The organism is Micromonospora sp. NPDC004540, from assembly GCF_040610095.1.
Classification (GTDB): Bacteria; Actinomycetota; Actinomycetes; order Mycobacteriales; family Micromonosporaceae; genus Micromonospora.
On the sequence record NZ_JBEXLR010000001.1, the window covers coordinates 110,861 to 160,152 of the forward strand.

General features: G+C 73.9%; 55 protein-coding genes, 1 tRNA gene and 2 pseudogenes (1 of these 58 cut by a window edge). 24 read left to right on the top strand and 34 right to left on the bottom strand.

Annotated features, from left to right (window positions below):
* On the top strand, positions 1 to 531 hold the 3' portion of the coding sequence (locus tag ABZV78_RS00565; RefSeq protein ID WP_355634631.1) for a Rieske 2Fe-2S domain-containing protein. It extends 321 nt beyond the left edge of the window; 531 of the gene's 852 nt are visible here — the last part of the coding sequence; the start codon falls outside the window, past its left edge; the stop codon is at positions 529 to 531.
* A gap of 63 nt (positions 532 to 594) precedes the next feature.
* Here ABZV78_RS00565 and ABZV78_RS00570 read toward each other — a convergent pair whose 3' ends face one another.
* From ABZV78_RS00570 to ABZV78_RS00625, 12 genes are all read right to left on the bottom strand, one after another.
* Positions 595 to 1,644: a LysM domain-containing protein gene (locus tag ABZV78_RS00570; RefSeq protein WP_355634632.1), complete on the bottom strand. Its 1,050-nt coding sequence runs from the start codon at positions 1,642 to 1,644 to the stop codon at positions 595 to 597.
* A gap of 15 nt (positions 1,645 to 1,659) precedes the next feature.
* On the bottom strand, positions 1,660 to 2,034 hold the full coding sequence (locus tag ABZV78_RS00575) for a hypothetical protein (RefSeq protein ID WP_355634684.1): 375 nt from the start codon (positions 2,032 to 2,034) through the stop codon (positions 1,660 to 1,662).
* A 53-nt stretch (positions 2,035 to 2,087) separates the two neighbouring features.
* Positions 2,088 to 2,549 carry a TadE/TadG family type IV pilus assembly protein gene (locus tag ABZV78_RS00580; RefSeq protein WP_355634633.1) on the bottom strand — a complete coding sequence of 154 codons (462 nt, stop codon included), beginning with the start codon at positions 2,547 to 2,549 and terminating at the stop codon, positions 2,088 to 2,090.
* Between the two features lie 5 nt (positions 2,550 to 2,554).
* Complete coding sequence (locus ABZV78_RS00585) at positions 2,555 to 3,043, bottom strand: TadE family protein (RefSeq protein WP_355634634.1); 489 nt, start codon at positions 3,041 to 3,043, stop codon at positions 2,555 to 2,557.
* Complete coding sequence (locus ABZV78_RS00590) at positions 3,043 to 3,252, bottom strand: hypothetical protein (RefSeq protein WP_355634635.1); 210 nt, start codon at positions 3,250 to 3,252, stop codon at positions 3,043 to 3,045. The genes ABZV78_RS00585 and ABZV78_RS00590 overlap by 1 nt, the downstream gene beginning before the upstream one ends.
* A 24-nt stretch (positions 3,253 to 3,276) precedes the next feature.
* Positions 3,277 to 4,137 carry a type II secretion system F family protein gene (locus ABZV78_RS00595; protein WP_355634685.1) on the bottom strand — a complete coding sequence of 287 codons (861 nt, stop codon included), beginning with the start codon at positions 4,135 to 4,137 and terminating at the stop codon, positions 3,277 to 3,279.
* A 55-nt stretch (positions 4,138 to 4,192) separates the two neighbouring features.
* The gene (locus ABZV78_RS00600; protein WP_355634636.1) at positions 4,193 to 5,092 is read right to left on the bottom strand and encodes a type II secretion system F family protein; all 900 of its coding nucleotides are present in this window, start codon (positions 5,090 to 5,092) and stop codon (positions 4,193 to 4,195) included.
* A gap of 4 nt (positions 5,093 to 5,096) precedes the next feature.
* Positions 5,097 to 6,626 (bottom strand): ATPase, T2SS/T4P/T4SS family, encoded by a 1,530-nt coding sequence (locus tag ABZV78_RS00605; protein ID WP_355634637.1) that lies wholly within the window; start codon positions 6,624 to 6,626, stop codon positions 5,097 to 5,099.
* On the bottom strand, positions 6,616 to 7,449 hold the full coding sequence (locus ABZV78_RS00610; protein WP_355634638.1) for a ParA family protein: 834 nt from the start codon (positions 7,447 to 7,449) through the stop codon (positions 6,616 to 6,618). Before ABZV78_RS00610 ends, ABZV78_RS00605 begins: the two co-directional genes overlap by 11 nt.
* Positions 7,449 to 8,111: an SAF domain-containing protein gene (locus tag ABZV78_RS00615; RefSeq protein WP_355634639.1), complete on the bottom strand. Its 663-nt coding sequence runs from the start codon at positions 8,109 to 8,111 to the stop codon at positions 7,449 to 7,451. Before ABZV78_RS00615 ends, ABZV78_RS00610 begins: the two co-directional genes overlap by 1 nt.
* Positions 8,112 to 8,130: 19 nt before the next feature.
* Entirely contained in the window at positions 8,131 to 8,994 is an 864-nt protein-coding gene (locus ABZV78_RS00620) for a hypothetical protein (RefSeq protein WP_355634686.1), read from the bottom strand.
* A 74-nt stretch (positions 8,995 to 9,068) separates the two neighbouring features.
* On the bottom strand, positions 9,069 to 9,635 hold the full coding sequence (locus tag ABZV78_RS00625) for a hypothetical protein (protein WP_355634640.1): 567 nt from the start codon (positions 9,633 to 9,635) through the stop codon (positions 9,069 to 9,071).
* 590 nt (positions 9,636 to 10,225) lie between these two features.
* On the opposite strand from ABZV78_RS00625, the gene ABZV78_RS00630 reads away from it, so the two are divergent.
* Entirely contained in the window at positions 10,226 to 10,999 is a 774-nt protein-coding gene (locus ABZV78_RS00630; protein ID WP_355634641.1) for an A24 family peptidase, read from the top strand.
* Positions 11,000 to 11,014: 15 nt separating this feature from the next.
* Here the strand turns inward: ABZV78_RS00630 and ABZV78_RS00635 are convergent, their stop codons facing one another.
* Positions 11,015 to 11,644, bottom strand: a complete 630-nt coding sequence (locus ABZV78_RS00635; protein WP_355634642.1) for a phosphatase PAP2 family protein — start codon at positions 11,642 to 11,644, stop codon at positions 11,015 to 11,017.
* Between the two features lie 101 nt (positions 11,645 to 11,745).
* Between ABZV78_RS00635 and ABZV78_RS00640 the strand changes: the two genes are divergently transcribed.
* Positions 11,746 to 14,130, top strand: a complete 2,385-nt coding sequence (locus tag ABZV78_RS00640) for a glycosyl hydrolase family 65 protein (RefSeq protein WP_355634643.1) — start codon at positions 11,746 to 11,748, stop codon at positions 14,128 to 14,130.
* Here ABZV78_RS00640 and ABZV78_RS00645 read toward each other — a convergent pair.
* From ABZV78_RS00645 to ABZV78_RS00665, 5 genes are all read right to left on the bottom strand, one after another.
* Complete coding sequence (locus tag ABZV78_RS00645; RefSeq protein ID WP_355634644.1) at positions 14,103 to 14,585, bottom strand: hypothetical protein; 483 nt, start codon at positions 14,583 to 14,585, stop codon at positions 14,103 to 14,105. The genes ABZV78_RS00640 and ABZV78_RS00645 overlap by 28 nt on opposite strands.
* A 151-nt stretch (positions 14,586 to 14,736) precedes the next feature.
* Positions 14,737 to 15,333: an FHA domain-containing protein gene (locus tag ABZV78_RS00650; RefSeq protein ID WP_355634645.1), complete on the bottom strand. Its 597-nt coding sequence runs from the start codon at positions 15,331 to 15,333 to the stop codon at positions 14,737 to 14,739.
* Positions 15,318 to 17,126, bottom strand: coding sequence for a serine/threonine-protein kinase (locus tag ABZV78_RS00655; protein WP_355634646.1), 1,809 nt, complete (start codon positions 17,124 to 17,126; stop codon positions 15,318 to 15,320). Before ABZV78_RS00655 ends, ABZV78_RS00650 begins: the two co-directional genes overlap by 16 nt.
* A gap of 234 nt (positions 17,127 to 17,360) precedes the next feature.
* Positions 17,361 to 17,789 carry a hypothetical protein gene (locus ABZV78_RS00660; RefSeq protein WP_355634647.1) on the bottom strand — a complete coding sequence of 143 codons (429 nt, stop codon included), beginning with the start codon at positions 17,787 to 17,789 and terminating at the stop codon, positions 17,361 to 17,363.
* Between the two features lie 146 nt (positions 17,790 to 17,935).
* Entirely contained in the window at positions 17,936 to 18,817 is an 882-nt protein-coding gene (locus tag ABZV78_RS00665; protein WP_355634648.1) for an SdrD B-like domain-containing protein, read from the bottom strand.
* Positions 18,818 to 19,014: 197 nt separating this feature from the next.
* On the opposite strand from ABZV78_RS00665, the gene ABZV78_RS00670 reads away from it, so the two are divergent.
* A complete protein-coding gene (locus ABZV78_RS00670) occupies positions 19,015 to 22,149 on the top strand; it encodes a BTAD domain-containing putative transcriptional regulator (RefSeq protein ID WP_355634649.1) in 3,135 nt (1,044 codons plus the stop codon).
* On the opposite strand, the gene ABZV78_RS00675 is transcribed toward ABZV78_RS00670, so the two are convergent.
* The 3 genes from ABZV78_RS00675 to ABZV78_RS00685 are packed head-to-tail and all read right to left on the bottom strand — an operon-like array spanning position 22,146 to position 24,723.
* The gene (locus tag ABZV78_RS00675) at positions 22,146 to 22,988 is read right to left on the bottom strand and encodes a DUF4097 family beta strand repeat-containing protein (protein ID WP_355634687.1); all 843 of its coding nucleotides are present in this window, start codon (positions 22,986 to 22,988) and stop codon (positions 22,146 to 22,148) included. The genes ABZV78_RS00670 and ABZV78_RS00675 overlap by 4 nt on opposite strands.
* A 50-nt stretch (positions 22,989 to 23,038) precedes the next feature.
* On the bottom strand, positions 23,039 to 23,779 hold the full coding sequence (locus ABZV78_RS00680) for an ABC transporter permease (protein ID WP_355634650.1): 741 nt from the start codon (positions 23,777 to 23,779) through the stop codon (positions 23,039 to 23,041).
* Positions 23,779 to 24,723 (bottom strand): ATP-binding cassette domain-containing protein, encoded by a 945-nt coding sequence (locus ABZV78_RS00685; RefSeq protein WP_355634651.1) that lies wholly within the window; start codon positions 24,721 to 24,723, stop codon positions 23,779 to 23,781. The genes ABZV78_RS00680 and ABZV78_RS00685 overlap by 1 nt, the downstream gene beginning before the upstream one ends.
* A 91-nt stretch (positions 24,724 to 24,814) precedes the next feature.
* On the opposite strand from ABZV78_RS00685, the gene ABZV78_RS00690 reads away from it, so the two are divergent.
* From ABZV78_RS00690 to ABZV78_RS00700, 3 genes are all read left to right on the top strand, one after another.
* A complete protein-coding gene (locus ABZV78_RS00690) occupies positions 24,815 to 25,339 on the top strand; it encodes an SMI1/KNR4 family protein (protein WP_355634652.1) in 525 nt (174 codons plus the stop codon).
* 78 nt (positions 25,340 to 25,417) lie between these two features.
* The gene (locus tag ABZV78_RS00695) at positions 25,418 to 25,912 is read left to right on the top strand and encodes an SMI1/KNR4 family protein (protein ID WP_355634653.1); all 495 of its coding nucleotides are present in this window, start codon (positions 25,418 to 25,420) and stop codon (positions 25,910 to 25,912) included.
* Positions 25,913 to 26,014: 102 nt separating this feature from the next.
* Positions 26,015 to 26,791, top strand: coding sequence for a hypothetical protein (locus ABZV78_RS00700; RefSeq protein ID WP_355634654.1), 777 nt, complete (start codon positions 26,015 to 26,017; stop codon positions 26,789 to 26,791).
* Positions 26,792 to 27,324: 533 nt separating this feature from the next.
* Here the strand turns inward: ABZV78_RS00700 and ABZV78_RS00705 are convergent.
* Positions 27,325 to 27,396 (bottom strand) — tRNA-Lys (locus tag ABZV78_RS00705).
* Between the two features lie 121 nt (positions 27,397 to 27,517).
* On the opposite strand from ABZV78_RS00705, the gene ABZV78_RS00710 reads away from it, so the two are divergent.
* Together ABZV78_RS00710 and ABZV78_RS00715 are read left to right on the top strand one after the other, a co-directional pair.
* Positions 27,518 to 27,817: a hypothetical protein gene (locus ABZV78_RS00710; protein ID WP_355634655.1), complete on the top strand. Its 300-nt coding sequence runs from the start codon at positions 27,518 to 27,520 to the stop codon at positions 27,815 to 27,817.
* Between the two features lie 36 nt (positions 27,818 to 27,853).
* A complete protein-coding gene (locus ABZV78_RS00715) occupies positions 27,854 to 28,936 on the top strand; it encodes an NAD-dependent epimerase/dehydratase family protein (RefSeq protein WP_355634656.1) in 1,083 nt (360 codons plus the stop codon).
* Here the strand turns inward: ABZV78_RS00715 and ABZV78_RS00720 are convergent, their stop codons facing one another.
* The 5 genes from ABZV78_RS00720 to ABZV78_RS00740 all read right to left on the bottom strand — a co-directional run bounded on the left by ABZV78_RS00720 (position 28,937) and on the right by ABZV78_RS00740 (position 33,598).
* Positions 28,937 to 30,109: a hypothetical protein gene (locus ABZV78_RS00720; RefSeq protein WP_355634657.1), complete on the bottom strand. Its 1,173-nt coding sequence runs from the start codon at positions 30,107 to 30,109 to the stop codon at positions 28,937 to 28,939. It abuts the gene before it with no gap.
* 72 nt (positions 30,110 to 30,181) lie between these two features.
* On the bottom strand, positions 30,182 to 30,931 hold the full coding sequence (locus ABZV78_RS00725; RefSeq protein ID WP_355634658.1) for a ZIP family zinc transporter: 750 nt from the start codon (positions 30,929 to 30,931) through the stop codon (positions 30,182 to 30,184).
* Positions 30,932 to 30,970: 39 nt separating this feature from the next.
* A complete protein-coding gene (locus tag ABZV78_RS00730; protein WP_355634659.1) occupies positions 30,971 to 32,170 on the bottom strand; it encodes a GNAT family N-acetyltransferase in 1,200 nt (399 codons plus the stop codon).
* A gap of 51 nt (positions 32,171 to 32,221) precedes the next feature.
* Positions 32,222 to 32,941 carry a protein phosphatase 2C domain-containing protein gene (locus ABZV78_RS00735; protein WP_355634660.1) on the bottom strand — a complete coding sequence of 240 codons (720 nt, stop codon included), beginning with the start codon at positions 32,939 to 32,941 and terminating at the stop codon, positions 32,222 to 32,224.
* A 93-nt stretch (positions 32,942 to 33,034) separates the two neighbouring features.
* Complete coding sequence (locus ABZV78_RS00740; protein WP_355634661.1) at positions 33,035 to 33,598, bottom strand: XRE family transcriptional regulator; 564 nt, start codon at positions 33,596 to 33,598, stop codon at positions 33,035 to 33,037.
* Between the two features lie 60 nt (positions 33,599 to 33,658).
* On the opposite strand from ABZV78_RS00740, the gene ABZV78_RS00745 reads away from it, so the two are divergent.
* Positions 33,659 to 34,861 (top strand): benzoate/H(+) symporter BenE family transporter, encoded by a 1,203-nt coding sequence (locus ABZV78_RS00745; RefSeq protein WP_355634662.1) that lies wholly within the window; start codon positions 33,659 to 33,661, stop codon positions 34,859 to 34,861.
* Here ABZV78_RS00745 and ABZV78_RS00750 read toward each other — a convergent pair whose 3' ends face one another.
* The 5 genes from ABZV78_RS00750 to ABZV78_RS00770 all read right to left on the bottom strand — a co-directional run bounded on the left by ABZV78_RS00750 (position 34,862) and on the right by ABZV78_RS00770 (position 37,061).
* Positions 34,862 to 35,137 carry a hypothetical protein gene (locus tag ABZV78_RS00750; protein ID WP_355634663.1) on the bottom strand — a complete coding sequence of 92 codons (276 nt, stop codon included), beginning with the start codon at positions 35,135 to 35,137 and terminating at the stop codon, positions 34,862 to 34,864.
* A gap of 22 nt (positions 35,138 to 35,159) precedes the next feature.
* Positions 35,160 to 35,525, bottom strand: coding sequence for a hypothetical protein (locus ABZV78_RS00755; protein ID WP_355634664.1), 366 nt, complete (start codon positions 35,523 to 35,525; stop codon positions 35,160 to 35,162).
* Positions 35,526 to 35,554: 29 nt separating this feature from the next.
* A complete protein-coding gene (locus tag ABZV78_RS00760; protein WP_355634665.1) occupies positions 35,555 to 35,803 on the bottom strand; it encodes a hypothetical protein in 249 nt (82 codons plus the stop codon).
* A gap of 77 nt (positions 35,804 to 35,880) precedes the next feature.
* Positions 35,881 to 36,336: a large conductance mechanosensitive channel protein MscL gene (mscL, locus tag ABZV78_RS00765; protein WP_355634666.1), complete on the bottom strand. Its 456-nt coding sequence runs from the start codon at positions 36,334 to 36,336 to the stop codon at positions 35,881 to 35,883.
* Between the two features lie 41 nt (positions 36,337 to 36,377).
* Positions 36,378 to 37,061 carry a FadR/GntR family transcriptional regulator gene (locus tag ABZV78_RS00770; RefSeq protein ID WP_355634667.1) on the bottom strand — a complete coding sequence of 228 codons (684 nt, stop codon included), beginning with the start codon at positions 37,059 to 37,061 and terminating at the stop codon, positions 36,378 to 36,380.
* A 187-nt stretch (positions 37,062 to 37,248) separates the two neighbouring features.
* Between ABZV78_RS00770 and ABZV78_RS00775 the strand changes: the two genes are divergently transcribed.
* On the top strand, positions 37,249 to 38,403 hold the full coding sequence (locus tag ABZV78_RS00775) for an MFS transporter (protein WP_355634688.1): 1,155 nt from the start codon (positions 37,249 to 37,251) through the stop codon (positions 38,401 to 38,403).
* 9 nt (positions 38,404 to 38,412) lie between these two features.
* Here ABZV78_RS00775 and ABZV78_RS00780 read toward each other — a convergent pair whose 3' ends face one another.
* Entirely contained in the window at positions 38,413 to 38,769 is a 357-nt protein-coding gene (locus ABZV78_RS00780) for an STAS domain-containing protein (protein WP_091315546.1), read from the bottom strand.
* 160 nt (positions 38,770 to 38,929) lie between these two features.
* Here ABZV78_RS00780 and ABZV78_RS00785 point away from each other — a divergent pair, with 160 nt between their 5' ends.
* The 6 genes from ABZV78_RS00785 to ABZV78_RS00810 are packed head-to-tail and all read left to right on the top strand — an operon-like array spanning position 38,930 to position 44,528.
* Positions 38,930 to 39,790, top strand: coding sequence for an STAS domain-containing protein (locus tag ABZV78_RS00785; protein ID WP_355634668.1), 861 nt, complete (start codon positions 38,930 to 38,932; stop codon positions 39,788 to 39,790).
* Positions 39,790 to 40,200, top strand: a complete 411-nt coding sequence (locus ABZV78_RS00790; protein WP_355634669.1) for an STAS domain-containing protein — start codon at positions 39,790 to 39,792, stop codon at positions 40,198 to 40,200. The genes ABZV78_RS00785 and ABZV78_RS00790 overlap by 1 nt, the downstream gene beginning before the upstream one ends.
* Positions 40,197 to 40,616, top strand: a complete 420-nt coding sequence (locus ABZV78_RS00795) for an ATP-binding protein (RefSeq protein ID WP_355634670.1) — start codon at positions 40,197 to 40,199, stop codon at positions 40,614 to 40,616. The genes ABZV78_RS00790 and ABZV78_RS00795 overlap by 4 nt, the downstream gene beginning before the upstream one ends.
* Positions 40,613 to 41,626: a SpoIIE family protein phosphatase gene (locus ABZV78_RS00800; RefSeq protein WP_355634689.1), complete on the top strand. Its 1,014-nt coding sequence runs from the start codon at positions 40,613 to 40,615 to the stop codon at positions 41,624 to 41,626. The genes ABZV78_RS00795 and ABZV78_RS00800 overlap by 4 nt, the downstream gene beginning before the upstream one ends.
* A 32-nt stretch (positions 41,627 to 41,658) precedes the next feature.
* Complete coding sequence (locus ABZV78_RS00805) at positions 41,659 to 42,987, top strand: sensor histidine kinase (RefSeq protein WP_355634690.1); 1,329 nt, start codon at positions 41,659 to 41,661, stop codon at positions 42,985 to 42,987.
* 2 nt (positions 42,988 to 42,989) lie between these two features.
* The gene (locus ABZV78_RS00810; RefSeq protein ID WP_355634691.1) at positions 42,990 to 44,528 is read left to right on the top strand and encodes a SpoIIE family protein phosphatase; all 1,539 of its coding nucleotides are present in this window, start codon (positions 42,990 to 42,992) and stop codon (positions 44,526 to 44,528) included.
* A 6-nt stretch (positions 44,529 to 44,534) separates the two neighbouring features.
* Here the strand turns inward: ABZV78_RS00810 and ABZV78_RS00815 are convergent, their stop codons facing one another.
* On the bottom strand, positions 44,535 to 45,371 hold the full coding sequence (locus ABZV78_RS00815; protein ID WP_355634671.1) for an AraC family transcriptional regulator: 837 nt from the start codon (positions 45,369 to 45,371) through the stop codon (positions 44,535 to 44,537).
* Between the two features lie 32 nt (positions 45,372 to 45,403).
* Between ABZV78_RS00815 and ABZV78_RS00820 the strand changes: the two genes are divergently transcribed.
* The 7 genes and pseudogenes from ABZV78_RS00820 to ABZV78_RS00850 form a co-directional block, all read left to right on the top strand.
* Positions 45,404 to 45,970 (top strand): TIGR03086 family metal-binding protein, encoded by a 567-nt coding sequence (locus ABZV78_RS00820; RefSeq protein ID WP_355634672.1) that lies wholly within the window; start codon positions 45,404 to 45,406, stop codon positions 45,968 to 45,970.
* A 76-nt stretch (positions 45,971 to 46,046) separates the two neighbouring features.
* The gene (locus tag ABZV78_RS00825; RefSeq protein WP_355634673.1) at positions 46,047 to 46,583 is read left to right on the top strand and encodes a PadR family transcriptional regulator; all 537 of its coding nucleotides are present in this window, start codon (positions 46,047 to 46,049) and stop codon (positions 46,581 to 46,583) included.
* Positions 46,580 to 47,014 (top strand): annotated as a pseudogene (locus ABZV78_RS00830) (ATP-binding cassette domain-containing protein); the annotation flags it as partial. The gene ABZV78_RS00825 and the pseudogene ABZV78_RS00830, both read left to right, overlap by 4 nt.
* Positions 47,015 to 47,623: a helix-turn-helix domain-containing protein gene (locus tag ABZV78_RS00835; protein WP_355634692.1), complete on the top strand. Its 609-nt coding sequence runs from the start codon at positions 47,015 to 47,017 to the stop codon at positions 47,621 to 47,623.
* Positions 47,620 to 47,814 (top strand): hypothetical protein, encoded by a 195-nt coding sequence (locus ABZV78_RS00840; RefSeq protein ID WP_355634674.1) that lies wholly within the window; start codon positions 47,620 to 47,622, stop codon positions 47,812 to 47,814. Before ABZV78_RS00835 ends, ABZV78_RS00840 begins: the two co-directional genes overlap by 4 nt.
* Positions 47,811 to 48,512, top strand: a complete 702-nt coding sequence (locus ABZV78_RS00845; RefSeq protein WP_355634675.1) for a DUF2637 domain-containing protein — start codon at positions 47,811 to 47,813, stop codon at positions 48,510 to 48,512. Before ABZV78_RS00840 ends, ABZV78_RS00845 begins: the two co-directional genes overlap by 4 nt.
* Positions 48,509 to 49,292: pseudogene (locus tag ABZV78_RS00850) on the top strand (hypothetical protein); the annotation flags it as partial. The gene ABZV78_RS00845 and the pseudogene ABZV78_RS00850, both read left to right, overlap by 4 nt.

A 49,292-nucleotide genomic window follows, 5' to 3' on the forward strand; every position in this document is an offset into this window, starting at 1 on the left:
GGCCTCGTGCACGCCGCCGCGAACACCATCGGCGTCACCCTCTACGCCAGCTCGCTGGCGGCCCGGCTGAACGGGCGGCACAACATGGGCCGGGCGCTGGCCTACCTGGGGCTGTCGGCGGCGAGCGCCGGGGCGTACCTGGGTGGGCACCTCGCGTACAAGCAGGGTGCGCAGGTCAGTCAGAGCATCTCCGAGCTGCACCTGGTCAGCGAGGGCTGGCACCCGCTCGGCGACATGTCGAGCCTGCCGCAGCGGCAGCTGCTCACCCGGGAGATCGACGACGTCTCGGTGATCCTCTACCGGCACGGCGACGACGTCACCGTGATGCTGGAGCGCTGCCCGCACCAGAGCGGCCCGCTCGGCGAGGGCGACGTGCAGGAGATCGATGGCCACGCCTGCGTGGTCTGCCCCTGGCACGGCAGCACCTTCCGCCTCAACGGCGGCGAGGTCGTCCACGGACCGTCCGGCAACGACCAGGTGATCCTCCCCACCCGCGTGGTCAACGGCCGCCTGGAGGCCCGCCTCCCCTGACTGGGCTGGATCTTGGACGGAATCGGCCCCTCCGGGGGCCGTTTCCCTCCAAGATCGCCCGCGTCAGTCCCGGCGGTGGCGGCCCGTCACGAGGGCCCGGACGCCGGGCCGGGATGCCGGGCGGCGGCGCAGGCCGAGGACCGCGCCGATCTGGGCGCCCACGATGCTCGCCACCGCCAGCACCGCCGAGATGGCCAGCGGGCGGTTGATCCCGTCCTCGGGGGTGGCCCGGGAGGCACCCGTCGACATCGCCGGCTGCTGCCCCGCCGGCGCCTCCACCGTGGGCGTGGTGTCCCGTCCGGTCGGGTGCGGGGAGGGCTTGCCCTTCGGCGTCGCCGAGGACGCGCCGCCGCCCGGCGTCGCCGCCGGGTCGGGAGCCGGCCGGGACGGGCTGGCCGGGGTGACCACCAGGCGCCCGGTGGCGTGCCGGCGGGCGCCCGCGTCCACCGCACCCTCGGGCAGCCTGAGCAGCTGCCCCGGGCGGATCCGGTCCGGGTCGGCGAGCCGGTTCAACCGGGCCACCTCGCGGTAGCGGTCGAAGTCGTCCAGGTAGCGGTCGGCCACCTCGCCCAGGTAGTCGCCCTTCGCCACCCGGTACACCGCCGGGTTCGTGGTCACCGAGGCGGCCCGGACCGGCGGGGCGGCGACGGCGGGACCGGCCGGCGTTGTGACCACCGCCGGCGCGACGGCGACCGGGTGCGGCGCGGCCAGGGTGGCGGCGCTCGCCGCGGCCGGGCTGGCCGCCAGGATCAGCGCCACCGAGCCGACCAGCGCGGCCGCGGCCCGCTGCTGGCGGCCCATCCCGGGCAGCCGGGGCGCCGGCCGGCGCAGCGCCGCCGCGAGCAGTTCCACCAGTACGGAGAAGGCAAACGTGGCCCAGCCGAACCAGCCCACCACGGCCAGCGCCCGCAGGAAGAGCTGCCCGTCGTCGCGGCTGGTCAACGCCGTACCCACCTCGGCCAGGGTGGGCAGGTGGTCGGGGAGGGGGTTGCCGGCGAAGGCCAGGAGGGCGATCGGCCCACCGGCCAGCAGCGCGCAGAGCACGACGAGGGCGCCGAGCCCGGTGAGGACCTGGCCGGTCCGTCGGCCGGTCGAGCGTTGCGGTGCACCCATGGCTGCCTTCCCTTCCTACGGGGCACCGGTGAGCGCCCGCGCGGTGGCCTCACCGGTGACGGTGGCGGTGTGCTGGAAGCCGAAGAGACCGAGCAGGTCCCGGCGGTAGGTGATGCGGACGCGTACCTGGATCTGCCGCTCGCCGGCGACCACCGGGAAGCTGACGTCGTGGTCGCTGACCCCGCCGGCGGCGCTCAGGTAGTTCGCGACGGCCTTCCGGGCGGCCACCTCGTCGATCTGCTTCGGGCCGCCCTCGATGGCGCTGGCCCGGTCGATCATCTGGCCGCCGCTGCGGGCCGCCTCGGCAGCCAGGTTGTCCGCGCGCTGCAACGAGCGGAGCTGCCCGGCGCCGTCGTACGCCAGGCTGATGATCGCGAGCACGCCGGTCATCGCCACGGCCAGGAACAGGCTCACCCGGCCGCTCTCCGACGCGCGTCGCCCGGTCACCGGCGGCTCCGGTAGGTGTCCAGCGGTGAGGTGAAGCTTGCCGAGACCGTCTTGCCGCCCGGCACCCCGGGCAGCCCCGGCGCGCGCAGGTCGGCGAAGGAGACCGTGCAGGTCACCGTGACCGTGACCGTCGCCGCCACCCCGGGAGCACTGCGGTACGCGGCCGCGAAGCTGGTCCGGGCGTCCCCCACCGAGCCGCGGAAGGTCAACGCCGGCGGGGCGGTGCAGCGCAGCCCCGACCAGTCGAGCTGGCGCCGGGCCGCGTCGGTGGCGGCGGTCCGGCCGGTCCGCGCGTCCCGGGCGATCGAGGCGGCGCGGGCCGCGTCGTGCGCGGCCGACTCCACCGCCTCGTCGGCGACGGCCGTCCGGCCGGCCACCCCGGCCAGCACCATCAACCCGATGAAGGCGGGGGCGAGCACCGCCACCTCGATCGAGACGGAACCCCGGTCCCGCGCCATCCGCCTCACCCCGTCGTCCAGCGCTCGACCGGGCCGTGCGCGCTCTGCGAGACCGCGAAGTGCACGCCCGGGATCACCGACAGGGACCGTCCGCGGACCGTGCAGGTGACCTCGGTGGCGGTCGCCGTGCAGGTGGGGCCGGGATTCTGCCAGTCGACCAGCCAGTCCCCGGTGGCGCGCAGGAAGGTGGTGGCCCGGTCCCGGCCCGCGTCCGGCGGGGCCTGGAGCGCCCGCTGGGCGTTCACCCCGGTCTGCGCCGCGTTGAGGGCGGTGGACCGGGCGACGAACCAGGCGGCGAGCTGGATCGAGGCGAAGAGCAGCACCAGGATCGCCGGCATCACCACCGCGAGCTCGACGGGGTTGGCCCCCCGCTCGGGCCCGCCCGCAGCGAGCCGTCCCCGGAGGACGGTGGTGATCCGCCCCGGGCCGCACCGGCCGGTGGGCCGGCCGGCGGCCGCCGGCCGGCTCCGGTCCGTACGGGCGGGGCGGGGCATCACGGGGCCTTCGGCGCCGTGTTGTTCGGGATGGCGTTCATCCAGTCGTTGGCCTTGGCCAGGGCGAGCCCGGTGACCGCCATGGCCACCGCGACCAGGCCGAAGATGATCACCGCGGTCGGCACCGGGCTGTCGCCCCGCTCGGTGTCCCGCCGCAGCTCGGTCAGGCGGCTGCTCACCGCGGCGTACAGGTAGGTGTAGAGGTGCATGGTCGGTCTCCTTCTCGGGTGGGTTTACAGGCGGGCGAGGAACGGATAGACGGCGAAGCCGAGCAGGACGAAGACCAGCAGCGAGCCGGGGATGTCCAGCCGGCTGGTCACCCCCTCGGCCCGGGCCAGGTTGTCGGTGCGGATCTGGTCGCGCAGCGAGTCGGCGCGGCTGCGCAGGGTCTCGTGCACCTGGGCGCCCTCGCTGCCGGCGGAGCGCATGATGGCCCCCACGTCGCCCAGCTCCGGGATGCCGATCCGGTCGGCCAGCTCCTGGAGTTCGTCCCAGGGCGAGTGCATCTGGAGCTGGGCGATGCGCAGCGCCTCCCGGATCCGGTCGAAGACCCAGCCGTCGCAGACGGCCGCCGCGCGCTCCAGCGACTGCACCGGGCCGTGCGCCGCGGAGAGCTGCAACGCCACCAGGTCGAGGTAGGTGCAGACCGCCTGGCGGAACTCGTCCCGCGCGGCGTCCGCCTTCGTCAGCACCGCGCGGTGCGCCAGCAGGCCGGCGACCAGGGCCAGGCCCAGGCTCCCGAGCACCGGTACGACCAGCGGCAGCGCCACCCCGCCCAGGAAGAGCACGGCCGAGGCGCCCGCCGGGGTGGCGAACCCGACCAACGCGGAGAGCAGCACCGACAGGGCGTACTGCTCGGGGGTCCGGTCGAGCAGGGCGAGCTGCCGGTGCGGCGGGCGCAACCAGCGGGAGACGCCGCCGAGCCAGTCCGGCCCGCTCCCGGTCACCGGGGCCTGGCCGGGCGGCTGGTGCAGCCGGCGCAGCGCCGGGCCGAGCGCCGGGGTGGCCGGCAGCGCCTCGCGGACCACCAGGAACAGGCCCAGCCCGACGGCCGCCCCGCCCAGCACGGCGACGGCCAACTGCCAGTTCAGCATCATCGCGCCCGCCTTTCGTTCGCGACTGCGGGGCTCGCAAGCTCACTCCTCGCGCTCACGCGATCGCCTGCTCCGGGTCGGGCGCCGGCAGGAAGCGCGCCGGCCTCGGCGGCTGGCTCATCGACCGCACCCAGACCAGCAGCCCGACGAAGGCCGCCCCGAGCACCGCCATCACCAACTGCCCGAAGACCGTCCCGTACGGCCGGACGTAGTCGCTGTTGACCAGCCCGTACGCGAGCGTGGCCAGGGTCATCCCGGTGAGGAAGCGGACCGCGAACCGGGGCTGCGTCCGCTTCGCCTCGACCTCCCGCCGGGTGGCCACCTCGGCCGAGGCGGCGGTGGCGATCGAGCCGAGCACGTCGCCGAGGCGCTCGCCCCGATCGGTGAGGTGCAGGATCAGCGCAGCCACCACCTGGTCGCAGACCGGGTCGGCGATCTCGTCGGCGAAGGCGAGCAGGGCCGACCTCGCCAGCCAGCCGGCCTGGAGGCGGGCCGCCAGGGTGCGTACCTCGTCCTGGATCTCCTCCGGCGCGGTGGCGATGGTGCCGACGATGGCCTGCTGGAGGCCCTGCCCGGTGCCGGAGATGTCCTTGAGTCGCCGGGTCCACTCGCCGACGGCCTCGATCCGGGCGATGGCCCGCTGCTCGGCCCGGCCCACCGCGAAGAGCCACGGCACCCCGGGCACCGCCAGCGCCACCAGCAGGCCCACGACCGGCAGCCCGGTGAGCAGGAAGGCCAGCGCGCCGACCAGCACGGCCGCGCCGAGCAGCAACTGGTAGCGGTGCTGCTCCCGGCGGCTGGCCCCGGAGCCGGTCCAGAGCCGGCTCAGCCCCGGCCCGGCGCCCGGCGTCGACCCGGCCGGCCGGCGGGTGCCGACCAGCGCCACCACCGCCAGCACCAGCCCGGCCACACACGCCGCACCGGAGACCAGCGCGATCAGCTCGATCGTCGTCATGAGGTCACCGCCCGCCCAGCCGGGTGTGCCGGGGACGCCGCCAGGCGCCCGTGCCGGCCTCGATGAACCGGGTCAGCAGCCGGGCGTCGTAGCCGACCCGCAGCAGTTGGTCGCGGATCCGCTCGGGGAGGTGCCGGGGCACGGCCCGGCCGTCCGGCCCCGGGCCGAAGACGCTGGTGGTGGTGATCCGGTTGCCCTCGCCGACGCCGATGACCTCCTCGACGTGCGAGACGAAGCGGTGCTTGCGGCCGCCGATCGCGGTCTCGTCCTCGACCGTGACGTAGACGATCAGGTCCAGCGCGTTGCCGGCCATCCGGCGGGCCTGGTCGACTGTCATCTCCCGGCCGTGGGCGAGCGCCAGCTCGACGATGCGCTCGCCCACCCCGGCCGGGGTACGCGCGTGGATGGTGCACATCGAGCCGCGGCTGGTGGTCATCGCCTGGAGCATCGGCACGATTTCCCGGGACCGCACCTCGCCGACGATGATCCGCAGCACGCCCATCCGCAGCGACACCGGGATCAGGTCGGCGATGCTGACCTCACCGGCCGGCCGGCCGTCCAGCCCGCGCTCGCCGTGCCCCTCCCGGGACTCGAAGCTCATCACGGCCCGGTGCTTGTGCCCGCGGCGGGCCGGCAGCAGCTCCCGGCTCTCCTCCAGCAACACGTACGGCTCGTCGGCCGGGATCTCGTCCATGAGCGCGCGGATGACCGTGGTCTTCCCGGCGCCGGCCAGCCCGGCCACCATGACGTTCAGCCCGGCCCGCATGGCGGCGCGGAGGAAGTCGCGCAGCAGCGGATCGATCATCTCGTCCAGGTCGGGCCGGCCACCGGCGATGTCCTCCAGGCTCACCGCGAGCGTGTTGTGCTTGCGGATCACCGCGTACGGGCGGTGGCTGACCAGGAAGACCGCGGCGAGCCGGCTGCCGTCGGGCAGTTGCAGGTCGAGCGTCGGCTTCGAGGTGGAGAGCGATCGCTCGGTCGCCCCGGCCCGGCGGGCCGCCGCCTGGAGGATCTCCACCAGTTCGTCGTCGCTGTCGGCGATCGGTTCGGCCCAGTCGACGCCGCCGCCGTGCCGGGTGATGCGCACCTGGTCGCAGCCGAGGATGTGCACCTCCTCGATGGTGTCGTCGACCAGCAGCGTCTGGAGCCGGCCCAGGCCGACCAGCTCGGCGGTCACCTGGTCGAGCAGCAGCCGCTCCTCGGCGGCGGCCATCGGCGTGCCGGCCCGGCGCACCGAGTCCGCGTACGCGGAGACCACCGCGACGGCCAGCCGGGCCCGCTCGACCTCCTCCGCGTCCGCGTCGAACTCCCGGCCGCGCTGCCAGTGGGTGAGCCGTTCGCTGAGTTCCCGGCGCAGCTCGCGGACCACCGCGAAGTCGACCCGGGGGCGGGGCGGCGAGGGCGGCGGCGCGACCGGCACGGCCGGCGGCGGGGGCAGCTGGTGCCGCCCGTTCGGCGGGACCAGCGGCGGCACCGTGGAGGTGGCGCCGGGCTGTTGCCCGCGCGGGTCGTGGGAGACGGGCTCAAACCGCACCGGACACCCCCGGCGTGCTCGGCGCGGTCACCGCGCGCGGGGCCGGCGCTCCCGGCCAGGCCAGCCGGGCCCGCCGCCGGTCCAGCAGCGCCCGGACCGGCACCTCCAGGGCGCCGGCCGCGCGCATCAGCGGCCGGTTGGCGCGTACGGTGCCGCCGTGGCCGAGCACCGCGGCGGTACGCGGGTCGTGCGGCAGCCGGGCGATCACCGGCAGCCGCAGCGCCTTGCTGATCTCGCTGCCACCGTGCCCGTCCCCGACCACGAGCAGGCGCAGGGTGCCCGGGGGGATCCGGTGCTCGACGAAGTCCCGCTCGATGGCCTTGACCGTGGCGCGGGTGGCCGACAGGTCGGGCAGGTGCGCCCGGGTGACCAGCAGCACCACCGCGGCGGCCCGCAGCACCGGCCACGGTGGACCGGCGACCTGCAGCCGGCCACAGTCGACCAGCACGTCGTACGGCGGGACGCCCTGCTCCAGGCTGGTGAAGAAGTCGGCGAAGCGCTGCCAGAGCGGGGTGACGCTGCCCGCCTGGGCCGGGTCCACCACGCCGGGCAGCAGCAGCCGCTCCCGTTTCGGCGCGTCCAGGTCGACGAGCTGCGACCAGAAGGCGCTCTCCAGGTTGCCGTCCCGTAGCTCCCCGACGGCCAGCTCGCCGAGGCCGCGCGGGCCGTCGAGCGCCCCGCCCAGGTAGCCGGCGAGCACCGAGCCGCCCGCCGGGTCGCACTCGGCCAGCACCAGCCGCCGGTGCCAGCTCAGGGCGGCGGCCAGCGCGGCCGTGGTGACGCCCGGCGAGCCCTTCGCCGAGACCAGGGCGATGACCGCCATCAGGCCGCCTCGGTGAGCACGAGCGCGATCCGGTCGTCGGCGGCCAGCGCCACCACGGCCGGCACGTCCCGGACGGCCAGCGCCAGGTAGACCACCACGTCGTCGTTCTCCGGCGTGGCGGTGTCGATAACCGTGGCCTCGAACCGGGTGCCTCCGGCGCGCGCCGCGTCGGTGCTGCCGGCGCTGGTGTCCGGGGTGCTGACCAGCAGCACCCGGTCGCCGGGGTGCAGCTTGCGGGCGGGCACCTGGCTCGGCTCCAGCCCCAGCGCGAGCTGCTGCTGCCCGGGGCCGAGCAGCGGCGCCTCGGTGAGCTGGGCCGCGGTCAGCAGCGTGCCGGGGGTGAGGCGGACGGCGGCCCGCAGGCCCAGCACCTCCTTGATCCGGTCGGCCGGCACCGGCTGCAGTTCCCGACCGCCGGAGACCCGCACCGGGACCAGGTCGTCGGCGGTGAGCTGCCGGCCGACCTCGACCGGCCGGGCCACCGCGAGGTAGCTGCCGGTGGAGCGGACCGAGGTGACCGCGAAGGCCGCGCCGAGCCCGCCGAGAGCGATCAGCAGCACGGCCAGGCCGAGCAGGCCGGGGCGGATCCGCCGCTGCCGGACCACCTTGGGCGGCGCCACCGGCGCGTCCAACGGAGTCCCGTTCCGGGTCGCCACACTCATCGCGTCACGCTCCTCGCGCTCACCGCGTCACCACCTGAAGTTCGTTGATCTGCACTGGAACAGTCCCGCTGACCCGGCTCTGGGCGATCTCGCCGCGCTCGCCCCCGCCGAACCACTCGACGGTCCAGAACGTGGTGGCGCTGACCTGGTAGGTGCCGGCCCGGGCGTAGCCGCGGTCGTAGCCGCAGTCGGGGGAGGCCCGCCCGGCCCGGGGGCCGTTCGCGGTGTACGGGGTGCCCGGTCCGGTGCAGGCGACCTCGGTGCCGTCGCCCATGGTCCAGACGATCCGGGTCACCCGGGCGGTGATCCGGACGGTCAGCCCGCGGTCCGAGGCGGAGGCGCGCAGCGGTCCGAAGTAGGACGCCCCGCCGCTGGCCCACATCCAGACCGGCAGCCCGACCAGGCCGGGACCCCTGCTGCGCCGGGGCGCAACGGCGACCCGGGGCGGCAGCAGCGAGATCGAGGCCAGCGCGCGGCGGGCCAGCTCCTCGGGGTCGGGCGGCGCGCCGTAGCCGGGCGGCGGCCCGTCGCGCAGCACGACGGTCTGCGCGCCCAGGTCGCCGCCGTTGCAGGTCTGCACGTACCACTGCTTGCCCTCGGGGGCGGTGGGCTGGGGCTCGGCCAGCTTGTAGTAGCAGCCGTCGCCGTTGTTGAACCAGCCGAGCAGGTCGTCGTAGCAGGGGATGACCCGGCCGTTCCACTGGCACTTCGCGGCGCCGCCGCCGGCCCCGCCTCCACCGCCGGGATCGCCACCGCCGCCCGGCCCGCCCGGGGTGCCCGGCTCGTCGTCCCACACGTTGCAGTCGTTCTGCCCGGGCGGGCACTCGCCGCCGGGGTTGCCGGCGCGGGCCGGCGCGCCGGTCAGCGTCAGCAGCAGTGTCAGGCCGGCGGTGAGCAGCAGCCGGCGGGGCGTCCCGGCCCGGGTCGGGCGGGCCGGGACACCCCTTCCTCCCCAGGTCAACACGGTTGGTCCTGGTGTCCGGCGCCGGCGCTGATCAGCCACCGGCCGTCGGGGTAGCGGGTGGCGGTGGCGCTGGCGAGGTGGCGACCGCCGCGGGTGCCGGGGACGACCCGGTGGTCCTTGGCGTAGACGAGGCGGTAGCCGGTGGCGTCCAGGCAGTCCTGGATCTCCACGGTGGGCGGATCGGCGGTGAGGTCGACCGAGACCACGGTGGGATCGGAAACGAGTTTTCCGGTACGCATCGCGCCGTGCTCCTTCGCGTCACGAATTGCCATCCGCACCCGCGTCAGCAGCGGATCCGCCACGAATCGGGCCAGTGCGGGATGACCGGGATCGCTGCGCGCGCTGGCCGCCTGGGACGCGTCGAGATAGCCGGAATAGGCGGCGAGCGCGGCTTTTCCGGCTGATTCCTCCTCGACGGTGGAATGCGCGGCTGGTGCCGCGGCGCGCCCGGTCAGCGGGCGGGCCGCCCCCTCCGGCTCGGTGCCGCAGCCGGCCGCCGGGGCAAGCAGGGCAATGCTGAGCAGGCAGATCTCCCATCGGCGGGATTGCCGTGTGCGCAACGCCGGGTCCTCCTCGGTGGCGGCCCGAAGTGGTCGCGTCAACGCACTCCGGGCATGCGGAAGCGTGCCCGGATGTGTACGGCCGGGCCGCGACTGCTACCGCTACATTTACCTGGACTGATTTTTAACGAATTCGAAACCTGATGTCTCCTGTCGGCCTCCGACGCCAATTGATCGGGGGTTGCGTCGTACCCAAGGGGCGAGCATAGGCTGACGTCCGCCGATGCAACAGAGGCAATTCATTCGAACACTCTCAGTGATGACGGGTGGTGGCGGCCGGTGGGTGTCCGGACGACGACGAACGGCTGTCGGGTGGGTCGGCCGGCGGCAGGAGTGCGTTCACCCGCACGCGACATCCGGTGTCCCGGGCGGGGGTCGTCGGGCGGCGGATTGGGGGGCAACGGTCCCTCTGGTCCGATCCGTCCCCCTGGCCCCGACCCCGCCTACCGGTCGCCGGCGGCCGGTCGCCCCGACCCGGCCCGCCGCAGGCGGGGTGCCGGTTTCCGCGCCATCCGTGACACGACGATCGGGCGAAATTCACTCTGCGTGCTCCAGAGTGGAACGGTGTGCGACCGTCCGGGAGAGCCGGCGTGACCGCCGAACGGGTGCGGGCCGCCGCATCGACGGCCCCCGCCCGCCGTCCCGTCGTCCGGCTGCTGGCCGCTCTCGCGGTCGTGCCGCTGTTGCGGCTGGCGGTCGCCCGCTACGCCGTACCCCCGGGGGTGCCCGACCGGGCGGGGTGCGCCGGCTGCGGCGCGCCGATCGGCCTGGACCGGCCGCTGCCGGCGCTCGGGCCGGCGGCCCGCTGCCCGTCCTGCCGGACGCGGGTCGGCGCGGCGCCGATGGTGGTCGAGATCGCCCTGGTCGTGGCGGTGGCCGCGGTGGCGTTGACCGGCGGGCCGGCCGGCGCGCGGGCGGCGGTCGCCTGGTGGCTGGCCTGGGCGGTGCCGCTGGCCCTGGTCGACGCGGCGACGCACCGGCTCCCGGACCGGCTGACCTGGCCGGCGGCGGCCGGGGCGTGGGTGCTGCTCGGGGTGGCCGGGCTGGCCGGGCCCGGCCCGGCGCCCTGGCTGCGGGCCACCGCGGCCGGGCTCGCCCTCGGCGCGGGCTTCGCGGCGACCACCCTGCTGCTCGGCCGGCGCGGGTTCGGCCTCGGCGACGCCAAGCTGGCGCTCGGCGCCGGCGCGCTGCTCGGCTGGTACGGCTGGCCGGTGCTGGTGGCGGGGCTGGTGCTCGCGGTCACCCTTGCCGCGGTGGCCGGCCTGGCGCTGCTGGCGGCCCGCCGGGTCCGCTGGTCCAGCCACCTGCCCTTCGGCCCGTTCCTCATCCTCGGCGCCGCCCTCACCCTCGTCCTGACGACCTGAGCGGCGGCGGGCGGATCAGCGCCGCGCGGGTCGGACGGCCGGACGGGTGGCGGCGCGGCGCACCCGCCAGCGCAGGACGTCGGCGACCGGGCGGGCCAGCATCGGGGTGAGCAGGGTGCCGACCAGCACGCCGAGCAGCAGGCCGGCGGCCACGTCGTGCGGATAGTGCACGCCCACGAAGGTGCGGGAGAACGCGGCCAGCACGGCCAGCGGGACGGCCACCAGGCCGATCCGGCGGTGCAGCAGCAGCGCGGCGGCGGCCAGCGCGCCCGCGATGGTGGCGTGGTTGCTCGGAAACGACCAGTCGCCGGCCGGCGGGCAGTGCCCGGCCACGATCACCAGGTCGGCGGGGCTGCGGCAGGGCCGGTCCTCGGCGATCAGGGTCTTCAACCCCTCGCTGGAGGCGTACGCGCAGACCACCGCGACGGGGGCGGCCAGGGCGAGCGCCCGGCCCCGGAGGTCGCCGCCGACCAGCCGGGTCAGCGCGGCCAGCACCAGCAGGACCCCGAGCAGGACGATCGCCCCCTCGGTGAAGTGCACGGCGAACCAGTGGACCGGTTCCGGCGTGCGGTCGGCGAACTCGACGATGTCGTGGTACCAGTCGGCACTGACATCCGGAACATCGGTCACCACGGCGTCAGTCATGAATCACCTCACCAACTGTTCATACTCCGTTCACCTGGAGGGTGGTGGGGGAATGACTGTCGGGGCACCCGACGTCTCGGGCGCCGATCTCAGGAGGACCCGTGCCGCACACACCCGAGGGCGAGGAGAGTTGGCGGATCCGCCGTACCGCGGCGGACCTGGACCGGCTCGGCGCAACCGAGTCGATCTTCGCGCTGGGCAACGGCTGGGTGGGGTGGCGCGGCACCCTCGACGAGGGCGAGCCCTACGAGATGCCGGGGACCTACCTCAACGGGTTCCACGAGCGGCGCGAGCTGAGCTTCCCGGAGAGCGGGTACGCCTTCCCCGAGCAGAGCGACAGCGTGATCAGCGCCCCGAACGCCGCGCTGGTCCGGCTCTGGGTCGGCGGGGAGCCGCTGGACCTGCGGACCGGGACGGTCCGGCGGCACGAGCGGGAACTCGACCTGCGCGCCGGGGTGGTCCGCCGGGAGACCGAGTGGATCTCGCCGGGCGGGCACGGCGTCCGGGTCCGCAGCACCCGGCTGGTCTCGCTGCCCCGCCGGCCGGTAGCCGCGGTCGACTACCAGGTCGAGCCGCTGGACGGCCCCGTCGAGGTGCGGGTCTCCGCCGACCTGCTCGCCAACGAGCGGGTGCCGGAGCGCGCCGACGACCCGCGCGCCGCCGCGGTGATCCACGACCCGCTCAGCGCCGAGACCGGTCGGCACCACGGCACCGACGGGGTGCTCGTGCACCGGACCGAGCACAGCGCCCAGCGGGTCGCCGTCGCGGTCGCCCACCGGATCGACGCGCCGGACACCGCCGCGACCGACACCGAACTCACCCCCGACCGGTTCCGGCTGGCGGTCACCGGGTCGCTGCGCCCCGGCGAGCGGATCCGGGTCACCCGGTTCGCCGCGTACGAGTGCGCGCACGTCGAGGACACCCCGGCCGACGAGCTGGCCGACCTGGCCGTCGCGGAGGCGGACGCGGCCCGGGCCGAGGGGTTCGCCGCCCTGCTCGACGCGCAGCGGGCCGCCCTCGACGCCGCCTGGGCCACCGCCGACGTCGAGCTGGACGGCGACCGGGAACTCCAGCAGGCGGTCCGCTTCGCGGTGTTCCACCTGCTCCAGTCCGGCCGGGCCGAGGGCGACCGGACCGTCCCGGCCAAGGGCCTGACCGGCAACGGCTACGACGGCCACGTGCTCTGGGACACCGAGAGCTACGTGCTGCCGGTGCTGACGTACCTCGCGCCGGGGCTGGCCCGCTCGGCGCTGCGTTGGCGGCACGCGCACCTGCCCGAGGCCCGGGACCGCGCCGCCGAGCTGCGACTGGCCGGCGCCACCTTCCCGTGGCGCACCCTCGGCGGCCGGGAGTGCTCCGGCTACTGGCCGGCCGGCACCGCCGGGCTGCACGTCAACGCCGACATCGCCGACGCGGTGCTGCGCTACGTCGCGGCCACCGGCGACGCGGAGTTCCTCGCCGACTGCGGCGTCGAACTGCTGGTCGAGACCGCGCGGCTCTGGCACCGGTACGGCCACTGGTCCGACACCGGCACCTTCCACCTGACCGGGCTCACCGGCCCCGACGAGTACTCCGCGCTGGTCGACGACAACCTCTTCACCAACCTGATGGCCCGGCGCAATTTGCGCGGCGCGGCCGACGCCGCCGAGCGCCTCCCGGAGGCGGCCGCCCGGCTCGGCGTGGACCCGGCCGAGATCGCCGGCTGGCGGGCCGCCGCCGACGCGGTGCACGTCCCGTACGACGGCAAGCGCGGGGTGCACCAGCAGTCGGCCGGCTTCACCGAGCAGCCCGAGTGGGACTTCGCGAACACCCGCGCGGACGACTACCCGCTGCTGCTGCACTTCCCCTATCTGGAGCTCTACCGCCGGCAGGTGGTCAAGCAGGCCGACCTGGTGCTGGCGATGCTGCGCTGCCCGGGCGAGTTCACCGCCGCCGAGAAGGCTCGCAACTTCGCCTACTACGAGGCCCGGACCGTCCGGGACTCCTCGCTGTCGGCCTCCGCGCAGGCGGTCCTCGCCGCCGAGGTCGGCCACCTCGACCTGGCGTACGACCTGTTCGCCGAGACGGCGTTGCAGGACCTCGAGGACCTCGGCGACAAGACCGCCGACGGGCTGCACCTGGCCTCGCTGGCCGGGGCCTGGCTGGTGGTGGCGCAGGGCTTCGGCGGGCTGCGCGACGACCGGGGGGTGCTCTCCTTCGACCCGCGGCTGCCCCGCCGGATCACCCGGCTCGCCTTTCACCTGCGCTGGCACGGGCACCGGCTGCGGGTCACGCTCACCCCCGGCACGGCCCGCTACGAGCTGCCCGACGCCGGCCCGGCCGACGCCGTCGAGCTGTGGCACCACGGCGAACGGCTCCGGGTGACCGGGGCGGCGCCGGTCGACCGGCCGATGCCGCCGGTGCCGGACCCCGGTCCCGAGCCGCCGTCACCGCCCGGCCGGCGGCCGGCCCGGCGCGGTCAGGCGGACGCGGGCGGCGCCGGCTGAACCGGCACGCCCGACATCCGCTCGACAATCTCCTCCAGCGCCTCGAAGGCGTACGCCCAGTTGTGGCACTTGAAGCTGCGCAGCCCCTCGATCGGGGTGCGGCAGTCGGCGCAGTGCACGCCGGGGATGGCGGCCGGCACCTCGGTGTTGACGTACTTGCGCTCGCCGAGGATGACCCGGGCGATCATGCCCCGGTCGTGCACCCCGTGCAGCGCGGAGGAGACGATGTCGTACCAGTTCACCCGGCGACCGCACTTCGGGCAGTCCGGCTCGTCGCCGCTCACCCAGAGCGGGGCGCCGATGCTGCGCGCCGGCATGTTCAACAGCTTCTCCAGCCGGCGCACGTCCGCCTCCGGGGTGGTCCAACGGTGCCGGCCCGGCAGCGAGGCGGGCGAGTCGTAGACGGCGCGGAACACCACCGGGTCGACCTCCACGGTCTCCCGCCCACTGGTCATCGGTACCTCCTCGGCTCGACTGGTCCCACCGTCGTACCAGGTGGACGGCGTCGACAGCCGGATCATGGACACGACGGGTCAACGGTGTGTCGCCCAGCGTGCTACACATCGGCGCCCGGCGGGAGGGCCGACCGCCACCGGAGTCGCCCGGTCAGCCCACCGCGCCCCGGCGGACCGCCTCGGCCGCCAGCCGCGACCGGCGCCGGTCGTCGTTGCTGACCAGGCCGAACTTGTCGTACAGCCGGGTCAGGTGCTTCTTCACCGCGCTCTCGCTGACGCCCAGCGTGCCGGCCAGCCCCCGCACCGCCGGCGGCTCCGGGAAGGTGTCGCCCCCGGCCAGGTACGGGCGGCACAGCGCGTCGAGCAGGTCCGTCTCCCGGCGGGTGAGCGCCGGCGGGGCGGGCGGCGGCTCGACATCGACCGTGCTCGTGCCGGTGAGCTGCCCGGGGGCGCGGAACAGCAGCCGCGCCGGACCGACCTCCACCCGGTCGCCGTCGCGCAGGGTGCGGGCCTCGCGTAGCGGCGCCCCGTTGACCGTGGTGCCGTTGGTGCTGCCCAGGTCGCGGATGATCCAGCCGGACGGGAAGCGCTCGACCAGCGCGTGCAGCCGGGAGACCAGCCGGCTGTCGATGGGCAGCTCGTTGCCGGGGGCCCGGCCGATGGTCAGCGTGTCCACGCTGAGCGGGACGAGGCGCACCGGTCCGCTGCCGTACACCTCGAACCAGCCGCCGGTCACCGGTCGCACCACGGCTCGGTGGTCGCCGTGGTCACCGCGCCGGAACGGGTGACGGTCACCGTGGCCGTGGCGGTGACACACCGCCCCGCCGACGGCCAGGGCTCGGTCCACAGCTCGTACGGCTGGCCGGTGGCGCGCTGCCGCGTCCGCGGTCCGCCCGCCCGTACCGCCAGGTCGACGGTCCAGGTGCCGCCGCCGGTCGACACGTTGTCCCGGTACTGCTTCCACACCCAGACGTACGCCATGGCGGCCCGACAGCTCGGCGACCAGTACTGCTTGACCGAGATGGCGCGCAGGCCGCCCGCGTACCCGTAGGCGGAGACGCCGATCTGGTAGGCGTCGGCGTAGCAGCGGCCGGGCGGCGCGTCGTCCTGGCTGGCCTTGCGGGGCGTGGCCGTGCCGGCGAGCGTGGTGCCGAGCCGCCGGCCGGCCACGGTCAGCTCCAGCACCGCCCGGACCGACCCGGCCGTCCGGGGCCTGGCGACCAGCCGCACCTCGCACTCGGCCCCCGCGGCGAGCCGGCGCGACCCGCACCCGTCCGCGACGATCCGCAGCTCGTCCCGGGACGGGCCGCCCACCGTCACCCCGCCCAGGGTCACCGGGTGATCGGCACGGTTGCGCACCCGCACCGGCCGCTCCGCCGACTCCGCGTACAGCGTCAACTCGCCCAGCTCGACCCGCTCGGGCAGGCTCACCGGGGCGGGTGGGGGCGGGGCCTGCGCGTACCCGGTGGCCAGCACCGCCGCCAGCGCCACCGCCAGGCCCACGGTCCGGCGCAGCGCGTGCCGGCGTACCCGGGAGGGTCGTGCCACCGTGGCGGAGAGGGCGAGGGCCGCGCGGCGGCGGGCGGAGAGCGACGGCGCCGAGCCGGCCGGCGACGCCGGCCGCGCCCCGACATCGGCGGCCACGTCACCCGGGACGAACGGGGTCACCGGCAGCCCGGCCGCCGCCTGCGCCGCGCGCAGCTCCCCGGCGAACTCCGCGACCGACCCCGGCCGCCGCGCCGGATCCTTGGCCAGCGCGCGCTCCAGCGCCGCGCACACCCCGTTGGGTACGCCGAGCAAGCGCAGGTCCGGCATCGGGTCGGCGGCGATCCGGCGCAGCAGCGACGCGGTGGACTCCCCGTCGCCGGGCGTGAAGGGCGGTGCGCCGCGGATCCAGTGCAGCACGGTCGACGCCAGCGCGTATACGTCGGCGGCCACCGAGGCGGGCTCGCCGCGCAGCACCTCCGGGGCGGCGTGCAGCACGCTCGCGGTGACCCGGGCGCGCGTGCCGGGGCGCTCCGCGCCGGGCCGGGCCTGGCCGAAGTCGGCCAGCTTCGGCTCCCCGTAGCCGGAGACCAGGATGTTCTCCGGCTTCACGTCGCGGTGCAGCACGCCGGCCCGGTGCGCGGTCTCCAGCGCGCCGGCCACCGCGATCCCGCCGGCGACGGCCGCCCGCCAGTCACCCGCCGTCCCGCGGCGCAGCCGGTCGCCCAGCGAGCCGCCCTCCTCGTACGCCATCAGCAGGTACGGGTTGCCGGCCGCGGTCCGGCCGGCCTGGTGCAGGGTGACGATGTGCGGGTGGTCGGAGAGCCGGCCCAGGGTGCGGAGTTCGCGCTCGAAGCGGGCGCGGGACGGCCCGCCCCAGTCGGCGGCGAGCACCTTCACCGCCACCCAGCGGGCGTAGTCGGCCTGCCAGGCCCGGTAGACGACGCCGAACCCGCCCCGCCCGACCTCGACGGCGTCGGTGCACCCGGCGATCCCCAGGTCGACGGCGGCGCCCGCCGCGGGGCGGTGCGTCACCGGCTGTTCGCTGTGGACCATCGCCGCTGAATGCTACCGACGGGTCGCGACGGCCTCGGACGCTCGGGTGCACCCTCCACCGGGGACGCCGACGGTCCGTGCCCCGAGCAGGGCACGGACCGTCGAGTGTCGCCACCGGGGCCGGTCGGGCGGCCGGCCGGCCCCGCCCCCCTTCGGCGGATCGGTGGTCGTGGTGGAACCGGGGATGTCCCGGGCCGCCCCCAGGTACGGCCCGGGACGTCGGGCGGGCGAAGGTCAGCAGACCGTGCTCGTCGACCCGCCCGTCGAGTTGAGGTAGCCGGTGACGTGGGTGCAGTGCGCGGCCGTGTTGGCGGGCTTGCCCCACAGCTCCGCCCGGGTGGTGTTGCTCAGCTCGCCCACCCCGTAGTCGGTGCCGCTGTCCGACTCGTCGATGACGTGCACGTACAGGTCCCAGTTCGAGTGGCTGGCCCGGTACTGCTCCCAGACGTAGATGTAGGCGTAGTTGTAGCCGCAGCCGTAGTACTGCTTCACCGAGGCGGCCTGCATGCCGCCGACCGTGAGCACGCGGGTCGTGCCGATCTGGCGGACGCTGGAGCAGCTCGCCGGGGTGCTGGCCAGCGCCGGGGAGGCGTCGACCAGGGCGACGGCGCCGGCGGCGAGGGCCACGGTCGCGGTGGCGAGGGTACGGCGGAGCATCGACATGGGAAACCCTGCTTTCTCTCAAGATCCCGTCGGGAGAGAGACAACCAGGGTCGGTGCGCGGCCGACAGGTGACGAAGCGGGGAGGGTTTGCTCCCCCGCCGGCCGCCCGCCCGGGTTTCGGGTCCCCGGGCGGGCGGCTGCCGGGATCAGCTCCGGGTCACCAGGCCGGCGTCGACGACGTACTCGCCGCCGTGCTGGGCGTGGAATTCGGCGCTGGCGGCGAGCAGGGTCGGGTCCCACTGGTACGCCGTCACCAGGTCCGAGTCGGTGGCGTCGTCACCCACGTTCCCGGCGGTCGTGTCGTACTGGTTGGTCGCCTCCACCCGCACCTGGTAGAGCTGCTCGGTGCGCGCCGTGATGGACCAGGTGCCGTCCGGCTCCACGGTGGCCGAGCCGCCCCCGGTCGCCTGTCCCTGCGGCGACCAGAGGGACACCCGGAGGACGCCCTCCGGGCCGATGCCGGGCTCGCCCTCCTCGCGCTGCCCGTCGCCGTCCAGGTCGTGCCAGACGATGCCGCGGATCACCGCGGTGCCGGCGATGGCCACCGTCACCGAACCGGTGTTGTTGCCGGTGTTCGACTCCCGCTTGTCGGGGGCGATCGTGGCGGTGATCGGCACGGTGGTGCCGGGCGTCGCGCCGGCCACCTCGAACGGCACGTTCAGCCGGCTCCGTTGCCCGGCCAGCAGCGCCGGGTACGCGCACGAGTAACTGGTGGCGCTCGCCGCCGCGCAGGTCCACCCGGTGCCGGCGTACGGGGTCGTGGTGCGCAGGCCCGCGGGCACCGCGACGGTGACCTTCACCGGACCCGAGTCGCCGTTGCCGTAGTTGCGCAGGTCGATCTGGGCGGAGAAGGTCTCGCCCTCCGCCGGGTTCACCACATCGGTCATCACGAGGTCGACGGCCAGGTCGGGCTGGGTCTTCCCGGCCGCCACCGCGTCGGCCGGGAGAGCCGCCGCGCCGAGGGCGAGGGCGGCCAGGGTGGTGGGGACGACACGTCGGAGCGAGCGGGACAGGGAGTTCGGTCGCATGACTTCCTCACGTCGCGGGCAACGGCCCGCCGGGCGGCGGACCGTGGAGATCAACTGCCTCCACTCATCCGGCGTCGTCGATGCGCGGGGCGTTACAGGGGGACAGCGGGCGGTGTTCCGCCCGGGATCGGATCTCGGCTCAGGCGGCGCCCAAAGGGCGATCCGGCAAGGGCGAGCCGCCGTGGGAGGATCAGTGGGTGCAGGTCAGGATGCTCGGATCATTCGAGGTTCACACGAACGACGGCATCCTGGCCGACGTGCCGGGCGCCCGGTTGCGCGCGCTGTTGATCGCCCTGGCACTCGAACCAGGCCGCGTCGTCTCGAAGGCGACGCTCATCGACTGGATCTGGGGTGAGAACCCACCCGCGGACGTGGCGAATGCCCTGCAACGACTGGCCTCCCGGCTGCGCAAGGCGCTGCCCGGAGGTGTGATCGAGGGGCAGACGGGCGGCTACCGACTGGTGGTGGACCCAGGCGCGGTCGACGCCCTGCGGTTCGAACGCCTCCTCGGCCGGGCTCGCCAGGAGGAGGGTCTCCAGCGAGTTCGGCTGCTGCGCGAAGCCGTCGCCCTGTGGCGCGGTGCCGCCATGCAGGATGTCGGGTTGGAGAACAGCAGAGCGTTCGACGCGGCGGTGACGCGGCTCGAGGGGCTGCGCCTGACGGCGATGGAGGATCGCTTCGAAGCGGAGGTCGGTCTCGGCCACGGCGCGGAGGTGGTCGGGGAACTGACCGACGCCGTGACCGCGCATCCGCTGCGGGAACCGCTGGTCGCTGCGCTGATGCGCGCCCTGGTGGCCGCCGGCCGCGACGCCGAGGCCCTGCTCACCTACGAACGCACGAGGGAAGCCCTGGCCGACGCGCTGGGTGTCGACCCCTCGCCGGAGTTGTCGGCCCTGCACACGGCGCTGCTGCGGGGCGAGTTGGGCCGGCGGGAGGAGACCCGGAAGACCAACGTCCGTGCCGAGCTCACCAGCTTCGTCGGCCGGGAAGCTGATGTCGCCGCGGTCCGCGGGCTCATCGCGGAGCACCGGCTGACCACCCTGATCGGGCCTGGCGGTTCGGGCAAGACCAGGCTGGCCACGGAAACCGCACGCACGATGGCCGGCGACCTGCCCGACGGGGTCTGGCTGGTGGAACTTGCCGCCATCGGCGCCGACGGTGACGTCGCGCAGGCGACGCTCACCGGGCTCGGGCTCCGGGATGCCCTGCTCGGCGCGGCACCGAGCGCGGACCCGGCGGACGGGCTCATTGCCGCGATCCGCGAGCGGGAGGCGCTGCTGATCCTCGACAACTGTGAGCACGTGATCGAGTCGGCGGCGAGGTTCGCCGATCGGGTGCTCGGGGAATGCCGACGGCTGCGGATCCTGGCCACCAGCAGGGAGCCGCTCGGCATCACCGGTGAGGCGCTGTGGCTGGTCGAGCCGCTGGCCGTGCCGACCGACGCCGGCCCGGGCGAGATCGCATCCTCCCCGGCCGTCCGTCTGCTGCGCGACCGGGCGGGTGCGGTTCGCAGGGACCTCGGAGTCGACGAACACACCTTGTCGACGATGGCGCGCGTGTGCCGGGCGCTGGACGGGATGCCGCTGGCGATCGAACTGGCCGCCGCCAGGTTGCGCACCATGACCATCGAGCAACTCGCCAACCGGCTCGATGACCGGTTCCGCCTGCTGACCAGCGGGAGCCGTACCGCGTTGCCGCGACACAAGACGCTGCGCGCGGTGGTCGACTGGAGCTGGGAACTGCTCACCGACGCCGAGCGGACGGTCCTGCGCCGGCTGTCGGTGTTCTCGGGCGGGACGAGCCTGGAGGCGGCCGAGCGGGTCTGCGCCGGCGACGCGGTCGAGCAGGACGAGGTGCTCGAGTTGCTCACCTCGCTGGCCGAGAAGTCGCTGCTGGTCACCGAGGGCGACGGCGCACCGCGCTACCGGATGATCAGCACGATCAAGGAGTACGCCGCGGACCGGCTCGCCGAAGCGGGGGAATCGGACCTGGCTCGCCGGGCACATCTCGCCTACTTCACCGAGCTCGCCGAGACCGCGGAGCCGCATCTTCGCCGCGCCGAGCAGTTGGAATGGCTCGCCACGCTCGAGGCGGAGCACGACAACATCGGTGCCGCGATGCGGGGGGCGATCGCGGCGGGTGAGGCGCAGGCGGCAATGCGGCTCGCGGCGGCCGCCGGCTGGTACTGGTGGCTCGGCGGCCGCCGGGCCGAGGGCATCGAGCTGATGATCGCGGCCACCGACCTCCCCGGCGAGGTGACCGATGACGTCCGGGCCATGGCGTACGCGCTGATCGTGCTCTTCGTGACCTCCGGGCGGGGCGACGAACACCAGGGCGCGGAATGGATCCACAAGGCGTACCGGTTCAGTCAGCAGAGTCGGCACCCCAACCCGCTGCTGAGACTGGTCGACCCGCTGGAACGCATGCTGCAGGCGCCGGAAGCCGCGGTGACCGCGTGGGAGCCGTTGCTGGACAACGACGACCCCTGGGTACGCGCCCTGGCCCGTTGGCAGGCCGGCAAGATGCGGATCATGTTCGGTCAGGGCGGCCGGGACGCGGAGGCCGGTCTTGAGATGGCGCTCGCCGAGTTCCGGACGCTCGGCGAACGATTCGGGATGTCGTTGGCTCTGGCCGAGCTGGCCGGGCAACTCGCGTTGCGCGGTGAGTTTGCCGGTGCCTGTGCGCACTACGAACAGGCGATCGCGGTGGTCACCGAGGTCGGCGCCGTCGAGGACGTCATCCGGCTACGGACGCAACAGGCCCTGCTCTACTGGCTGCACGGCGATCGAGACTCCAGCGCGGCCGCCATCGCCGAGGCCGAGCGGTGCGCCGAACGGGTCACCTGGCCGGATGCCCTGTTCGAGCTGGCGCTCGCCAAGGCGGAGCTCGCGCGTCGGGGCGGTGACGCCGCGGAGGCGCGCCACCAACTCGGCATCGCGACCGCCCTTCTGGGCGACGACGCGGAGCAGACGCATATCCGCGCGGGCATACACGACGTGCTCGGCTACCTGGCCGACGACCTCCGTGAGGCTCGTACCCACCGCGTGGCGGCCTGGCAGGCAGCGTCCGAGGCGGGACACGCCTTCCTGATCGCCCAGATACTCGTCGGGGTCGCGGACCTGGCAGTCCGGCAGGAACAGTACGAGCAGGCGGCGCGGCTGCTCGGGGCAAGTGTCGCGGTGCGCGGATTGCCGGATCGCGCCCATCCGGATGCGGCGCGGATCGAGCGGGACGCACGGCGTCACCTCGGCGAAGCGCGGTTCGCCGAGGTGACGCAGGAGGGTGCGCGGACGAGCTCCTCCGAGCTGGTCGAGGTCACGTTCGCTTTCTAGCGGTCAGTGGCGGCACGTCGGATGACGACGTCGCCGTGCCGCGTGCGGGCGTGAACCGAGACCTTGGTGTCCGACGGGTCAGGGTTCCCCTGCGGCGACACGGAGTCGCGCACCGACCCGCGCTCGCTGTTGGCGTCGATGTGGGCAGCGGTGCCCTCGCTGATGCCGACCTCGATGTTTCCTGAGCCGTTCATCAGCTTCGCGTGACCGTGCGTCAGCCGGCCGATCCGAATGGCGCCGCTGGCTGTCCCGGCGGTGACGCTGCCGTCGGCACGGTCGATGTCGAAGTCGCAGCTACCGCTGCTGAGATCGAGGTCGGCCGAGGCGTGGCCGATCCAGGCCTGCCCGCCCGAGTTCGAGAGCCCCACCCTGCCCTCGACCTCGCCGATCCGCATCGTGAACGCCCCGCCGTCGATGTCGGCGCGTCCGGCGATGTGGCCGATCGCGACCTCACCGGACGCGACGTTCGCCCGCAGCGCGCCGACGCGATCGAGCTGGGCCCGACCCGATGCCAGGTGCAGCTCGCACTCGCCGAACGAGCCGTCGGCATGCACGTCCGAGTGCGCCAGGTAGGCGGCCAGGCCGGAGCCGGTGGGCAGGTCGATCGTGATGGCGACCGATCCGGTCTTGTCCCCGGCGGCGGTCGTCCTGACCGACAGCTGACCGCCGGTGAAGTCGACCTTGGTCTTCTCGGCCACCTTGACGTCCTTGCGGCTCGCCTCGTCGATGGGTTCGACCAGCACCACGGTGTCGGTCCGGTCGCTCGCGGTGATCCGCACCCGGGCACCGGCGACCTCCACGGTGGCGGCGATGGGGGTCGGCGTGGCGAATGTGGGCATGACAACCTCTCCTCGTGCTTCTTGGCGGGCGGGGCAACCGCTCCGGTTGGTCAGGCTCGCTTCTTGAAGGTGGAGAGCGACCACACGTATCCGACCAGGGCGATCCCGGCGCACCAGATGACGGCGACGATCGCGCTGTTGCCGGACGGGTCACCGGTCAGCAGCCCGCGCACCGTTTCGATGATCGGCGTGAAGGGCTGGTACTCGGCGAACTGCCGCACCCCCGGGCCCATCGTTTCGGCCGGCACGATCGCGCTGCTCAGGAACGGCAGCATGACCAGCGGCACGGAGACCAGGCCCGCCGTTTCCGGGGTCTTGGCGGCCAGTCCCAGGGCGACGGTGATCCAGGTGGTCGCGAAGGAGACCAGGACGATGAAACCGATGGTGGCGAGCCATTCGAGGGGGCTCGCCGCCGGCCGGAATCCCAGCGCGAAGGCCACTCCGATGAGGGCCGCGATGGCGATCAGACTACGGAGCATGGTGGCGGCGACATGCGCGCTCAGCACGGCGCTGCGGGAGATGTCCATCACCTTGAACCGGTTGATGATCCCCTTCGTCATGTCGGAGTTCACGGCCAGCGCGGTCGCGCTCAACCCGTAGCAGATCGTCAAGACGATCATTCCCGGCGTCGCGTAGTCGATGTACTTGCCGTCGATGTCGAAAGCGCCGCCGAAGACGAAGACGAACATCAGCATGAGGACGATCGGGAACAGGACCGCGTTGAACACCGCGACCGGGTTCCGGAGAGTGTGCTTGAAGTTGCGACCCAACATGGTCATCGCGCTGCTCATTATGCGTTCACCTTCGTGTTGGTACGGCCGGTCAGGGCAAGGAAGACGTCGTCGAGGTCCGGCGTGTGCACCGAGAACTCCTCGACCTCGATGGAATGTGCGTCGAGCTGTGCCAGCAGGGCGCGCACCGATCTCGCCCCACCGTCGCTGGGAACCCGCAGGGTCAGGTCCTCCTCGCCGTCCCGCGCGGCGTCGGTCAGGACCCGCATCGCGGAGTCGAGTTCGAGGTCGCCCGCGAACCGGAGCCGGACGTGACCGCCCGGGATCAGGCGCTTGAGCTCGGCGGGAGTGCCCTGGGCGACCAGCTTGCCCTGATCGAGCACCGCGATCCGGTCCGCGAGCCGATCGGCTTCCTCCAGGTACTGGGTGGTCAGGAAGATGGTGGCGCCCTCGGCCACCAGCTGGCGGATGATGTCCCACATCGTCCGGCGGCTGCGCGGATCCAGGCCCGTCGTCGGCTCGTCGAGGAAGATGATCCGGGGCTTGCCGACCAGGGTCATGGCCAGATCCAGCTTCCGCCGCATGCCCCCGGAATAGGTCGCCGCCATCTTCTGCGCCGACTCCGTCAGGTCGAACCGCTCCAGCAGGTCGGCGACGACCCGCTTGCTCTCACCCGAGCCAAGACGCTTGAGATCCGCCATCAACTGGAGGTTCTCCTGGCCCGTCAGCAGCTCATCCACGGCGGCGAACTGACCGGTGACCCCGATGGCCGCGCGTACGGCCTTGGTCTCGGTCGCCACGTCGTGGCCGGCGACGCGTACCGTGCCGCCGTCGGCCTTCATCAAGGTGGTCAGCACGTTGACCGTCGTCGTCTTGCCCGCCCCGTTCGGGCCGAGCAGGGAGAAGATCGTGCCGGCGGCGACATCGAGGTCGATGCCGTCGAGGACGACCTTGTCCTTGTACGCCTTCCGCAGCCCTGAAGCCGCGATCGCTGAGTTCGTCATGGGGACCACCATCGGCGCCCGGCCTGCCACCCACCTGACACGCCCCTGACACGGCAGCTGACATGTCGGTCCGCCTCGATAGGGTGCGGCCGTGGAAGACGACAGTCGTGCCTTGCCGCCCCCGCTGTCCGAAGCTCATGAGGTCGGCTTCGACTACCGGAACGGGGCGGGCGTCGACTTCGAGCCGTACCCCGAGTTTCTTGACGCCGGTGAGACCGTCGAGTGGTGGCGGGCCTGGACGGGGAACGCGGAGCTTGGGGAAGCCGAGTTCCGGGTCTTCGGGCAGGACGGCACGGGCGGCCTCGCCGCATTCTGGCTCGTGCGTCATGGCGAGCCGATCGAGCAGCAGCCGGTGGTGTTCCTCGGTTCCGAGGGCGAGACGGGAGTCGTGGCGCAGAATCTGTGGGCCTATCTCTGGCTTCTCGCCGACGGCTTCGGTCCCTGGGAGGCGACGGAATACCCCGACCACGAACATGAGCCGCGCCCGGATGCCCGCCTCACGGAGATCGCCGAACGCTGGGCGCCGTCGCAGCGCAGGTCGGCGGGTGAGGCCATCACCGCGGCGCGGGAAGAGTTCCCCGGCTTCGAGGAACTGATCGACTCGATGTGCCGGTAGCCGGTGTGAAGGGCGGGCGGCTCGGCCAGGCGCTGGCTTAGGTCCTGAAACGTACGCCAACCGAACTACAGTCAGCCCGTGCTCGATCCCACCACTGTCTTCGACGAATCGGGCCCGCTGGAGGCCCCGCTCACCGACGAGGTTCTGTGGGCGGTAGAGGCGCAGCTTGGGCACCGGCTGCCCGCCGCGTACGTCGACCTGAGCCGTCGACACAACGGCGGCTCGTTTGCCCGTGACGCCCACCCGGCACCCGACCGAACCTCCTGGGCTGAGGACCACGTCGGCGTGTACAGACTGGCGGCGATCGGTCGAACTGCTCGATTCAGCCTCTGCGGCGCGGTCGGCAGCGCGTTCTGGGTAGCGGAGTGGGGCTACCCCGACATCGGCGTCTACATCGCCGACTGTCCGTCCGCGGGTCACGACATGATCGCCCTTGACTACCGCTCGCCCGGAGAGCCGGCCGTCGTCCACGTCGACCAGGAAAGGAACTACCAGATCACGGTCCTCGCCCCCAATTTCGAGACCTTCGTGTCAGGCCTCCTCAGCGAATCCGACTACGACCTGGACGACTGAACCGGAATCGGCCACAGTTCGACCTCGATCCCGTGTTCGGGACAGCGCGGCTTGGTCCGGATAGGAGAAACTGACGGAAAGGGCAGGATGGGAGGCAGGGATTTGAGGAAGCGCACCGTTGACATCGACGAGGAGTCGACCGGCTTTGGCGGGGCGACTCTCGATGCGATCCGGCGTTCCGTCGGGACGCGGCCCCGACGGTGGCTGATAGCGATCACGCTGCTGTTGGGCCTGTTGGCCGCCCTGGCGATGACCGCGGCTGAGCAGCCCGCCGATCTGACCTTTTCCACCCTCTCGGACCCGGTGCAGAGCCTGATGTCGGTGACGGTGCCGTTCCTCGGCGTCCTGCTGGCCCGCGACCTGCGCCGGGCACCCAGCACAGCCCGGCTCACCCCGACCCTGCTGGCGGCGACGCTCCTGGCCGCCGCTGTCGGACTCTTCGGGGTCCTGGTCTGTGCCGCTGCTCTCGCGCTCGCGCCGGCGGGCACCGCCCCGGACCCGTGGCGGCACGCCGCAACCATCGCGCTGGGCGGCGTACTGGTGCAGATCGTCGCCCAGTTGGTGGGGACCGGGCTGGGCTTGCTACTGCGGCCTGCTGTCGTCGCATGCCTCGCCACCATCGTGCTGCCGCTGGGCCTGTGGGCCGTGCTGGGCGGCGTCGACGTCCTCCAGCCTGCGCAAGCCTTCACCCCGTACGCCACGGTCCGGAACCTGCTCTCGGGCCGGATGAGCGCAGTGAATTGGGCCCAGTGGCTCGTCGTGCTCCTGATCTGGGGTGTCGGTCTGAACATCATCGGTGTGGCCCGACTGAAGCGGCGGAAGCCGGGAAGCGACCCAACACCAAGCGCCACCGCGCGCGATTCAGCTTCCGCAGTGTGACGGTGTTGGCGCCCCGATCATGGCAACAGCGGCCCTGGTCAGGGCCTATGTCTGAAGCTGCTGCTTCCTCACCTCTGACGCGCAACTGAGCAACGCCCTAGCCAGCGCCTCCGCCCGCCCCGCCGACAACCACAACGAGCCATGTGGCACGTTGTCGTCGGGACCGGCCAACCCTTCAGTCAGGGTCTCTGGCGGCACTTCGACGTCAAGCCGAACGAAATGATGCCCTCTGCTGTAGTCAACGAAGGCATCTAAGTACCGCTCATCATCAAGCGTCACCACTGCATGCTGCCACGGCCAGGACCCCACCTCATCCCTCCACCTCGACTGCCTCGTCCCGGAAGAGCGATGCAGATCCTCCGGCATGCGCAGTTCGCCATCACCATGGAGATCTACACGGTGGTCTCCTCGGCTGCCGGCCCGCGACGCCCTCAAGCGGCTCGGCAGGGCGCTGGACCGGTAAGGCGCTACTGCTGTACGAGCCGTGCATAGAAAGACAGCGGCCCTACAAGGGCCGCTGACCAGAGGAGGAGTGGGCCGCCAGGGACTCGAACCCTGAACCTATGGATTAAAAGTCCACAGCTCTGCCATTGAGCTAGCGGCCCGTCCGCCCAGGCTACCGGAACCCGCCCGCACGGAGCTTCCGCCTTCCCCACCTGTCGATCTTCGGACTCACCAAGGGCGCCGGCGGGCATGACGACGCCCCGCTGGGGAACCGGGACACGCATGAGGGTGAGCGGTACGGCTGCGGTGGCGGCGTCCGGCGAGGTGGCTGGGGCCGACGGGGTGCGCCGGCCCGGCGGCGAGGTGCACGCCTGGCTGCCCGCGCAGAACCAGACGGTCTGCGGGCTCCCGCTCAGCCGTACCCGGCTGCGCCGCTTCCCGCACGTGCCGTTCGACTACTCGGACACCGACGTGCTCACCGAGGCCGATCCGGAGGGCTACGTCTGCCCGCGCTGCCTGGCCGCCACCCAGGGGCGCCGCGAGGGGGAGAAGGGCTGGGTGCGTACGAACCCCCGTCCGTGAGCGGTTGCTGTCCGCTTCAGTGGGTACGGCACCGGTATGCGCATCGTGATCGTGGGGGCGACCGGCAACGTGGGGACGGCGCTGCTGCGCCGGCTGCGGCGGGAGTCCGGGGCGGAGCTGGTCGGGGTGGCCCGCCGGCTGCCCGGGCCGGACGCCGGTGAGCCGTACGACGGGGTGGAGTGGCACTCGTGCGACGTCGGGGCGGCGGACGCGGTGGAGAGGCTGGCGGCGGCCTTCGCCGGGGCGCGCGCCGTGGTGCACCTGGCCTGGCAGATCCAGCCCAGCCACGACCAGCGCGTCCTGCACCGGACCAACGTCGGGGGCAGCCGCGCGGTGATCGAGGCGACCGTCCGGGCCGGCGTTCCCGCCCTGGTGTACGCCTCGTCGGTGGGCACCTACGCGCCCGGCCCGAAGGACCATCCGGTGAGCGAGAACTGGCCGGCGACCGGGGTCGAGACGTCGTCGTACAGCCGGGACAAGGCCGAGGTGGAGGCGCTGCTGGACGGCGTGCAGCGGGAGCGCCCGGAGCTGCGGGTGGTGCGGCTGCGCCCGGGGCTGACCTTCCAGCGGGACGCCGGTACGGAGATCCGCCGCTACTTCCTCGGCCCGCTGGCGCCGGTGCGGCTGCTCCGGTACGGCCGGATCCCGCTGGTCCCGACGAACCGGCGGCTGCGGATGCAGGCGGTGCACGCCGACGACGTGGCCGACGCGTACGCCCGGGCGGTGCTGGGTGACGCACGCGGTGCCTTCAACGTGGCCGCGGACCCGGTGCTGACCCCGGAGCTGGTGGCCCGGCACTTCCACGGCTGGACGGTGCCGGTGGCCACCCCGGTGCTGCGCGCGGCGGCGGCACTGACCTGGCGGGCGCGGCTGCAACCGGTGGACACCGGCTGGGTCGACCTGGCGCTGAATGCCCCGCTCATGTCCAGCGAGCGCGCCGAGCGCGAACTCGACTGGACCCCCAAGCTCGACAGCGTCACGGCGCTCCGGGAGCTGTTCGCCGGCATGTCCCACCGCACCGGCACCACCTCCCCGCCGATGTCGGCGGCTCCGACCCTCCCCGGCCGGCCCACCGCCCTCCTCAAGGCCCGCCTCCCCGGCCACCCGAACCCCTACTGATCAACGCGCCAGGCGGGACGAGACGACCGTGGGTGGGCGGGCGCCGAGGAAGAAGATGCCGGGGTAGCCCTGGGTCTCGAAGCCCTTGCTGGGGTTGCGGCGCAGCGTCGAGTTCTCGACGCGCATCGTGCCGGTGCGGTTGTTGCTGACGAAGAAGACGGCGCCGCCGCCCTCGTTCGCCGTGTTGCCCTCGATGATCGTGCCGGCGATCCGCACGGTGAACTCGTTGCCGTCGCAGTAGATCGCGCCGCCGCTGCCGCCGCCGGGACTGCCGGACCGGGCCGGGTTCGCGCCGCTGCCGACCGCCCGGTTGTCGCGGAAGACGCTGTTCAGCACGGTCCAGGAGACGCCGATGCTGCTGGTCGCCGCGCCGTTCGCGCAGACCCCGCCGCTGAAGCTGCTGTTCACCACGTAGACCGGCTTGTTCCCGTACTGGCTGAGCACGCGCAGCGCGGCGCCGCCGAGGTCCGGGCCGGTCCGGTCGCAGCGGTTGTCCACGAAACGCGTGTTGACCACCTTGAGGCGGCCACCGCGTACGAAGATCGCGCCGCCCCCGCCGCCCTCGGTCCGGTCGCCGGTGGAGTTGCCGTCGGCGAAGGTCAGGTTCTGCACGGTGAGCTGCGGGTGGTCCTGGTTCTGGCAGTGCGAGGTGGTCCAGCCCTGGGCCTGATCGCAGGTGTTCTGGTAGAGGATCCGGCGCTCGCCGCCACCGCTCAGGGTGACCTTGCCACCGCCGTCCAGCACGATCCGCGGGCCGTGCGAGTTGACCACCTTCGCGGTCGCCTTCATCCGAATGGTCACCGGGGCCGAGCCGCAGTCGAAGGTGATGATCCCGCCAGCCGCCACCGCCCGCACCACCGCCTCGGAGGTGCAGCTCGCCGGGGTGCCGATGCCGACCGTACGCGTCGGGCGCGAGGTGTCCACGGCCCGCGCCTCGGCCGGCACGGCGGCGTGCCCGTCCGGGTTGCCGGCGCGGAACGCGCCCGCCGACGGTGCGGCGCTGGGCCCGGCGGTGCCGAGACCGGCCCGGGCGCTCGGGGTGCTGGCCGGAGTGGTCGTCGGGGTGGCGGCGGCCGGCGCGGGCGGGCCGGCCGGCTCACCCCCGGCGCAGCCCGGCAGCGCGGCGGTGGCGAGGCCGAGGACGAGCAGGACGACAACGGACTTCACGCGCACCGCCCGATGCTAGGAGCGCGGCCCGTTCCGGCACGAGCCGGCGCGGAATCCTTAACCCGGCGCTAAGCCGGCTCAGCCGTGGGAGAAGGCGAAGGCGACCAGGAAGCCGAGCACGGTGATCAGGCCGACCAGCAGGTGGGCGTTCTCGAACGCCTCCGGGACCATGGTGTCGGTGATCATCGCGAGGATCGCGCCGGCCGCGAGCGCGGTGATGGTGGCCAGCACCGCGGGCGGGGCGCCGCCGAGAAGCGCGTACCCGGCCAGCGCGGCCACGCCGGAGGCCAGTGCGATGGTCGCCCAGAGCAGGAGGATCCAGCGCCGGGTACGGCCGGCCTGGCGCATGCCCGCCGCGCTGGACAGCCCCTCGGGCACGTTGCTGAGGAACACCGCGACCACGGTGACCAGGCTGACCTTGCCGCCACCCAGCAGGCTCGCGCCGATCACCACCGACTCCGGTACGCCGTCGAGCAGCGCGCCCACCGCGATGGCCGTACCCGAGCCCGGCAGCTCCTGCTCGGAGGGCTGCTCGGTGCCGGAGCGCTTGCGGTGCCGCGCCCCGCGCCGGGCCAGCAGGACGTTCGCCCCGGTGTAGGCGAGCGCCCCCACCGCCGTCCCGAGCGCCACCGGCAGCAGGCCGGCCTGCTCGTGCGCCCTGGCGAGCAGCTCGAAGGAGACCGCGGAGAGCAGCACGCCCGCCCCGAACGCCATGACCGACGCGGTGATCCGGCGCGGCACCCGCGCGGCGAACCCGGCGACCGCCCCGATCAGCAACGCGGATCCGGCCAGCAGACCCCAGAATCCCGCTTCCCCCCAACCCGGCACCGCAGCACCCTACCCCCGGCGGTGGCCGGAAAACGCCGATCAGAAGTCGGCGAACAGGTACGGCAGCGCCCGCGGGAAGATCCGGCGCAGCTCGGCGGCCGCGTCGACCGGCACCTCGCCGAGCCCGCGCACGGCCACCTCGGCCGGGTCGAGCACCCCGTAGGCCAGGGCGGAGAGCCCGGCGGCGGTGAGCCGCGCGGCCGGCACGGTGCCCGCGGCGGCGGTGTCCCCGGGGAGCACCTCCAGCGTGCCGGTGGCACCGTCGAGCAGGTGGGCGCCGGCCAGCCAGCGGTCGCCGACCAGTTCGACGGCGACCCGGCCGGTCCCGGCAGGCCGGCCGGCGAGCGCGTCCAGGCTGAGCACCCGGGCCATCGGGGCGGGTGAGCCGGGCCGGGACACCCGCGCCTCGACGTGCACGGCGAGGTCGGTGAGCCACAGCTCGGGCAGCTCGTCGGCGGGCAGCTCGACGCTGATCCGCTCCACCTGGTCGACGTGGCGGGCGAAGAACTGGAGCAGCGACGCCCGGGCGTACGGGTCACCGGCCAGCAGGTCGTCGGCGATCAGCGCGCCGCCGTGGTCGTCGATCCGGTAGGTGACCGCGCCCACCGTCTCGCCGTCCCGGACGGCGGTGAGCAGCCAGCGGTCGTCCCGGTCGCGCAGCCCGACCGCCCGGAAGTCGGGGAAGATCGCGAACCCGTGCCGCTCGCGCAGGCAGCGTTCGGTGTAGGCCCGCCACCGCTCGTAGCCGGCGCCGACCCGCTCCCAGACCACCTCGCCGGGGAGTTCGGCGCGGAGCAGCGGGGCCAGGTCTGCCGGGGTGAAGACCGCGGTACGCCGGCGGGGCAGCCCGACGTAGCCGAAGCGCTCGTAGAACGAGGCGCGGAACGGGTAGAGCGCGGTCAGCGGATGCCCCTCATCCCGCATCTCGTCGAGGAGCCGGTGCAGCAGCGTCCGTACGTGCCCGCGTCGGCGGGCCAGCGGGTGGGTGGCCACCCCGGCGACGCCGGCCATCGGCAGCACGGTGCCGCGCAGGTTCTGCCGCATCGGGACCGCGGAGACGGCGGCCGTGGTGACCTCGTCCTCCTCGACCACCAGCGTCCGGTTGCCCGCGTTGTACGGCAGGTACTCGTGGAACTCCTCGATCCGCGACGCCGCCGTCGGCGAGGTCTCGAAGGCGTACGCCTGGAGCGGGAAGCTGGTGGTCAGGCGTTCCTCGGCGGCCAACCGGCGAATGCGCATCCGTTCATCCCAACCCGACCCGCGGGGTGGCGCAACCGGAATCGGGCGGGCTCAGGCCTCGGAGACGTCGGAGACCACCACGGTGACGTTGTCCGGCGCGCCGGCCTGGTGGGCGAGCTTCACCAGCTGCTCGCCGCACTGCTGCCGGTCGCCGTAGGTGGCCAGGGCCGAGGCGATGGCGGCGTCCTCCACGTAGTCGGAGAGGCCGTCGCTGCACAGCAGCAGCCGGTCGCCGGCGAACACGGTGAGCACCCCGACGGCCGGCGGTGCGTCCGAGCCCTGCACGGCCCGGGTGACCAGCGAGCGCTGCGGGTGGTGGCGGGCCTGCTCGGGGGAGAGCGCGCCCTGGTCGACCAGCGCCTGCACGAACGTGTCGTCCCGGGTGAGCTGGCTCAGCTCGCTGTCCCGCAGCAGGTAGCAGCGGGAGTCGCCGACCTGGGCGAGGACCAGGGTGTCGCCGGCGAGCAGGCCGGCGGTGAGCGTGGTGCCCATGCCGTCGCGGGCCGGGTCGACCGTGATGGCCGCGCGGATGCGCTGGTTGGCGGTGCTCACCACGGCACGCAGCGCGTCGGCGGCCTCGTCCGGCACGGTCGGCGGGGTCAGCTCGTCCAGGATGCGGATGACGATCTCGCTGGCCACCTCGCCGGCGGGGAGGCCGCCCATGCCGTCGGCCACCGCCACCAGGCGGTCGCCGGCGAGGGCGGAGTCCTCGTTGTTGGTCCGGACGAGGCCGACGTCGTTCAGGATGGCCGAGCGGAGGATGAGCGTCATGGGGACAAGCTTGCCAAGAACACCCGCTCCGCGTCTCTACGCACTGCAGGGTCTGCTGAAAGAAATGTCGGCGACTTGCACACGGGGTATGTATCAAGAATCCACTGTGGTCACTCGCGGGTAGCGCAGCAGCAGGCTCGCCCGGACCGCCTCGTCGCCGACGGCGGCGTAGCTGTGCGGCACGTCGGAGGCCCAGCGGAGATATCCGCCCGGGCCGGCGGTCATCGGGGCGTCCACCGGACCGGCGCGGAGCACGCCGGAGAAGACGGTGACGTGTTCGGTGACGCCGGCCTGGTGCGCGGGGGAGAGCTGCGCCGGGCCGGGGCTGACCCGCATCTGGTACAGCTCGTAGGTCGCGTCGGTGTCGCTGAAGACCTCCAGCAGGGTGGCCCCCACCGCGGCGCCGCGTACGGTCGGCGTCTCGGCCGGCGCGGAGAGCACGGCGGTGAGCGGCACGCCGAGCTGGGCGGTGATCGCGTACAGGGTCTCCAGGGTGGGGTTGCGGGTGCCGTTCTCCAGCCCGGAGAGGGTGGCCTTCCCGACGCCGGCCAGCCGGGCGAGCGTGGACAGGGAGATCCCCCGCTCCTCGCGGAGGGCACGGATCCGCCGGCCGACGGCTTCCGCGCTCCGGTCACCGGCTGGTGGGGCTGCTGCCATGGGGGCTATCGTGCTACATCGGCCCGTTCCGTAAACGGAACGGCGGACGAGGGGGAGCGCATGGCCGGTCGACTGCAACCCGTGCTCGCCGGCGTGGTGACCGCCCTGGTCGGCTTCGCCAGCTCGTTCACGGTCGTGCTCGCCGGGCTGCGCGCGGTGGGCGCGGACCGGGCGCAGGCCGCCTCGGGGCTGCTCGCCCTGTGCGTCGCCAGCGGCTGCTGCGCCGTCTGGCTCGGCCTGCGGCACCGGCTGCCGCTGGCCATCGCCTGGTCCACCCCGGGTGCCGCGCTGCTGGTCGCCACCGGACCGGTGCCCGGCGGCTGGCCGGCCGCGGTCGGCGCGTTCCTGCTCACCGGCCTGCTGATCGTCGCGGCCGGGCTCGTTCCCGCACTGGGCCGGGCGGTCGCCGCGATCCCCGCGCCGATCGCCAGCGCCATGCTCGCCGGGGTGCTGCTGCCGCTCTGCACCGCGCCCGTCCGGGCCCTGGTCGAGGTGCCCCGGCTGGCCGCGCCGGTGGTGCTCGCCTGGCTGCTGCTGCACCGGTTCGCCCGCCGCTGGGCGGTGCCCGGCGCGCTCGCCGTGGCGGTGGTGGCGATCGCGCTGACCGCGTCCGGGCCGGCCCGGATCGACGCCGCTCCGGCCGTCGTGCTGACCGCGCCGGCCTGGACCCTGCCCGCGATCGTCGGCCTGGCGCTGCCGCTGTTCCTGGTCACCATGGCCGCGCAGAACGTGCCGGGCACGGCCGTGCTGGCCGGCTACGGCTACCGCGCCCCGCTGGGCTCCGCGCTGCGGGTGACCGGGCTCGCCACCGCGCTCGGCGCGCCGGCCGGTGGGCACGCGGTGAACCTGGCCGCGATCACCGCCGCGCTGGCCGCCGGCCCGGACGCCCACCCCGACCCGGAGCGACGCTGGATCGCCTCGGTCACCGCCGGGATCGGCCTGGCGCTGCTCGGCCTGGGCGCGGGCGTGGCGACCGCCCTGGTGCTGCTCTCCCCGCCGATCCTGGTCGAGGCGGTGGCCGGGCTCGCGCTGCTCGGCGCGCTGGCCGGCGCGGTCGCGGCGGCGGTCGCCGAGCCGGACTCCCGGGAGGCCGCCGTGGTCACCCTCGTGGTCACCGCCTCCGGGGTGAGCCTGCTCGGCGTGGGCGGCGCGTTCTGGGGGCTGGTCGCCGGCTGGCTGATGCTGCTGCTGTTCCGCCGCCGTCGCGGCACCACGCCGCCGGTGACGGAACCGGAGCCGGCCGCCCCGGCCCGGGTGGGCTGATCAGGCGACGCCCTCCGCCTCGACGCCGATCTCCATGATCCGCAGGCGCACGCCGGTGACGTTCTCCTCGACCATCCGCTTCAGTGCCCGCGCGTGCTCCAGCGTGTCGAGCACGACCAGCGCGTGCCCGAGGCCGGGCTCGTCCTCGTCCGAGCCCCACCAGCCCCGGACGAAGCCCGGGCTCTGCCGGGTCACCTCGGCCATGTGCGCGAACTGGGCGGCCCGGGCCGCCGCCTCGGTCGGCGTGCCGCCCTGCTCTCCGATCACCATCCACATGCCGCCCACCGTAGGCGGGAAGTCACTCCTCCGGGGGGAGTTGGGCGGCGGGGACGGTGAGGCGTACGCCGTCGTCGGTGACCGCGGCGATCCGGTCGGCCAGCACGTAGACGGCGCCCGTGCGGGTCAGGTCGGTGGAGACCTTGAGGTAGCCCTCGCGCAGCAGCCGGGCGGCCAGGTCGGCCGGGACGTCCGGCTCCTCGGCGGCCGCCGACTCGATCAGCTCGTCCAGGCTGCTGCCCGGATCCACCGGGGCGGGTGCCTGCACGGTCACGGCGGCCGGGTCGCCGCGCTGGACGAGATCCACGGTGCCCACCTCGACGCCGGTGGAGTCGACCACCCGCATGCCGGTGGTGACCCGGGAGACGGTGTCCTGCTGCTGGCTCATACAGGCGCGGTTCCCGAGGCGCGCGGGCGCTAAACGGACGGGGCCCAGCCGCTCGGCGGGCGGGGGGACAGCTCGCGCCAGGTGTCCGGCCCCTCCAGCAGCGCCCGGACCGTCTCCTCGGCCTCCTCGACGCTGGCGTACTCGTAGAACTGGGAGACCCCCTCGGCCCCGCCGGCGCGCTGCTCGACGTGCCAGCGGTCGCCGTCGACCCGGAGGAAGACGTCCCGCCGGGCCAGCCGCCCCCATTTCCCGTTCCACCAGTGCCTACGCTGCTCCATGCCGGGACTCTATCGAACATGTGTTCGACGTGCGTCGGCCCCCGCGGGATTCCCACGGGGGCCGATCGGCTATGGCGTCAGCGCGCGGCCGGGGGCTCCTGCCGGCGGCCGAGCACGTCGTCCAGCGCGCCGCGCTGGCCCGGCGTGGCGTGGTTGCCGGCGAGCAGCGCGTCCCGGATCTCGGTGAGGAGCTTGACCTCCTCGCTGGGGGCGGCGGGCGGCGGCTCCTCGCCGCGCTTGCGTCGCTCGGCGAGCTTGTTCATCGGGTAGACCACGAGGAAGTAGAGCACCGCAGCGGTGAGCAGGAAGGTGATCGCCGCGTTGATGAACGCGGCCCAGTCCATGTAGTTGCCCTTGGTGATCTCCCAAGAGCCGGAGAACTGGCCACCGCCACCAATCGCCTTGATCAGCGGTTCCAGGAACGACTTGGTGAGCTGAGTGACCACGCCAGTGAACGCGGCGCCGATGACGATGCCGACCGCCAGGTCGACGACGTTGCCGCGCATGATGAAGTCTTTGAAGCCCTTGAGCATCCGCACTCCCGTGCTGTCCGGTTTTCGGGGTCCGGCACAACCTATGCCCGGGAGGGGGGCTCCAGAAAAGCGCCGGCCTCGATCGCCGCCCGCGCCGGGTCGCCGGCCCGGATCGCCTCGACCAGCCGGCCGTGGTCCACGTACCGCTCGGGCTCCAGGGTCTCGCCCATCGCCTGGGCGACGGTGCTGCGCAGCGCGGCGCCGACCGAGGCGTAGAGCTCGGCCAGCATGGCGTTGTGGGCGGCGGCCACCACGGCGGTGTGCAGCGCGGCGTCCGCCTCGACGAACTCACCGACCCGGCCGGCGCGCCAGGCGGCCTCCCGGGTGGCGAGCGCGCCGTCGAGCGCCGCCAGGTCGGCCGGGGTACGCCGCAGCGCGGCGAGCCGGGCCGCCTCCACCTCGAAGGCGCGCCGGACCTCGATCACCTCGGCCATCCGGTCGTCGGTGAGCCGGCGGGCCACCACGGGGGCCAGTTCGTCGGTCGACACCACGTAGGTCCCGGAGCCCTGCCGGCACTCCAGCACCCCGGCGTGCACCAGCGCCCGGACCGCCTCGCGGACCGTGTTCCGTCCCACGCCCAGCGCGGCGACGAGCTGCGGCTCGGTGGGGATCTTCGCGCCCACCGGCCACTCCCCGCCGAGGATCCGGGCCCGGAGCTGCTCGATGGTCTGCCGTACCCGGTGGCCGCGCGGCGGCACGCCGACGGAATCGAGGGCGGGTGTCACCGGTTACAACTCCTGCCGAAATTCATCCCATGATTGTAGGTTCGAGGTCATGACCCCGCCACCCACGTCCACCGCGGCCCCCGTCACCGACGTGCCCACCACCGACGTGACCCCCGGGCCGGCCCCGGCCGCCGCCCCCGCGCCCCCGGCCGTCCCGGCCCACGGCGGCCTGCTGATCCTCGTCGGCATGCTCCTGGTCGCGGTCAACCTGCGTGCGGCGGTGACCAGCCTGGGTGCCCTGCTCGACGAGATCCGCGACGGGCTGGGCCTCTCCGGCGCGATGGCCGGCGTGGTCACCACGCTGCCCACCATCGCCTTCGCCGGGCTCGGCGCCCTCACCCCGTGGTTGGTCCGCCGCTGGCCGGCCGCACGGGTGCTGGTGGTGGCCATGCTGGCGCTGACCGTCGGGCAGGTGCTCCGCGTGGTCACCGACTCGGCGGCGGTCTTCGTGCTCACCAGCGCGCTCGCGCTGGCCGGCATCGCGGTCGCGAACATCCTGCTGCCGATGCTGGTCAAGACGCATTTCCCGCACCGCACCGGGCTGGTCACCGGGGCGTACACGATGGCGCTGACCGTGGGCACGACGGTGGCCGCCGCCTCGGCGGTGCCGGTGGCCCACGCCTTCGGCTCGTGGCGGGCCGGGCTCGGCGTCTGGGCCGGGCTGGCCGCGGTGGCCGTACTCCCGTGGGTGCCGCTGGCGCTGCGGGCCCGGGCCGCGCGGCGGACGGCGACCCCGGCGGCGGCCGGCGCCGGGCCGGCGCGGGTGCGGCCGGCGCGGACCCGGCTCGGCTGGGCCATGGCGGTCTACTTCGGGGCGCAGTCGCTCAGCGGGTACGCGATCATGGGCTGGCTGGCCCAGCTCTTCCGGGACGCCGGCTACGCGCCGGAGGCGGCCGGCCTGCTGCTCGCCGGGGTGACCGCGCTCGGCGTGCCGGTGGCGCTCATGATGCCGACCCTCGCCGGCCGGCTGCCGACGCTGCGCCCGCTGGTGCTGTCGCTGACCGTCTTCTCCACGGCCGCGTACGTCGGCCTGGCGCTCGCGCCGCACGGCCTCGCGCCGCTCTGGGTGCTGCTGCTGGCCCTCGGCCAGGGCGCGTTCCCGCTGATCCTGACCACGATCGGGCTGCGCGCCCGCACCGCCGAGGGCACGGTGGCGCTGTCCGCCTTCGCGCAGAGCACCGGCTACGTGATCGCCGCGCTCGGCCCGCTGCTGGTCGGCATCCTCTACGAGGCGACCGGCGGCTGGACCGCGCCGATCGGCTTCCTGCTGGTGGCCCTCGCCGTGCAGACGGCGGCGGGCATGGTGATCGCCCGTCCCCGGCACATCGAGGACGAGCGCTGAGGGGAGCGGTCAGGAGGAGGCCGGCGTGGGGTCGCCCGCCACGGCCTGCTCCACGGTCGGGTAGGTGTGCAGCACCTCGACCAGGCCGCTGACCTCCAGGATGCGGAGCACGCCGCGCTGCGGGGCGGCCAGCCGGACCACGCCGCCGGCCTCGTCGCAGCTGTTCTTGGCGCGGACGAACACCGACAGCCCGGTGGAGTCGCAGAACGACACCTCGGCCAGGTCGAACACGAGGCGGTTGCGCCCCTTGTCCAGCAGGTCCGTGATCTGGTCCTGGAGCTGCGGTGCCGTCGCCATGTCCAGCTCGCCCGCGACCGACACGACGACCACGTCGCCGCGCTGTTCCGTGTGCACCGTCAGGGACATTCGTCGACCTCCTGTGTTCGGTGGAACGGTATCCCACGAAGCTGGCAGCGTGCAGAACGGGAGCCGAGAAGGGTGCCGTCGATCATTCCTTTGCCTCGTGACAAGTAGCCCGTCAGCTCCGGTGATAGAGTCCGCCCGTCCAGAGTTCAGGGAGGTCACCATGGCGTTGAGCGCCGAACAGAGTGGTCGGCTCGCCCGCCTGCTGAGTGAGCACGCCGACCGGCTGATCGTGCGCTGGACGGAGATCGTGGCCAGCTCGCTGCGCGGTCGTCTCAGCCAGGCGGAACTGTCGCGGCAGGTGCGGGAGCTGCACCGGAGCCTGGTCGACGCCGGCCAGCACGGTTTCACCGACCTGGCCGACGAGCACGGCGGCGAGGTGCGGGCCGTGCTGGCCGAACTCTCCGCCAGCCGGGCCCGGCAGGGCTTCAGCGCCACCGAGACCGCGATCAGCGTGTTCGCGCTCAAGGATGTGCTGCTGGAGCTGATGGAGGAGGGCCAGGACGCGGGCACCCTCCGCGACTTCGTCGCCTTCTCCGCCCTGATCGACCAGATGGGGCTGTTCACCTTCGAGACCTTCGTGCGTGCCCGCGAGGGCCTGATCGCCGACCAGGCGGAGCAGCTGCTGGAGCTCTCCACGCCGGTGGTGAAGCTGTGGGAGGGCGTGGTCGCCGTTCCGCTGGTCGGCACCCTCGACTCGGCCCGCGCCCAGGTGGTGATGGAGCGGCTGCTCCAGACCCTGGTCGACACCGGCTCGCCCTACGCGATCATCGACATCACCGGCGTGCCGGCGGTGGACACGCAGGTCGCCCAGCACATCCTCAAGACCGTGGTGGCCGCCCGGCTGATGGGCGCCGACTGCATCATCTCCGGCATCCGGCCGCAGATCGCCCAGACGATCGTCGCCCTCGGCATCGAGTTCGGCGACATCGCCACCAAGGCGAGCCTGGCCGACGCGCTGCGCCACGTGCTGCGCCTGACCGGCGTGGAGACCACCTCCCGACGCGCACGCCGGGAGGTCTGATGGAGCGGGTGCCGATCCTCAAGATCGGTGACATCCTGCTGGTGTCCATCCAGGTCGACATGTCCGACCAGACGGCGATCCAGCTCCAGGAGGACCTGGCCGAGCGGATCGTCGCCACCGGCTCGCACGGCGTGATCATCGACATCACGGCGCTGGACATCGTCGACTCCTTCGTCGGCCGGATGCTCTCCACCATCGCGTCCATCTCCAAGGTGCTGGACGCCGAGACGGTGGTGGTCGGAATGCGTCCCGCCGTCGCCATCACCCTGGTCGAGCTGGGCCTGTCGCTCAACGGCATCCGCACCGCGCTGAACGTCGAGCGGGGCATGGAGCTGATCGCGGCCACCCGCGGCGACGAGTGGGACGAGGCGGACGTCGACGAGAACCCCGAGACGACGGCCACGCCATGACCGCCGGCGTCGACCTGGGAGTGCCGGCCACCCAGGCGATCCGCAGCGACGAGGACGTGGTGCGGGTGCGGCAGCTGGTGCGTACCACCGCCGTCGCGGTCAAGCTGTCACTGGTCGACCAGACCAAGCTGGTCACCGCCGCCAGCGAGCTGGCCCGTAACACGCTGATCTACGGCGGCGGGGGCAGCGCCGAGGTGGCCACCGTCGAGGACGGCCGCCGGCGCGGGGTCCGCATCGTCTTCGCCGACCAGGGGCCGGGCATCCCCGACCTCGACCAGGCCTTCACCGACGGCTTCACCACCGGCGGCGGGCTGGGCCTGGGGCTCAGCGGCGCCCGCCGGCTGGTCGACGACTTCGACATCTGGACCGCCGTGGGTGAGGGCACCCGGATCACCATCACCAAGTGGTCCCGATGACCGCCGACGTGGTCGCCGACCACGGTCTCTGGTTCCGCGTGGAGAGCGGCGCCACGGCGAGCAGTGTGCGGCGGGCCGCCGAGCGGCTCGGCCGGCAGGTGGAACTCGGCGAGTCGCGCGTCGCCGACCTGGCCATCGTGACCGCCGAGATCACCAGCAACCTGGTCAAGCACGCCCAGGAGGGCAACCTGCTGCTCCGCCCGGTACGCCGCGGCGGGCGGGCCGGGGTGGAGCTGGTGACGATCGACTCCGGCCCCGGCATGGCCGACCTCGCCCTCTCCTCGGCGGACGGCCACTCCACCACCGGCACCCTCGGCATCGGCCTCGGCGCGATCGTCCGGCAGGCGAGCCGGTTCGACGGCTACTCGCTGCCCGGCCGGGGCACGGTGCTGACCGTCCAGGTCTGGGACGGTCCGGCCCCCGAACCGGACTGGGCCGGCGCGCTGGCCCGGCCGATCACCGGCGAGCAGGTCAGCGGCGACGCGTACGCGGTGCGGGTGGTCGACGGCCGGCGGCAGGTGCTGGTCTGCGACGGCCTGGGGCATGGCCCGCTGGCCGCCGCCGCGAGCGGAGCTGCGGTGGCCGCGTTCCGGACCGCGCCGGCCGGGCCGCCGGGCACCGTGGTGCAGCACCTGCACCGGGCCATCGCGCACACCCGCGGCGCCGCGCTGGCGGTGGCCGAACCGGATCCCGTGTCGCGCTTGCTGCGGTACGCCGGGCTGGGCAACATCGCAGCCATGATCGTGGCCACGGGCGAGCGACGGCGGGGCCTCGTCTCGCTGCCCGGCATCGCCGGACACCAGCGCCCCTCGGTGCGGGAGTACGACTACCCGTTCCCGCCCGGAGCGACCCTGGTGATGCACAGCGACGGCGTGGTGGACCGCTGGGACCTGGCCGACTACCCGGGCCTGACCGGCCGTACGCCGTTGCTGGCCGCCGCCACCCTGCTCCGCGACGCCGGGGTCCGCCGCGACGACGCCTGCGTCCTGGTCGCCCGGGCGGACCCGTGACCACGCCGTCCGCCCCCAACCCGCTGCTGCAGATGGCGCTCCGGGTGGAGCACGACATCTTCCTGGTCCGGCAGCGCGGCCGGGAGGTGGCCGCCGCCGTCGGGCTGGAGCACCAGGACCAGGTACGCCTGGCCACCGCGCTCAGCGAGGTGGCCCGCGACCTGTTGCGCACGGTCGACGGCGCGGACGTCACCTTCGCGGTCGTCGTCGACGCCCGCACCGGCCAGCCGGTGCTCCGGGTCGACCTGGCCCCGGCCCGTCCACTGCCGGGAGGCCGGTACGAGCCGGAGTCCGGCGCGGTGGCGCGTCTCGTGGACATGCTGGGCGTGGTGACCGACGGGGGGGATACGGTCGTGAGGATGTCCCGACGTGTCCCCGCCCAGGCGCTGCCGCTGACGCCGGAGCGTCTCGACCAGCTCCGGGCCGAGCTGGCCAGCAGCGCTCCGGGCACCGTGCTGGACGAGTTGGCCGCGCAGAACGCGCAGCTCATCGCCGCCCTCGACGAGGTGCGCAGCCATCGCGACGAGCTGGAGGTGCTCAACTCCGAGCTCCAGGAGACCAACCGGGGCGTGATGGCGCTCTACAACCAGCTCACCGAGGAGCTGGAGGAGACCAACCGCGGCGTGGTGGCGCTCTACGCCGAGCTGGACGAGAAGTCCGCCCAGCTCCGCGCGGCCAGCGAGTCGAAGAGCCGGTTCCTGGCCAACGTGAGCCACGAGCTGCGCGCCCCGGTGACCGCGATCATCGGGCTGGCCCGGCTGCTCGCCGACTCCGCCTCCGACCCGATCACGGCCGAGCAGGCCCGGCAGGTGGGGCTGATCCGGTCGTCCGCGGCCGACCTGCTCGGCCTGGTCAACGAGCTGCTCGACCTGGCCAAGGCCGAGTCCGGCCGGCTCGAGCCGAACTGGGCCGAGGTGGACCTGCGTGGGCTCTTCGGGCAGCTCCGCGGCACGCTGCGGGCGCTGGCCACCCGGCCGGGGGTGGAGCTGGTGGTGGAGGAGCCGCCGGCCCCGGCGACGGTCCGCTCGGACGAGGTGCTGCTCGCCCAGGTGCTGCGCAACCTGCTGCACAACGGTCTCAAGTTCACCGAGCGGGGCGAGGTGCGGCTGCGGGCGGAACGCCGGGGCGACCTCTGGTCGCTGTCGGTCACCGACACCGGCGCGGGCATCCCGGCCGAGCTGCACGAGCGGATCTTCGAGGAGTTCTACCAGGTGCCGGGCACGACCCGGGTCGGCGGCACCGGCCTCGGCCTGCCGTACGCGCGGCGGCTGGTCACCCTGCTCGGCGGGACCCTGGAGCTGACCAGCGAACCGGGCCGGGGCAGCACCTTCACCGTGGTCCTTCCCGTGGGCGGAGCGTGACGGTGGAGGGCGGGCCGGCGACCGTACTGGTGGTCGACGACAGCGGTCCGAAGCGATACCTGCTCGTGAGCTGGCTGACCCGGGCGGGCTTCGCGACCCTTGAGGCGGAGAACGGCGCCGAGGCGCTGGACCGGGTGCGCAAGGACCCGGTCGACCTGGTGGTGCTCGACGTCCGGCTGCCGGACATGAGCGGCTTCGAGGTCTGCGAGCTGATCAAGGACTTCCGCCCGTCGACCCCGGTCATCCACGTCTCGGCGCACGCCGTGGACGTGGTGGACCGGGCGCAGGGGCTGACCCGGGGCGCGGACGCGTACCTGGCCGAGCCGATCGAGCCGGAGGAACTGGTCGCCACCGCGCACGCGGTGCTCCGCTACTACCAGGCCCGGCAGCGGGCCGAACTGCTCGCCGAGCGGCTGGCCGCGCTGGCCGACGCCACCGTGGAGATGCACGCCGCGCCGAACTTCGTCCGGCTGCTGGAGGCGGCGGCGGCCGGGGCGGCGCGGATCTTCAAGAGCCCGGCGGCGGTGGTCGCGGAGACGTTCGACGGGGACTGCCTGGCCGGGGTGGCCGCCGGGCCGGAGTCGCCGCCGGTGATCGTGCCGTGGACGCTGGACGACACCGGGCAGCCGATCGGCACCCGGGTCCGGGTCGACGAACCGGGCGACTGGGATCTGACCGCCTGGCCCGCCGGCGACACGGTGACCGTGGGCGCCGCCCGGCTCCGGGAGGACCGGGCCCCGCTCTACGTGGTGGTGCCGACCGCCACCCAGACCGTACGGACCCCGGTGCTGGTGCAGCTCGCCCAGGCCGTCGCCTCGGCCGTGGAGGCACAGCGCTCCTTCGACCAGGAGCACCGCATCGCGGTGACCCTCCAGCGCAGCCTGCTGCCCCGCCGGCTGCCCGAGATCGCCGGCCTCGACCTGGCCGTCCGCTACGAGCCGGCGAGCGCCCAGACCGAGGTGGGCGGCGACTTCTACGAGCTGGTGATGCTCGACGGGCACCTGCTGGTGGCGATCGGCGACGTGGCCGGGCACTCCCTGCACGCCGCCACGGTGATGGCCGAGCTGCGGCACGCGGTACGCGCGTACGCGGTCGAGGGGCATCCGCCCGGAGTGATCCTGGACCGGGTCAACGAGCTGATGCGCACCCTGCTGCCGACCGAGCTGGCCACCATCTGCGTGCTGCTGCTCCACCCGGCCAGCGGGCTGATCCGGCTGGCCAGCGCCGGGCACCTGCCGGCCCTGATCAGCAGCGACGGGCGGATCGAGTTCGTGCAGCACTCCGCCCCGCTGCTCGGGGTGCGCGCGCCCCGCCCGCCGGACCTGGAGTTCGTGCTGCCGGCCGGGGCCACGATGGTCCTCTACACCGACGGGCTGATCGAGCGGCGGGATGCCACCATCGACGAGGGCATGGCGGCGCTCGGCGCGGTCGCCGAGCGGGTCGACGACGACCTCGACCAGTTCTGCCAGCGGCTGCTGGTCGAGCTGGCGCCGCCGGAGATCCACGACGACGTCGCGGTGGTCGCCGTCCGCCGCCGCTGAGCCCGGTCACCCGCCGCGCGAGGCCGCCAGCGAGCGGGCGTACGCGGCCGGCGACACCCCGGCCACCGCGGTGAACTCGCGGACCAGGTGGGCCTGATCGGCGTACCCCAGATCGGCGGCGACCCGCGCCCAGTCCAGCGGCCCGGCGGCGGCCTGCTCGATCGCCTCCTGGAGCCGGTAGCGGCGGATCACCCACTTCGGACCGACGCCGACGTGGTCCAGGAAGAGCCGCTGGAGCCGCCGCGTCGAGACCCCGTGCCGCCGGGCGAAGTCGTCGACGCGCAGGACGGACCGGTCGGCGCGGATCTCCTCGACCAGGGCGGTGGCCTCGGCGGTGAGCGGGTCGGGCAGCGGTTGCCAGGCGGTGAGCAGATCGTCCAGCCGGCCGCACCGCTGCTCGTCGGTGCCCGGACAGACCGGCCCGGCGGCGAACGGTCCGGTCGGGGCGGCGCCGGCCGGCGGCGCTCCGGCAGGCAGCGGGAGGCGCCGGCCGGTCAGCTCGGCCACCGGGCGGCGCCAGAAGGGGCGGAAGCCACCCGGGCGGAACTGCACCCCGGTGACCCGGCCGGTGCCGTGCAGGGTGACCGTGAACAGGCCGGTGTCCACGCCGGCGAGGACGCCGTGCTCCGCTCCGCCGTCCTGGGCCTGGAACACCACGTTGACCGCCGGGTGCGGGACGACCCGCTGGTCGAACGGTTCGGTCAGCACCCAGTCGATCAGCCAGTAGTGCTCGACCCAGGGGCGCAGCGCCGGGGCGGGCAGCCGGCGCCGGAAGTGGACGCGCCGCCGGAGCCGGCCGGGGTCGAGGATCCCCCGGCTGTCCCGCCGCGGTTCGTGTCGCATTTCTTCAAGACCGCCCTCATACGCTGGTCCCTATGACCACGAAGACTAGTGAGTTGCTGGCCGTCGCCGCGCCCCGCACGTCGGCGGTGGTCCAGGGCATCTCCGACGATCAGTTCGGCCTGCCCACCCCGTGCCGCGACTACACGGTGCGCGACCTGCTCAACCACCTCTTCGACGTGGTGGTCAACTTCCAGGACCTGGCGCGCCGGCGGGAGGTCGACTGGGCGGCCAAGACCGACCACCTGACCGAGGGCTGGCGGGACCGGTTCGCGACCGAGGCCGACCGCCTGACGCGGGCGTGGGCGGACCCGGCAGCGCTGGAGGGCGTCTCGCCGGGCATGGGCCTGCCGCAGGAGACCGTCGGCCAGATGGCCCTGATCGACCTCACCGTGCACGGCTGGGACCTGGCCCGGGCGACCGGCCAGCGGCTGGAGGCCGACCCGGCGGTGCTGACGGCGGGGCACGGCTTCATGGACCGGATGGGCGACACCGGGCAGAAGATGGGCGCCTTCGGCGAGCCCGTACCGACCAGCGCCGAGCCCACCACGTTGGACGCCCTGCTCGGCCGGACCGGCCGCGATCCCGCCTGGACGCCCTGACCCGACCGGCCCGTGCGGCAGCACGCCGCGCGGGCCGCTCTTGACACCACTATTCGCTCAATGAATAGTGAGTGCCGTGTCCACTCAGCACGTACTGCTCGGGCTGCTCGCGCGCGGTCCCCGGCACGGCTACGAGCTGAAGCGCGCCCACGACGAGCGGCTGCCCCGGGCCCGGCCGCTCGCCTTCGGGCAGGTCTACGCCACCCTGGCGCGGCTCCAGCGGGACGGCCTGGTGACCCCGGCCGGCCAGGACCGCGAGGGTGGCCCCGACCGCACGTCCTACGCGCTCACCGGGGAGGGGCGGGTCGCGCTCGACCGGTGGCTGGCCACCGTCGAGCCACCGATGCCGTACGTGGCGAGCACCCTCTTCGCCAAGGTGGTGGTCGCGCTCATGGTGGCCGACGCCGAGCGGGCCCGTGCCTACCTGATCGCCCAGCGTCGGGCGCACACCGAGCGGCTGCGCGAGCTGACCGCGGTGAAGACCGCCCCCGCGGCCGGCCTCGACGAGGTGATCGCGGCCGACTTCGCCATCGCCCATCTCGACGCCGACCTGCGGTGGCTGCACACCACCCTCGAGCGGGTCGCCGACTGGCACCGGGAGGTGCACTCGTGAGCTTTCTTCAGGCGCGCGGCGTGGTCCGGGCGTACGGGAGGACGCCGGCCCTGCGCGGCGTGACGCTCGACGTCGCCGAGGGCGAGATCCTCGCCGTCACCGGCCCGAGTGGCTGCGGCAAGTCCACCCTGCTGCACTGCCTCGCCGGCATCCTGCGTCCCGACGCCGGGCAGGTCACCTGGCGCGGCGAGCGGATCGACGAGTGGTCGGAGTCGGCCCGGTCCCGGCTGCGGCGCACCGAGTTCGGGGTGCTCTTCCAGTTCGGCCAGCTCGTCGCCGAGCTGACCGCAGCGGAGAACGTCGCCCTTCCGCTGCTTCTCGCCGGGACGTCCGAGCAGAAAGGTTCTCGCGAAGGGGTCCCGACACCTACAAATCGGCCCCGGCGGCGTGCCAACGCCGTTACCCGGGGCCTGACCGAGAGGACCTCGGCTATGTCGGACTCTACCCGCTACGCGGGCGGCGCTGCCGCCGTGAAGGACGCTCTCCGCGCGTCTCACGACCTCCCGAAGACTGACCGGCTGGTCCTGGTCGCGATCGTCGCCCATGCGAACGCCGACGGGGACGCGTGGCCGTCGGTCCAGACGATCGCCGAGTACGTCGGATGCTCGGAGCGGACCGTACAGCGCGCGTTGCGCCGCCTGGTCGAGGTCGGCCGACTGATCGCGCGGAAGGTCGCCGGGATCGCGACCCGCGTTTACCGCCTGGTCCTCGGCGGGGGTGACACCACGGCCGCGCGGGGTGACATTCCCGCCGCCGGGGGTGACATTCCCGCCGCCGGGGGTGACGCCCTGGCTGTCACCCAAAGGTCTACCGAAGTTCAATCCGAAGCCGGGAAGCCGCGCGTAGCCGCGCGGGACTGGCGTCGATTCCTTCCCAAGAGCAAAAACCCGAACCCCTCGCCGAGGCCGTACCCGTACCCCGAACGCCGAGGGGCCGCCCTCCCGCCGCCGCGCGAGGTCCAGCGGTGCCCGCGCCACGTCGGCCAGACCGCCGCCCACTGCGCGCCGTGCAGGTCCGAGGCCCTGGCCGGTGCGCGATGACCGAGACCGCCGCCGTCGCCCTGGTCGCCGTCGTCACCGTCGGCCCCGCCGTGATGCTCGCCCCGTTCGCCGTGGCCCGGCACCTGGTCCACCGCCACGCGGACGAATACGGCCCGGCGATCCGTGCCGCCGGCCGCGACGACGCCAGCCCTGCCACCGTTCGCGCCACCGTCCGGGAGGTCAACCGATGAACGCGCGCCGCTTTGCTTCCCTCGCCGGAACGATCGCCGTGACCGTGATCGCTGCGATCGCGAGCTACGACCACATGAGGACGGTCGCCCTGGACGCGGGCCAGTCGCCGCTACTGGCGGCCCTCCTCCCGCTATCGGTCGACGGCATGATCCTTGTCGCGACGCTCGCCCTCGGCGACGGCCGCCGGTCGAAGGCGTCCGCCTGGGCCGCGTTCCTGACCGGTGTCGCCGCGTCGCTGGCGGCTAACGTCATGGCCGCCGCGCCTGACGCGACCGCCCGTGTCGTGTCGGCCTGGCCCGCCGTCGCCCTACTCCTGACGGTCGAGGTCCTGGCGCGTGCCGGGCGTGCGCCTGTCGCGACGCCGACCCCGGCCCCGGCCGCCCGGGCGGACGTGTCGCCGCCCGTCCCCGCCCCGTCGCTGGTCGCGTCCACTGTCGCCGACAACGGCCGGGCGGACGTTGGGCGGGCCGCCGACGTGACGCCCAGTCCTGTCGCGACGCCTCGGCCGAAGGCGACGCCCCGCCCGCCGTCGCGACAGTCGGCCGCCGACGCGATCCGGTCCGCCGCCCGTGACGCTGGCGCGACGCCCGCGACTGTCGCCGCCGCCCTCGGCGTGTCGGTCCGGACGTGTCAGCGCCACTGGCCCCGCCCGACTGTCGCGACGTCAGTCCCGGCCCTCGCGGCGGTGACGGCATGACCGAGTTGGAGCGCGTGATCCGTCGCCTACGCCGCCGCCACACGGTCTCCCGTGTCGTCTACCGCTACGTCTCCGGTCGCCCCCTGGACGGCCGCACCGGCTACGCCTACCGGACCCGCGGCGCTGGCCGCTGGACCGGGTACCAGCGCCAAGCTGTCCGCCTCGGCGTCCCGGCCGTGGCCGCCCTGACGGCCGCCTACCCGGACCAGACCGGCGCGGCCCTCGCCTCGGCCGCCGCCGTGGTCGCGTACCGGGCCCGTCGCCGCCTGGTCGCCCGGAGGTTCCGCCGGGAGTACGTGGCCCCGACGTTGGCCGCCCTGGCCCCGGCCCTCGGCCGCGAGCCCGGTCAGGTGCGGTTGCACGTAGACCCGACGTTGGGGAACCTCACGCCGCGACTGGCGAAGCCGCTGAGCCCGGCCGAGGAGGCGGTCCGGCGCTGGTATGGCGAGCACGTAGAACCGGTCATCCGGTGGCTTCCCGAGCGCGTACAGCGGGCCGCGTGGTCGATTCAACGGGCCGCCCGGCCGGTCACCGACCGCCTGGCCGTGTTCCGCCGGCCCGGGGCCGAGGAGGTCGGTCCGCGTATCGAGCTTGTGGCGGATGCGCCGTACCTGACGAAGGAACAACGGCACCTGGTCTCCTCGATCGTCACCGCGAAGATCCCGGTCTCTGACCTGGTCGAATCGTGGAACCAAGTGGGCCCGCGGGTAATCGCAACGTGGACCGTGCGTAAGCGTCCGCCCGCCCGCGTCGGCCTGGCCGAGCTGGTCGCGCGGTTCC

Bases quoted from the DNA above. Each gene is read 5' to 3' on its own strand.
- mscL (WP_355634666.1), bottom strand. From the start codon at position 36,336: ATGCTCAAGGGCTTCAAAGACTTCATCATGCGCGGCAACGTCGTCGAC.
- ABZV78_RS00805 (WP_355634690.1), top strand. From the start codon at position 41,659: ATGGCGCTCCGGGTGGAGCACGACATCTTCCTGGTCCGGCAGCGCGGC.
- ABZV78_RS00570 (WP_355634632.1), bottom strand. From the start codon at position 1,644: ATGGGTGCACCGCAACGCTCGACCGGCCGACGGACCGGCCAGGTCCTC.
- ABZV78_RS00660 (WP_355634647.1), bottom strand. From the start codon at position 17,789: ATGTCGATGCTCCGCCGTACCCTCGCCACCGCGACCGTGGCCCTCGCC.
- ABZV78_RS00675 (WP_355634687.1), bottom strand. From the start codon at position 22,988: ATGCCCACATTCGCCACGCCGACCCCCATCGCCGCCACCGTGGAGGTC.
- ABZV78_RS00775 (WP_355634688.1), top strand. From the start codon at position 37,249: ATGCTCCTGGTCGCGGTCAACCTGCGTGCGGCGGTGACCAGCCTGGGT.
- ABZV78_RS00730 (WP_355634659.1), bottom strand. From the start codon at position 32,170: ATGCGCATTCGCCGGTTGGCCGCCGAGGAACGCCTGACCACCAGCTTC.
- ABZV78_RS00745 (WP_355634662.1), top strand. From the start codon at position 33,659: ATGGCCGGTCGACTGCAACCCGTGCTCGCCGGCGTGGTGACCGCCCTG.
- ABZV78_RS00600 (WP_355634636.1), bottom strand. From the start codon at position 5,092: ATGACGACGATCGAGCTGATCGCGCTGGTCTCCGGTGCGGCGTGTGTG.
- ABZV78_RS00755 (WP_355634664.1), bottom strand. From the start codon at position 35,525: ATGAGCCAGCAGCAGGACACCGTCTCCCGGGTCACCACCGGCATGCGG.
- ABZV78_RS00580 (WP_355634633.1), bottom strand. From the start codon at position 2,549: ATGGCGCGGGACCGGGGTTCCGTCTCGATCGAGGTGGCGGTGCTCGCC.
- ABZV78_RS00735 (WP_355634660.1), bottom strand. From the start codon at position 32,941: ATGACGCTCATCCTCCGCTCGGCCATCCTGAACGACGTCGGCCTCGTC.
- ABZV78_RS00645 (WP_355634644.1), bottom strand. From the start codon at position 14,585: ATGACCAGTGGGCGGGAGACCGTGGAGGTCGACCCGGTGGTGTTCCGC.
- ABZV78_RS00615 (WP_355634639.1), bottom strand. From the start codon at position 8,111: ATGAGTGTGGCGACCCGGAACGGGACTCCGTTGGACGCGCCGGTGGCG.
- ABZV78_RS00785 (WP_355634668.1), top strand. From the start codon at position 38,930: ATGGCGTTGAGCGCCGAACAGAGTGGTCGGCTCGCCCGCCTGCTGAGT.
- ABZV78_RS00780 (WP_091315546.1), bottom strand. From the start codon at position 38,769: ATGTCCCTGACGGTGCACACGGAACAGCGCGGCGACGTGGTCGTCGTG.
- ABZV78_RS00710 (WP_355634655.1), top strand. From the start codon at position 27,518: ATGAGGGTGAGCGGTACGGCTGCGGTGGCGGCGTCCGGCGAGGTGGCT.
- ABZV78_RS00715 (WP_355634656.1), top strand. From the start codon at position 27,854: ATGCGCATCGTGATCGTGGGGGCGACCGGCAACGTGGGGACGGCGCTG.
- ABZV78_RS00835 (WP_355634692.1), top strand. From the start codon at position 47,015: ATGTCGGACTCTACCCGCTACGCGGGCGGCGCTGCCGCCGTGAAGGAC.
- ABZV78_RS00740 (WP_355634661.1), bottom strand. From the start codon at position 33,598: ATGGCAGCAGCCCCACCAGCCGGTGACCGGAGCGCGGAAGCCGTCGGC.
- ABZV78_RS00800 (WP_355634689.1), top strand. From the start codon at position 40,613: ATGACCGCCGACGTGGTCGCCGACCACGGTCTCTGGTTCCGCGTGGAG.
- ABZV78_RS00680 (WP_355634650.1), bottom strand. From the start codon at position 23,779: ATGAGCAGCGCGATGACCATGTTGGGTCGCAACTTCAAGCACACTCTC.
- ABZV78_RS00610 (WP_355634638.1), bottom strand. From the start codon at position 7,449: ATGGCGGTCATCGCCCTGGTCTCGGCGAAGGGCTCGCCGGGCGTCACC.
- ABZV78_RS00820 (WP_355634672.1), top strand. From the start codon at position 45,404: ATGACCACGAAGACTAGTGAGTTGCTGGCCGTCGCCGCGCCCCGCACG.
- ABZV78_RS00595 (WP_355634685.1), bottom strand. From the start codon at position 4,137: ATGCTGAACTGGCAGTTGGCCGTCGCCGTGCTGGGCGGGGCGGCCGTC.
- ABZV78_RS00665 (WP_355634648.1), bottom strand. From the start codon at position 18,817: ATGCGACCGAACTCCCTGTCCCGCTCGCTCCGACGTGTCGTCCCCACC.
- ABZV78_RS00585 (WP_355634634.1), bottom strand. From the start codon at position 3,043: ATGCCCCGCCCCGCCCGTACGGACCGGAGCCGGCCGGCGGCCGCCGGC.
- ABZV78_RS00635 (WP_355634642.1), bottom strand. From the start codon at position 11,644: ATGACTGACGCCGTGGTGACCGATGTTCCGGATGTCAGTGCCGACTGG.
- ABZV78_RS00845 (WP_355634675.1), top strand. From the start codon at position 47,811: ATGAACGCGCGCCGCTTTGCTTCCCTCGCCGGAACGATCGCCGTGACC.
- ABZV78_RS00840 (WP_355634674.1), top strand. From the start codon at position 47,620: ATGACCGAGACCGCCGCCGTCGCCCTGGTCGCCGTCGTCACCGTCGGC.
- ABZV78_RS00795 (WP_355634670.1), top strand. From the start codon at position 40,197: ATGACCGCCGGCGTCGACCTGGGAGTGCCGGCCACCCAGGCGATCCGC.
- ABZV78_RS00575 (WP_355634684.1), bottom strand. From the start codon at position 2,034: ATGACCGGCGTGCTCGCGATCATCAGCCTGGCGTACGACGGCGCCGGG.
- ABZV78_RS00590 (WP_355634635.1), bottom strand. From the start codon at position 3,252: ATGCACCTCTACACCTACCTGTACGCCGCGGTGAGCAGCCGCCTGACC.
- ABZV78_RS00685 (WP_355634651.1), bottom strand. From the start codon at position 24,723: ATGACGAACTCAGCGATCGCGGCTTCAGGGCTGCGGAAGGCGTACAAG.
- ABZV78_RS00815 (WP_355634671.1), bottom strand. From the start codon at position 45,371: ATGCGACACGAACCGCGGCGGGACAGCCGGGGGATCCTCGACCCCGGC.
- ABZV78_RS00750 (WP_355634663.1), bottom strand. From the start codon at position 35,137: ATGTGGATGGTGATCGGAGAGCAGGGCGGCACGCCGACCGAGGCGGCG.
- ABZV78_RS00655 (WP_355634646.1), bottom strand. From the start codon at position 17,126: ATGGTCCACAGCGAACAGCCGGTGACGCACCGCCCCGCGGCGGGCGCC.
- ABZV78_RS00790 (WP_355634669.1), top strand. From the start codon at position 39,790: ATGGAGCGGGTGCCGATCCTCAAGATCGGTGACATCCTGCTGGTGTCC.
- ABZV78_RS00760 (WP_355634665.1), bottom strand. From the start codon at position 35,803: ATGGAGCAGCGTAGGCACTGGTGGAACGGGAAATGGGGGCGGCTGGCC.